The organism is Micrococcus sp. 63XJN7_8_ISO-PGPR-S23-253, assembly GCF_056173425.1.
Window position 1 is genome coordinate 1,973,037 of the sequence record NZ_CM149673.1, and the last position, 57,005, is coordinate 2,030,041.

The following is a 57,005-nucleotide window of genomic DNA, read 5'->3' on the forward strand; positions in this document are numbered from 1 at the left end:
TCTGAGATCACCTCCTGGGTCCCCGCGCGCGGAACCGCCGACGCCACCTGGCTGATCGTCGGCATGGTGGTCGCCGTCGTCGCGACCGCTGTGGGGTTCTCGGCCAGCCACAAGGCCGTCGAGCGAGAGACGCAGGTGACCTCCTGAGGGGCACCCGATCCACGCGCTGACTGAACATGGAGTGCCCATGACCTCCGAGCACACGTCGGAGACGCGAAGGCTGCGCAGCAGGACGAGCTTCGTCCTGCTCGCAGTCTTCGGTGTTGCCGCCATCGTCGCCCTCCTGACGTCCGCTGTGGAGCCGTGGCCCCCTCTCGTCCTGGCACCCGGCCTCATCGCCGGCCTCTGGCTGCTGTCCCAGTGGCACCGGGAGGTGGCTGCTCCGACGCGTTGGGCAGTGCTCGCCCTGGGCACTCTCACCTGGGCGCTCAGCGCCCTCTGGGAGCTGACTCCCCTCGGCGCCCTGGCGTTCGCCCTCGCCGGTGCGCTCGAGGTCATGTGGAGTCGACGCACCCGGGCCGTCATGACCCTGCTGACGCTGACCGTCGGAGCAGCCGTCGGCGTTCTCGTGGTCGTCACAGACCCCCAGGCACTGTGGGTCTATGTCGGCATGGGCGCCCTGCTGACGGGAGCCGCGTGCGTGACCATCCCCGACTCCCGGGCCTCCTTCGACCTCATGCGTCTCCAGGACCAGCGCGCGGAGCAGGAACGGGCAGCCTCTGTCGATGCCGAGCGGCTGCGCTTCTCCCAGGACCTCCACGACATCCAGGGCCACGCACTGCATGTGGTGAAGCTCAAGATCGCCGTCGCCCAGCGACTGCTGTCCACGGACACCGAGGCTGCACGGCGGGAACTCGACGAGGCTCAGCAGACCCTGCGCCAGACCATGGCCGAGACCAAGGCGCTGGCACAGGACGGCCACACTCTGACCCTGCGCGGAGAGCTCGCGAACTCCGTCTCACTGCTCAAGGCCGCAGGCATCACCGTCACCACCGACGACGACGGCGGCCCGCGCACCGAAGAGTTCGAGCATGTGGCCGGCGTCGTGATCCGGGAGGGGACCACCAACATCCTGCGCCACTCCGACGCCCGTCGGGTCGACATCAGCCTTGCCCCCGGGCACGTGGTGATGTCCAATGACGGTGTGCTGGCTGTCCCCGCCGAAGACCACAGGGGAGGGCTGGAGAATCTCCGGTCCCGCCTCGCGGGGGTCGGAGGCCGCCTGGACGTCTCCTGTGGGGACGGACGGTTCACCCTCGGGGCACGATGGGAAGCGGACGAGGAGGAGTCGGTGTGAATGACATCAGGATCGTCCTGGCGGACGACGAGAAGCTCCTGCGCACAGCACTGGCCACTCTGCTGGAGATGGAGGGTGGCATCCGCGTCGAGGAGGTGGCCGCCGACGGCAATGAGGCGGTCGAGGCGGTGCGCCGCATCGATCCCGACATGCTGGTGACGGACATGGAGATGCCCGGTCTGGACGGCGTCGCAGCCGTCGCGACGCTCCGCGAGACCCACCCCGACCTCCCGGTGGTGATGCTCACCCGCCACGCCCGTCCCGGGGTGCTCCGACGGGCGCTGAAGGCCGGCGTCACCGGGTTCGTCACCAAGTCTGCGGAGCCGGAGGAGATCGCCGATGTGATCCGCAGGGTGAACAGCGGGCAGCGATGGATCGATCCGGACACCACGGCCCGGGCGATCTCGGACGACTGTCCCCTCACCGACCGGGAGCTCGACGCCCTGCGTGCCACGGGCGAGGGGTACTCCGTGGCCAGGATCGCGCAGCAGCTGCACCTCGCGGAGGGCACGGTCCGCAACTACCTCTCCAGTGCCATGCAGAAGACCCAGACGTCCACGCGCCATGACGCGGCGCGGTTCGCCCGCCGCCACGAGTGGCTCTGACTCCGCGTCTCCCGTCACCTCACAGGACCTCACCACGACGACGGCCCCTCACCCTGGCGGGTGAGGGGCCGTTCGCTGTGGTCGCCGTGCCGTCAGGCCCGGCGGCCGAGGGTCGGGATCAGGCCTGGGCCTGCAGGATCTCCCGCATCAGCTGGGCGGTCTCGGACGGGGTCTTGCCGACCTTCACGCCCGCGGCCTCGAGGGCCTCCTTCTTGGCCTGCGCGGTGCCCGCGGAGCCGGAGACGATGGCGCCGGCGTGGCCCATGGTCTTGCCCTCCGGCGCGGTGAAGCCGGCCACGTAGCCGACGACCGGCTTGGTGACATTGGCCTTGATGAACTCGGCCGCACGCTCCTCGGCGTCGCCGCCGATCTCGCCGATCATCACGATGGCCTGGGTGTCCGGGTCGGCCTCGAACGCCTCGAGGGCGTCGATGTGGGTGGTGCCGATGACCGGGTCGCCGCCGATGCCGATGGCGGTGGAGAAGCCGAAGTCACGCAGCTCGTACATCATCTGGTAGGTCAGCGTGCCGGACTTGGACACGAGGCCGATGGGGCCGGTGCCAGTGATGGTGGCCGGGGTGATGCCCGCCAGGGCCTCGCCCGGGGTGATGATGCCGGGGCAGTTCGGGCCGATGATGCGGGTCTTCGGCTTGCCGTCCTCGCCGGTCTTCGACTGGGACAGGGCGAAGAACTCGGCGGAGTCCTGCACCGGGATGCCCTCGGTGATGACCACGAGCAGCGGGATCTCGGCCTCGATGGCCTCGATGGCGGCGTCCTTGGCGAAGGCCGGCGGCACGAAGGCCACGGACACGTCCGCACCGGTCTTCTCCATGGCCTCCTTGACGGTGCCGAAGACGGGCAGCTCGACGGCGTTGCCGTCCTTGTCCTCGTGGGACACGGTGGTGCCGGCCTTGCGGGCGTTCACGCCGCCCACGATGTTCGTGCCGGCCTTGAGCATGAGGCGGGTGTGCTTGGTGCCCTCACCGCCGGTGATGCCCTGGACGATGACCTTGGAGTCCTTGTTCAGGTAGATCGACATAGCTGTTTCCTCAGTCTTTCCGAACGGTCAGTTCGCGGAGTGGGCGAGCTCGGCGGCCTTGTCGGCGCCCTCGTCCATGGTGGCGGCCAGGGTGACGAGCGGGTGGTTCGCCTCCTGCAGGATGCGGCGGCCCTCCTCCACGGCGTTGCCGTCCAGGCGCACGACCAGCGGCTTGGTGGCGGTGTCACCCAGGATCTCGAGGGCCTTGACGATGCCGTTCGCGACCTGGTCGCACGCGGTGATGCCGCCGAAGACGTTCACGAACACGGACTTGACCTGCTCGTCGCCCAGGATGACGTCGAGGCCGTTGGCCATGACCTCGGCGTTGGCGCCGCCGCCGATGTCCAGGAAGTTGGCCGGCTTCACGCCGCCGTGCTGCTCGCCGGCGTACGCGACGACGTCGAGGGTGGACATCACGAGGCCGGCGCCGTTGCCGATCACGCCGACCTGGCCGTCCAGCTTCACGTAGTTGAGGTCGTTGGCCTTGGCCTTGGCCTCCAGCGGGTCCTCGGTGCGCTCGTCGACGAGGGCGGCGTGGTCCTCATGGCGGAACTGCGCGTTGTCGTCGAGGGAGACCTTGCCGTCCAGGGCGAGGATCGTGCCGTCGCCGGTCTTCACCAGCGGGTTCACCTCGACGAGGGTGGCGTCCTCCTTCTCGAAGACCTCCCAGAGCTTCTGGATGACCTCGGCGACGTCGGCGCGCAGCTCCTCGGGGAAGCCCGCCTCGGCGACGATCTTCTGGGCGGTCTCGGCGTCGATGCCGGTCAGCGCGGAGACGGGAACCTTGGCGAGGGCCTCGGGGCGCTCCTCGGCGAGCTGCTCGATCTCCATGCCGCCCTCGACCGAGCACATGGCCAGGTAGGTGCGGTTGGCGCGGTCCAGCAGCACGGAGAAGTAGTACTCCTCGGCGATGTCGGCGCCCTGGGCGATCATGACCTGGTGCACGGTGTGGCCCTTGATGTCCATCCCCAGGATGGCCTTGGCGTGCTCGTAGGCCTCGTCGGCCGTCTTGGCGACCTTCACGCCGCCGGCCTTGCCGCGGCCGCCGACCTTCACCTGCGCCTTGACGACGGTGACGCCGCCGATCTTCTCCGCGGCCGCCTTGGCCTCGTCCGGGGTCTGCGCAACGATGCCGGCCAGCACGGGGACGCCGTGCGCCTCGAACAGATCGCGCGCCTGGTACTCATACAGGTCCACGGTGGTGTGTCCTTCTTGGTCGAAGACAGGGTCTGCCGGCCTCGCCCGCGGGCGCGGCCGACGTCGACGCCCCCTCCGTGGCCGGGCCGGGCACAAGGGCACAGCAGGGCGGCGGACGGCGGCGTTCCACGGCTCACTGTAGTCCACGCCCCGGGGGGAGAGGGGGGGCCTGCGGGCCGGTCCCGTCAGCCCTCGACCTTCGTCAGCGGGGCGTAGCGCAGCAGCAGCCGCTTCTGCGCCCCGGTGGCGTCGAAGGTGACGGTCGCGACGGTCTTGTCCCCGGCGCCCGCGACGGCGTCCACGCGCCCCTCGCCGAACGTGGCGTGGGAGACGCGGTCGCCCGGGCTGAGCGCCACGATCTCCTTCTGCGGCTGCACCCGGCTCGGCGCCTTCCCCCGCACCACGGCGGAGGGCACCGTGAGGTCCGCCGGCTCGTCCCCGCGGGTGAGGCGCTGGGGCCGCGCGCCGTCGTCGTCCCGGGACCGCCAGGCGGGCCGCCCGCCCCCGAACCGCCCCGCGTAGCGCGAGGTGCCGGCGCCGGTCAGGCTCAACGAGCCGGCCGAGCGCGTGGTGCCCTCCCGCTCCCAGTCGATGAGCGCCTCCGGGATCTCCCCGAGGAACTGGCTGGGCGGGTTGAACTGGTGCTGGCCCCACAGCGAGCGTGCCTCGGCGCGCGTCAGGAACAGGCGACGGCGGGCGCGCGTCAGGCCCACGTACGCGAGGCGACGCTCCTCCGCGAGCTCCTTCTCGTCCGTCATCGAGCGGGCGTGCGGGAACACCCCGTGCTCCATGCCCGTCAGGAACACCACGGGGAACTCGAGGCCCTTGGCGGTGTGCAGCGTCATGAGCGTGACCTGGCCCTGCTGCTCCGCCAGCGCCTCGCCCTCCACGTCCGGGGCCGTGGGCAGCTGGTCTGCGTCCGCCACGAGAGCGACCTGCTCGAGGAAGTCGGACAGGGTGCCGTCCGGGTGCGTCGTCTCGAAGGAGCGGACGACGGCGACGAGCTCGCCGAGGTTGTCCGCGCGGGACTCGTCCTGCAGGTCCTCGGACTCGCGGAGGGCGGCCAGCATGCCGGACTGCTCGAGGACGGCCTCCAGGACGGTGGCCGGGCCGGCGGACTCGGCGACCTGGCCGAGGTCGTCCATCATCTGCACGAAGCCGCGGACGGCCTTGAGCGAGCGGGCGGCCATGCCGGGGGCGTTCTCGGCGTCGCGCAGGGCCGCGGAGAACGTGGAGCGGTTGCGCTCGGCCCACGCGGCGACGGCGCCCTCGGCCCGGTCCCCGATGCCCCGCTTGGGCTCGTTGAGGATGCGGCGCACGTTGACGTCGTCGTCGGGGTTGACGATCACCCGCAGGTAGGCGAGCGCGTCCTTGATCTCCTTGCGGTCGTAGAAGCGCGTGCCGCCGATGACGCGGTACGGGATGCCGCGCGTCACCAGCCGCTCCTCGAGCGCACGGGACTGCGCGTTGGTCCGGTAGAACACGGCGACGTCGGCCGGGCGGATCCCGTCCTCGTCCTGCAGCCGGTCGATGGTGGTGGCGATCCACTCCGCCTCGGCGGACTCGTTCTCCGCGGCGTAGCCGACGATCGCCGGGCCCTCCCCCTCGGCCGTCCACAGGCGCTTGGGGCGGCGGTCCGGGTTGCGCTCGATCACCGCGTTGGCGGCGTCCAGGATGGTCTGCGTGGAGCGGTAGTTCTGCTCGAGCTTGATGGTGACGGCGTCCGTGAAGTCCTGCTCGAACTCGACGATGTTGCGGATGTCCGCGCCGCGGAACGCGTAGATGGACTGGTCCGAGTCGCCGACGACGGTCAGCTCGCCGCCGGGGCTCTCCACGCCCTCGGGGTCGCCCGCCGGGCCGGCGAGGAGCCGGATCAGGCGGTACTGGGCGTGGTTGGTGTCCTGGTACTCGTCCACGAGGACGTGGCGGAACCGGCGGCGGTAGTTGTCCAGCACGCGCGGGAACGCCTCGAACATGTGGACCGTCATGCCGATCAGGTCGTCGAAGTCCAGGGCGTTGGCCTGGCGCAGGCGGGCCGTGTAGTCCCGGTAGACGGCGGCGACGGCGCGGCCCCACGGGTCCCCCTCGGCCACGGTGGCGGCGTAGTCGTCCGCCTCCACGAGCTCGTTCTTCAGGGAGCTGATGCGGTTCAGCAGGGCCTTGGGCGCGAAGCGCTTCGGGTCCAGCTCGTGCTGCTTGGCGACGGTGGTGACCAGGCGCAGGCTGTCCGCCGAGTCATAGATGGTGAACGTGGACTTCAGCCCGATGTTGGCGGCCTCGTTGCGCAGCAGCCGCACGGCGGAGGAGTGGAACGTGGAGATCCACATCCGCTGGGCGGTGGGACCGATCAGCCCGGCCACACGCTCGCGCATCTCCGCGGCGGCCTTGTTCGTGAAGGTGATGGCGAGGATCTCGTGCGGCCGCGCCCGTCCGGTGGCGAGCAGCCACGCGATGCGGTGGGTCAGCACCCGGGTCTTGCCCGAGCCGGCGCCCGCCACGATCAGCAGGGGCGCCCCCGTGTGGGTCACCGCGGCTGCCTGCTGCGGGTTGAGCCCCGCCACGAGCGACTCGGGAGTGTGCGCCGGCGCGGCCGGCCGGGCGTCCTCGCCCCAGGCCTCGGGGTCCGCGGCCACGCGCGTGACGGCCGGGGGCACGAGCCCGGGCAGGGCGGTCTCCGGGTCCGCCGGGCGGCGGGTCCGGTCGAGGTTCAGGGGCGTGCGTCCGAGCGCGGAGAAGAGGTCAGCCATGGCGGATCCAGTCTAGGCGCGGCCCCGGACGCGACAGCGGGCGCCGCCGTCGTCTCCCCCGACCCGCCCTACCCCACCCCGCCCGCACTTTCGAACGTGATGTGGGGCCTGTCTCGCGTTCGAAAGTCCCCATGGCCCCCATTTCACGTTCGAAAACCGGCGGGAATCGACCGGCCCGCTATGGTCTTCTGGGCGTTCCGCGCGATGTGGCGGCGGAGCCCCCTTCCCCCGCCCCGCCACGCCACCCCGGAGCCGCCATGTCCACCACGCCGACCCCGCCCGTGTCCCACGGGTCCACCCCCAGCCGGATGACCTGGATGGACGCGATGCGAGGATTCGCCGTGCTGCTGGTGATGTTCACCCACACCTACACGATGCCGCAGGGACTCGACGCGGCCTTCAGCTCCGTGGCGTTCGCGAACGTGGCGCAGGTGTTCCAGTCGTGGCGGATGCCGATGCTCATGTTCCTGTCCGGCGTCCTGCTGCCCCGCTCGGTGTCCAAGCCGCTGGGCACGTACTACCGCGGCAAAGCGGAGCGGATCCTGTGGCCGTTCCTCGTCTGGATGGTCGTCCTGGCGCTGGCCACGGGCAGGCCCGGATCCCTGCTGTCCATCGAGTTCTGGCGCGGCGGCGCGTGGCACCTGTGGTTCCTGTGGGTGCTCATGCTCTGCTACCTCATCGGCCCGGTGATCCGTCGCGTCCCGGCGCTGGTGGTCGCCGTCGTCCTGTTCGTCCTGCTCCTCGAGTTCGTCAGCGGCCCCCGCCACTGGGTGCGCCCTCTGTACTGGGGCGTGTACTTCTTCCTCGGTGCCGCCTCCGCGCGACTGCTCCCCCGGATCCGCACGGCGCCTGCCGCCCTGGGCGTGATCGCGGTGATCCTCATGGTGCTCACCGTGACGGCCACGCGCGCCGGCGCGCTGGTGGTGGCGGAGCGCCAGCCCTGGTCCGTGTTCGCCGCGCTGCCGGGGATCCTCGTGGTGCTGTGGCTCGGCCCGCGCCTGCCCCGTCTGCCGTTCCTCGAGTTCTGCGGCCGCCGCTCGATGGTCCTCTACGTCGCCCACATGCCGGTGCTGATCCTGGCGGTGGCGGCCTTCCGCGACCTCGCCGCGGTCCGCCCGGTCGACTTCTACGTGGCCATCGCGTCGTTCACGTTCCTCGTGCCGCTCGCCCTCGCGCTCGGCTACCGACGGGTGCGCTGGCTCTTCGAATTCCCGACGGCGGGACGCGTCCGGGCGCGGCCACGCACCCGGGCCTCGGCCCCGGAGGCGGCGGACACCGTGCCGGCCCGGACCGCCGAGCCCGCCCCGACGACGGCACCCCTGTCGGTCGTCGAGCCGGCGCCCGAGCCGCAGCCCACCGCGGGGCCGGCCCCGGCCACCGAGCCGGCGGCTGACGCACCCGTCCGGGTCCGAGTCCCCCGCCCGCGGCCCCGCCACGCGGACTGAGCCGCCCCCGACTCGACCCCGCCACACCCGCCACACTCGCACTTTTGAACGTGATGTGGGGCCTGTCTCGCGTTCGAAAGTCCCCATGACCCCGATTTCACGTTCGAAAGTGAGCTGGGCTGGACGCGCTGGGCGGCGCGGGGCCGGACCGGCTCGGCCGGTCTGGGAGGATGGACCGCGGAGGTGCCCCGTGTCCCAGAAGTCCCGCAAGTCCCGTCCGCGCCCGTCGCGGCCCGCCGCGCGTCCGGTCGCCGAGTCCCCGCGCTCCCGTCCCACGCTGCGGGACGTCAACGTCCGTGAGGACCTCTCCACGGCCGCTGAGCGCGAGGGCAGCCCGGCGATCCCGGTCAGCGCGCTGATCGTGACCACCCTGCTCGTGGGCGCGTACCTCCATCTGCTGGTGCTGCAGCAGATGACCCAGCTCAGCGGCGGCCTGGCGATGCCGGACTCCCTGCTGTTCTACGGGCAGGACCACATCCGCGCGCTCTCCGCGGTCATGGACGAGGACGCCCGCGGCCAGCTGAACTGGGTGCACAAGACGGCCGGCGTGATCTTCCCGATCGCCGTGGCGCTGACGGTCACCGCGGTCGGCGCGTGGCGCCTGCGTCCCGCCGGCGCCAAGTGGGTCGTCTTCGGGCTGGGCGTGCTGTTCGCGGTCGTGGACATCTGCGAGAACATCGCGATCGAGCAGGCCATCGCCGCCGGCGGCCCGGGCGCCGGCCTGGCCACCGCCCTGACGCTGACCCGCTGGGTCCTGCTCGCGCTGCTCGCGCTGGCGGTGGCCGTGATGCTGTGGGCCGGGCGGCGCCGTCGTCGTGGTCCCGCCGCGCGGGGGGCCTGAGGGGCTAGACTCGCTCACCGGACCGACGCGCGGTCCACGCCCCAGTAGCTCAGTTGGATAGAGCGACCCTCTCCTAAAGGGTAGGCCGTCGGTTCGATTCCGGCCTGGGGCACCCGGGTGGCCGGTCCGGCCACCGCCTCATTCCGCGTCGGCGAACTGCGTGGTGTAGAGCTCCGCGTACCGTCCGTCCGCCGCGAGCAGCGCGGCGTGCGTGCCGCGCTCCACGATCCGCCCGGCCTCGACCACGAGGATCTCGTCCGCGCTGCGGACGGTGGAGAGCCGGTGCGCGATCACGATCGCGGTCCGCCCGGCCAGGGCCTCCCCCAGCGCCTCCTGGATGGCCCGCTCGTTGGTGGAGTCCAGCGCCGCCGTCGCCTCGTCCAGCACCACCACGCGCGGGGCCGCCAGCAGCAGCCGCGCGATCGTCATCCGCTGCCGCTCGCCGCCGGAGAGGCGGTAGCCGCGCTCGCCGACCACGGTGTCCAGCCCGTCCGGCAGCGCCTCGACCACGGGGCGCAGGCGGGCCCGCTCGACGGCGTCCCACAGCTGCTCGTCCGTCGCGTCGGGGCGGGCCAGCGTCAGGTTGGCGCGCACGGTCTCGTGGAAGAGGTGGCCGTCCTGGGTCACCATGCCCACGGCCCGTTGCAGGTCCGCGAACGCGAGGTCCCGCACGTCCACGCCACCGATCTCGACGGCGCCGGAGGTGACGTCGTGCAGGCGCGTGACGAGCGAGGCGATGGTGGACTTGCCCGCACCCGAGGAGCCCACGAGGGCCACGGTGGCCCCGGCGGGCACGGCCACGTCGATCCCGTGCAGCACCTCCTCGCCGCCGCGCGTGTCCAGCACGGCGACCTCCTCGAGGGAGGCCAGGGACACCTGCTCCGCGGTGGGGTAGGCGAAGCGCACGTCCCGCAGCCGCACGGACAGCGGGCCCTCCGGCAGGGCCGCGGGCCGCGCGGGCTCCGTGATGAGGGGTTCCAGGTCCAGCACCTCGAACACGCGCTCGAAGCTCACGAGCGCGCTCATGATCTCCACGCGGGCGTTCGCCAGCGCGGTCAGGGGCGCGTAGAGGCGGGTCAGCAGCAGGGCGAGGGTGACGACGTCGCCGGCGTCGAGGGTGCCCGCGATCGCCTGGAGCCCGCCCACGCCGTACACGGCCGCGAGCGCGAGCGCGGAGACCAGGGTGAGCAGCGTGGTGAAGACGGCCTGGCGCACGGAGATGTCCACGCCGGTGGCGCGCACGCGGTCGGCACGGCGGGCGAACTCCGCCGATTCGGCGGCGGGGCGGCCGAAGAGCTTGATGAGCGTGGCGCCGGGGGCGGAGAACCGCTCGGTCATCTGGTCGCCCATGGCCGCGTTGTGCCCGGCCCGTTCGCGGGACAGGCCCGCCAGCTTCGAGCCGACCGCCCGGGCCGGCACCAGGAACAGCGGCAGCATCACGAGGGACAGGACGGTGACCTGCCAGCTGGTGGCCACCATCACGCCCAGGGTCAGCGCCACGGACACCACGTTCGCGACGACGCCGGAGAGGGTCCGCGAGATCGCCGACTGCGCCCCGATCACGTCGTTGTTCAGGCGCGAGACGAGCGCGCCGGTGCGGGTGCGCTGGAAGAACGCCACGGGCATGCGCTGCACGTGGTCGAACACGGCGGTGCGCAGGTCGTAGATGACCCGCTCCCCCAGCCCGGAGGAGAGCCACTTGGTGAACACGGACAGGGCCGCGTCGAGCACCGCCACGAGGGCGATCAGCAGGGCCAGCCGCACCACGAGTCCGCGGTCCGCACCGCCGGTGATCGCGTTGACGACGTCGCCGGCCAGCACGGGCGAGGCCACGCCGAGCACCGCGCCCACGATGGACGCCGCGACGAACACGATCAGGCGGGTGCGGTACCGGCCCGCGAACGCGATGGTCCGGCGCACCGTGCCGCGGGCGAGGCTCTGCTGGGCGTCGGACTGCCCGTGGGTCATCCGCATCATGGACATCCGTGCCGCTGACTCCATGCTCATGGGCCCCTCCGCTCTCTCGACCGTTCGAGAGTCTAGGAACCGCCGGGGACGGGCGGGCGCGATTCCGCTTCCGGCGTCAGGCCGCCAGGCGCAGGTAGTCCCGCCACGCCTCGGCGGGCCGCTCCAGCTCGCGGATCCGCCACTGGGCCCCGCGCGGGCGCACCGGCTCCACCCGCAGCCGCCAGCCCAGGGCCTCGAGTGAGCGGTCCGCCTTGGCCCCGTTGCAGCGCAGGCAGCAGGCCACGAGGTTCTCCCACGTGTTCTCGCCGCCCCGCGAGCGCGGCCGCACGTGGTCCACGGTGGTGGCGTGGGCGCCGCAGTAGGCGCAGCGGTGTCCGTCCCGGCGCAGCACGCCCTTGCGAGAGACCGGGGTCGCGTCCGTGTGGGGCACCCGGATGTACTGGTGCAGCAGGATCACGAGGGGTCGGCCCCACGCGCGGGTGGGGCTGCGCATCGGGTCCCCGGCGTCCTCGAGCACGCTTGCCTTGCCGGTGGCCACGAGCAGCAGCGCTCGGCGGTCGGAGACGACCGAGAGGGGTTCGTAGCCGGCGTTGAGGACGAGTGTGCGCATCGGGGGCCTCGAGAGCGTGGGGACACAGGGGGCGTCGTGTCCCCACGCTAGACGCGGGTGCATCGGCGCGCCGCGTGTCGTCTGCGGTGGCGGAAGAGGTTCACCGGCCCGTCACCGGGCCATCACGCGCCCGTCACGCACGACGGCGGCGCGCCGCGTCTCAGCCGTCGAGGCGCTCGACCCACACGTGTGCGGCCGTGGCCGCGGCCAGCTCGAGGGCCCCGCCGTCCGCGGCCGCGCCGTCCTCCGCCTCGCCCTCGACCCGGATGTACCCGGCGTCGCGGGCGGCCTCGGCCCGCACCACGCGGCCGGGGGTCACGCCGGCGCCGGCCAGCTGGGCCAGCAGGTCGGGGTCGGTCTGCACACCCTCGGCCAGCCCGCGGACGCGGAACCGGCCGGCGGTGGCGGCCTCCTCGGAGAGCCGGGTGCCCGCCAGGCCCATGTCGCGGCTCCAGTCCTCGGCGGAGGCCTGCTCGGGCCGGGGCGGGATCGGGGTGCCGTAGGGGGTCTCGGTGGGGTTCTCCAGCAGCGTGAGCAGGCGACGCTCCACCTGGTCGCTCATCACGTGCTCCCAGCGGCAGGCCTCCTCGTGGACGAGCTCCCACTCGAGGCCGATCACGTCCGCGAGCAGGCGCTCGGCCAGGCGGTGCTTGCGCAGCACGGACACGGCCCGTTCACGGCCCGCCACGGTCAGCTCCAGCCGGCGGTCCATGCCCACGTGCACCAGCCCGTCCCGCTCCATGCGGGCCACGGTCTGGGAGACGGTGGGGCCGGAGTGCTCCAGTCGCTCGACGATGCGGGCGCGCAGCGGGGGGATGCCCTCCTCCTCGAGCTCGAGGATCGTGCGCAGGTACATCTCGGTGGTGTCGATCAGATCCGTCATGGCGCGTCCTCTTCCCTCGGGCTCTTCGTCCCGGACATCCTAGCGAGGCGTGAGTCACGTGGAGGGCCGGTGGTCCCGGGCGCGGGAGAATGGGCACGACCCGCGACCCCGAAGCGTCAGGAGCACGCATGACCTCCCCCGCCGAGATCACCATCCCCCAGGACCTGCTGCCGGCCGACGGCCGCTTCGGCGCCGGCCCGTCCAAGGTCCGCCCCGAGCAGCTGAGCGCGCTCCAGGACGCGGCCGGGCTGCTCGGCACCTCGCACCGCCAGAAGCCGGTCAAGGACCTCGTGGCGCGCGTCCGGTCCGGCGTCGCCGAGCTGTTCTCGGCGCCGGAGGGCTACGAGGTGATCCTCGGCGTCGGCGGCTCCACCGCGTTCTGGGACGCGGCCGCCTTCAGCCTGGTCCGCGAGCGCGCCCAGCATCTGAGCTTCGGCGAGTTCGGCTCGAAGTTCGCCAAGGCCACCGACCAGGCGCCGTTCCTGGCCCCGTCGGACATCCGCACCTCCGAGCCGGGCACCCGCCCCGAGCCGGAGGCCGTGGCCGGGGTCGACGTGTACGCGTGGCCGCACAACGAGACCTCCACCGGTGTCATGGCGCCCGTCGTCCGCCCCGCGGGCATCGACGAGGACGCCCTGGTCGTGGTCGACGCCACCTCGGCCGCGGGTGGCCTGCCGGTGGACGTGTCCGAGGCGGACGTGTACTACTTCGCGCCGCAGAAGAACTTCGCGTCCGACGGCGGCCTGTGGCTCGCGCTGTTCTCCCCGCGGGCCCTGGCGCGGGTCGCGGAGATCAAGGAGTCCGGTCGCTGGATCCCGGCGTTCCTGGACCTCGCCACGGCCGTGGACAACTCCCTCAAGGACCAGACCTACAACACGCCCGCGCTGGCCACGCTCGTCATGCTGGACGCGCAGCTGCGCTGGATGAACGGCCAGGGCGGGCTGGACGCGATGACCGCCCGCACCGCCGACTCCTCCTCGCGCGTGTACGCGTGGGCCGAGGCGTCGTCCTTCGCCACGCCCTATGTGGCCCGGCCGGAGGACCGCTCCGCCGTGATCTGCACCGTCGACTTCTCCGACGACGTCGACGCGGCGGCGGTCGCCCAGGTCCTGCGCGCCAACGGCGTGGTGGACGTGGAGCCCTACCGCAAGCTCGGCCGGAACCAGCTGCGGATCGCGACCTTCGCCGCGACCGAGCCCGAGGACGTCGCGGCGCTGCTGCGCTGCATCGACCACGTGGTCGAGCGCCTGGGCTGAGCCGGGTCAGCCGCGGGCCGCGGCCTCGGGCGTCCCGTCCCCCTCGGCGTCGGGCGCCGGGGCGCCGGGCACGCGGCCCTCGGCCACGGCCTTCAGCCGCTCGCGCTCCTCCTCGTTCACGCGCTCGGCGTACGGCACCCACGGGGGTGCCACGAGCGAGCCCTCCCCCGCCATGAGGCCGGTCTCGCACACGGTGACCTGCTTGGCACGCGGGGCTCGGGCGATCGTCACGTACCAGAGCCAGCCCGCGTAGCCGGGCAGGCGGCACGCGAAGCGGTGGGTCAGGAGGCGGTCGTCGTCCACGAGCACGTCCACGTGCTCCCCCACCTCGTCCGGGGCGGCCAGCCCGGCCAGCCCGGCGCGGGCGGTGTCCACGTCGGCGGCGAGCAGCTCGTCGCGGCGCGGGGCCCGGCGGCGCGCGGGCGGCACGGCCGTCCGCTCCTCGGCGGGCTCGGCGTCGGGGCTCCGGTGGTCGACGCGCGGGGCGTCGTCGTGGGTGGTCATGGCTCAGGCCTCCAGGTCGTCGGCGACACGGCGCAGCACCTGCGCCATCTTCTGCGCCTGGGCGCGCTGGGGGTAGCGTCCGCGGCGCAGGCCGTTGGAGGCCTGGTCCAGCCACGTGATGAGGTCCTCCATGAGGACGGCCATCTCGGTGGCGCCGGGCCGGTGGTTGCGGACCACCGAGGGCGCGGCGTCGAGCACGCGCAGCGAGAGCGCCTGCTTGCCGCGGCGACCCTCGGCCACGCCGAACTCCACGCGGGTGCCTCCGCGCAGCTCGGTCACCCCGGCCGGCAGGGCCGAGGCGGGCACGTGGACCTCCTCGCCCTCGTCCGTCTGGGCGAACCCGAAGCCCTTGGTCGAGTCGTAGAACTTGATGCGTCCGGTGGGCATGTGCGTCACCTGCTCCTCGTCATGTGGGTCCTCCGCGTCGGGCCGGCGCCGCGGGGGCGGCCGTGCTCTCGTCTCGGGTCGGCGGGGTCCGGCACCGGCGTGGCGGTGCGCCGCGGCATCGGTGGGACCAGCCTGGCCGTGCGCCCGGAGGGGACGGCGGAGGACGTGGTCGTCAATGACCTCCCAGGATAGCCCGACTAGAGTGGCAGGCATGCCTCGGACCTCCACCCTCCCCGCCCCCGCGCCCGCCGACCACCGGGGCGGTCGTGGCGTCGTCCTGGTGCTGGGCGTGGCCGTGACGGCGGTGTCGGCCCTGGCCCTGGTGGCCCTGCTGGTCGCGTACTTCCTGGCCTGGCCGGCGTCCCCGGCGCTGTTCGCGCTCGCGCTGTTCGGCCTGCCCGTCGGCTTCGGCCTGATGCTGCTGCACGTGGTGCTGGGCGCCGTCCGGCGCTCGCGCCCCTGAGTCGCCGGGCCGACCACGCCCCGCGACATCCAGCGCCCTTTCAGGGTGTTCCCAGGTCGGAGCGGTTGACTGGGCGCCATGCAGCCTCAGAACCCCGAAGCACGCCTCCTGGTGGTGGACGACGAGCCCAACATCCGCGAGCTGCTCTCCACATCCCTGCGCTACGCCGGCTTCGAGGTCACGGCCGCGGCCAACGGCCGGGAGGCCCTGGACGCCGCCGAGGAGTTCCAGCCGGACCTGGCCGTGCTGGACGTGATGCTCCCGGACATGGACGGCTTCACCGTGACCCGCCGCCTGCGCGCCGCCGGCCGCCACTTCCCCGTCGTGTTCCTCACCGCGCGGGACGGCACCGAGGACAAGATCACCGGCCTGACGGTCGGCGGCGACGACTACGTGACCAAGCCGTTCTCCCTCGACGAGGTGGTCGCCCGCATCCGCGCCGTGCTGCGCCGCACCGCCTCCCTCGACGACGACGCGGCGGTGCTGCGCGTGGACGACCTCGAGCTCGACGACGACGCGCACGAGGTCCGCCGCGGCGGCGAGGTCGTGGAGCTCTCCCCCACCGAGTTCAAGCTGCTGCGCTACCTCATGATGAACCCGAACCGGGTGCTCTCGAAGGCCCAGATCCTGGACCACGTGTGGGAGTACGACTTCAACGGGGACGCCTCGATCGTCGAGTCCTACATCTCCTACCTGCGCCGCAAGATCGACGTCGGCGGCCGCGAGAAGATGATCCACACCAAGCGCGGCGTCGGCTACATGCTCCGCACCGCGGACAAGCGCTGACGTGCGTGCGCGGCTCGACGCCGCGGCGGCCCGCGCCCGCCATCCGCGCGCCTGGCTGAGGGGTGCGTGGCAGGGGCAGTCCCTGCGCACCAAGCTGGTTGTGATGATCGCGGCGCTCATGCTGGGCCTGGTCGCCGTGACCGCCCTGGCGACCGCGGCGCTGTTCCGCCAGGAGGCGGTGCGCCAGCTGGACGAGGACATGGCCGCCAACCGGGACACCGTCTCGATGTACCTGGCCAACGTCGCCCAGACCGGCGAGTACTACATGCCGCAGCTGCCCATCCTGCGCTTCTACGGCGTCGTGTGGGACAACGAGGGCGCGCGGGTCGTCCAGACCCCGGTGATGCTGGACGCGGACGAGCCGGCCCTGCCGGACCTCACTCCGGCCGAGGCCCGCGAGCGCGGCTCCGCCTCCTTCGAGGTGCCCGGCACACAGGCGGACTCGAGCGGCTGGCGCGTGCAGCTGTACGGGCTCAGCAGCGGCGACGGCACCATGGCCGTGGCCCTGCCCCTGCAGAGCGTGACCTCCTCCGTCGAGCGCGTCACCTCGATCGTCGTGACCATCGGCCTGCTCGCGACGGCGGGCACCGTGATCGTGGCCAACCTGGCGGTCCAGCGCGCGTTCCGCACCCTGAACCGCGTGGAGCGCACCGCCGCCAAGATCGCCGCCGGCGACCTGAGCCAGCGCGTGGAGAGCGCGGCACCCGACACCGAGGTGGGCCGGCTCTCCCGCTCCCTCAATGCGATGCTCGCGCACATCGAGTCCGCGTTCCGGGACAAGGAGATCTCCGAGGACAAGATGCGCCGCTTCGTGCAGGACGCCTCCCACGAGCTGCGCACCCCCCTGGTCACCATCCGCGGGTTCTCCGAGCTGTACCGGCACGGCGGGCTGCGCGAGGAGGAGGACGTCGCGGCCGCCATGGAGCGCATCGAGTCCGAGGCCACCCGCATGACCCGCCTCGTGGAGGACCTGCTCACCCTGGCTCGCCTCGACGAGCAGCGCCCCCTCGAGCACGCCCCGGTGGACCTGCTCATCCTCGCGATGGACTCCCTGATGGACGCCTCCGTGAACGCCCCGGACCGCAAGGTCACCCTCGTGGGCCCCGACGACGACCGGGCGGCCCCGGCGCCCATCCTCGGCGACGAGAACCGGATGCGCCAGGTGGTGGTGAACCTCGTGGCCAACGCCCTGCGCTACACCCCCGCCGGCACCCCCATCGAGATCGCGGTCGGCACCGTCGACCACCTCGGCGGCCAGGCCGGGGCGGACGGCGCGGGCCGCAGCTCCGTGATCGAGATCCGTGACCACGGGCCGGGCGTGTCCGAGGAGGACCGCGCCCGCATCTTCGAGCGGTTCTACCGCGCGGACACCTCCCGGCACCGCGAGACGGGCGGCACGGGGCTCGGCCTGGCCATCGTCGCGGCGATCGTGGCCCAGCACGGCGGCTCCGTCCGGCTGCTGGAGACCGAGGGCGGCGGCGCCACCTTCTCCGTCCACCTGCCGTGGGCACCGTTCGAGGACGAGACGGACGAGGCGGACGAGGACGTCGAGGACGAGCGCCTGCCCGCACGGGACATCGACGACGACGCGGCCGGTCCGCCCACCGGCCCCCTCGCTCTGACCGCGCCGTCGGGCGCCGGCGCCAGCGCCGCGGACGCCGCCAGGAGCAGCCGCCTGCTGCGCGCGGCGGAGCGGTTCCGTCGCGCCTCGGCCGAGCGCCGCCGTCGGGCGTCTGCTCCTGCACAGGCGCCTCAGGCCGACGCCCCGTCCCCAGGCGAGGACGACCCGGCGGCGGAGCGGGACGCCCGTCCCTAGCGTGGTGCCCGGCGGCACCCGCCGCCCATCAGCACTCATCAGAGGGGACAGTCACATGAGCATCGTGCAGATCGACGTCGAGGACCTGCGGGCCAAGAGCGGGGCGGTGGAGAGCTCCATCGGCCGCCTCCAGGCGGAGGTGAGCACCATGGAGGCCAACCTGCGCCAGCTGCAGGACACCTGGCGCGGCCAGGCGGCCGCGAACTTCCAGGGCGTGCTCACCGAGTGGCGCGCCACCCAGCAGCGCGTGGAGGAGTCCCTGGCAGGCATCCGCCGCGCGATGGACGCCGCCGCCACCCAGTACCAGGACGCGGAGACCGCCAACGCCGCGATGTTCCGGTTCTGAGCGCCCGGAACGGGCCGGGGTGCGGCCGGCCTGCCGCGCCCCGGTCCGTGCTTCCTAGAGTGGAGGCATGACCGTCCTGATCGACCCGCCCGCGTGGCCCGCCCACGGCACCGTGTTCTCCCACCTCGTCTCCGACACCTCCCTCGAGGAGCTCCACGCGTTCGCACGGGCGGCGGGGCTCTCGGAGCGGGCCTTCGACCGGGACCACTACGACGTGCCCGCGCACCGACGTGCCGAGCTCGTGGCCCGCGGGGCGGTGCCCGTCACCGGACGGGAGCTGGTGCGTCGGCTCGCCGCCTCGGGGCTGCGCGTGCCCGCCCGGAGCCGCGCCGAGAAGCGGGACGTCGTCCTCGCCCGGCGCTGGGCGCGGCTGTTCGAGGGCACGGCGGCGAGCCCGGATGCGGTGACGACGGCGGGACGCGATCTGCTGGCCCGCTGGGCGGAGCCGCATCGGCACTACCACGACCCGGCCCACCTGCTCGCCGTGCTCGAGTCCGTGGACATGCTCGAGCGGGCGGGGGCGGAGACCGGGCCGGATCCGCGTGCGGTCCGCCTGGCCGCGTGGTTCCACGACGCCGTCTACGCCGGGGACCCCACCGCGCCCGCCGGCCAGGACGAGGCGGACTCGGCCGCCCTGGCCCGGGACGTGCTCACCGATCCGCGGCTGGCCGTGCCGGCCGACGTCGTCGACGAGGTGGCACGCCTCGTGCTGCTCACCGCCGCCCACGACCCCGCCCCGCACGACGCGGCCGGGGCGGTGCTCTCGGACGCGGACCTCGAGGTCCTCGGCCGCTCCCCCGAGGCCTACGCCCGCTACGTGGCCGCGGTGCGGCGGGACTACGCGCACGTGTCCGACGCGGACTGGGCCCGCGGTCGCGGCGCGGTGCTGGACGCCCTGCTGGACGCCGGGCGGCTGTATCGGACCGCGCCCGGCCGAGCACGTTGGGAGGCCGCCGCCCGCCGCAACCTGGCGGCGGAACGAGCCGCGCTGTCGGCCTGAGCGGGGCGCCCCGGTACCGGCCCGGGACGCGGCGAGGCCCGCCTCCCCGGACGGGGAGACGGGCCTCGCGGGCTGGGCGCCCGAACGGGTCGGGCCGGCTCAGCGGCTGATCACATCATGCCGCCCATGCCGCCCATCGGGTCCATGCCCTCGGCGCCGGCGGCGGCCTTCTCGGGCTTGTCCGCGACGACGGCCTCGGTGGTCAGGAACAGGCCCGCGATGGACGCGGCGTTCTGCAGGGCCGAGCGGGTCACCTTCACCGGATCGTTGATGCCGGCGGCCAGCAGGTCCTCGTACTCGCCGGTGGCGGCGTTCAGGCCGTGGCCGTCGTCGAGGGTCTTGACCCTGTCCGCCACGACGCCGGGCTCCAGGCCGGCGTTGAAGGCGATCTGCTTCAGCGGGGCCTCGATGGCGACCTTCACGATGTTCGCGCCGGTGGCCTCGTCGCCCTCGAGCTGCAGGCCGCCGAACGCCTTGGCGCCGGCCTGGATCAGGGCCACGCCGCCGCCGGCGACGATGCCCTCCTCCACCGCGGCCTTGGCGTTGCGCACGGCGTCCTCGATGCGGTGCTTGCGCTCCTTGAGCTCCACCTCGGTGGCCGCGCCGGCCTTGATGACGGCCACGCCGCCGGCCAGCTTGGCGAGGCGCTCCTGCAGCTTCTCGCGATCGTAGTCCGAGTCGGTGTTCTCGATCTCGGAGCGGATCTGGGCCACGCGGCCGGCGATCTGCTCGGCGTCGCCGGCACCCTCCACGATGGTGGTCTCGTCCTTGGTGATGACCACCTTGCGGGCGGTGCCCAGCAGGTCGAGGGTCGCGTTCTCCAGGGACAGGCCCACCTCGGAGGAGATGACCTGGCCGCCGGTGAGGATGGCGATGTCGGCGAGCATGGCCTTGCGGCGGTCACCGAAGCCCGGGGCCTTCACGGCCACGGACTTGAAGGTGCCGCGGATCTTGTTGACCACGAGGGTGGCCAGGGCCTCGCCCTCGACGTCCTCGGCGATGATCAGCAGCGGCTTGCCCGACTGCATGACCTTCTCGAGGATCGCCACCATGTCCTTCACGGAGGAGATCTTCGAGTTGACGATGAGGATGTAGGGATCCTCGAGGACGGCCTCCTGGCGGTCCGCGTCGGTCACGAAGTAGCCGGAGATGTAGCCCTTGTCGAAGCGCATGCCCTCGGTGAGCTCGAGCTCGAGGCCGAAGGTGTTGGACTCTTCGACGGTGATGACGCCCTCCTTGCCGACCTTGTCCAGGGCCTCGGCGATGAGGGAGCCGATCTGCTTGTCCGCGGCGGAGATCGAGGCGGTGGCCGCGATCTGGTCCTTGGTCTCGATCTCGCGGGAGGCGGAGAGCAGCTCGGAGGTGACGGCCTCCACGGCCTTCTCGATGCCGCGCTTCAGGGACAGCGGGTCGGCGCCCGCGGCCACGTTGCGCAGGCCCTCGCGGACCAGCGCCTGGGCCAGCACGGTGGCGGTGGTGGTGCCGTCGCCGGCGACGTCGTCGGTCTTCTTGGCGACCTCCTTGACGAGCTCCGCGCCGATCTTCTCGTACGGGTCCTCGAGCTCGATCTCCTTGGCGATGGAGACGCCGTCGTTGGTGATGGTGGGGGCGCCCCACTTCTTCTCCAGCACCACGTTGCGGCCGCGGGGGCCGAGGGTCACCTTCACGGCGTCGGCCAGGGTGTTCAGACCCTTCTCCAGGCCGCGGCGGGCCTCTTCGTCGAATGCGATGGTCTTGGCCATGTGCAGGTCCTTTCTGGACGTCGGCTTCCTACTGCTGGTGGCTGACCCGCGCCGATGCCCGCGACGGACGGCCCCTGGGGGCCTCACCGGTGGACAGGTCCTCCTCCACGGCGCCGGGCCGACCGGGGTACGGCTGGCAGTCGCGCCTTCGGAGTGCTAACCCCATTATGAGCACTCGCACCGGGAGAGTGCAAAAGGTCTGCGGTGCGGGAGGCCGCCCTTCCGCCGACGGCGGACGGCCCCCGGCAGCGCGCCTCGGGAGGCGCCCCGCCGGGGGCCGTGAGCGGTGCGCGGCCGGCACGGCCGCGCGACGGGCGGATCAGCCGGTGACGACCACCGCGACGCCGTTCACCTGCAGGTTCGGGGTCTGCATGACCGGGAAGCCGAGCTCCTTGCCGACCGCCTCGGCGGCGGCCTTGTTGGCCGAGCCGTTGTACAGGACGGTGGAGGACTGGATGCCGTAGCCGCTCCAGTTCTTCGCCTCCACCGAGGTGTAGCCGGCACTCGTGAGCCGCTGCGCGTAGGAGGCGGCGAGTCCCTGGGTGCGGGTCGCGTTGTACACGGTGACGTGGGTGCCGCGCACGGCCGCGGACTGCGCGGCCGCACGGGAGCTCGACGCAGCCGAGGACTGTGCGGCTGCACGAGAGCTCGACGCGGCCGCCGACTGTGCGGCCGCACGGGAGCTCGACGCGGCCGCGGCCTGCGAGCGCGAGGCCTCCGCCGCGGCGGCGGAACGGGACGCCTCGGCGGCCGAACGGGACGCGGCGGCGCGCGAGGACTCCGCCGCCTGGGCGGCCGCCGACCGAGACGCCTCGGCGGACTGCGCGGCGGCTTCGGAACGCGAGGCCTCCGACGCCTGTGCCTCGGCGGCGGCACGGGACGACTCGGCGGCCTCGGCGGCGGCCGCCTCCTGCGCCGCCCGCGAGGACTCGGCCGCGGCCGCGGAGCGGGACGCCTCCGCCGCGTCCTCGGACGGGGTGGCGGACTCGGACGCGGATGCAGTCGACGCCGGCGCGGAGGACGCCGAGGAGGACACGGACGAGGCCGACGTCGACGGCGCGGCAGCCGGGGCCGTCGTCGAGCTCTCGGCGGCGACGGGCGCGGAGCGGTCGCCGGTGAGCCACGGCAGGACGACGCCCACGAACAGGCCGGCGAGCAGGACGAGGCCGGCCACCCAGAGCAGCGGGCTCAGGCGGCGACCCCCGCCCGTGGCGGTCGCGCCGGCGGCGGCGAAGGACTCGCGGTGCGCGCCGCGCTGGTCCGTGTACTCGGGGACCTCGTCGAAGCGGTCGGGCTGGTAGGCCATGGGTCAGTTCTCCTGGCGGGAAGCGGGCGTGGACGGCGCCGGATCCGCGGGTCCCCTCCGGGCCCGGCTGCGGGTGCCGCGCCTGCGCAGCAGCCGCGTGACCAGCAGGGGTCGGTAGGCCAGGGCGGCCTCACGGTCCAGCAATCCGTTCAACACCTGATAATAGGCGGTCGGAGACAGCCCCAGACGCTCGCGGACGGCGTGGTCCTTGGCCCCGCCGTACCGCCAGGTGGCGGCCTCCAGGTCCAGGACCGCACGCTCCAGGTCCGTCAGCTCGTCCCGCCGCGCCCGCGCGCGGGCACCCTCGTCCGGGGCCGGATCGGGCGAGACGGGCGTGGGGTGGGACATGGCGGCCACTGTACCCACCCGGTCTACCCTCGGGGCATGGAATTCATCGCGCCCCTGGATCCGGGCTGGGAGGCGGCCCTCGCCCCGCAGGCCGCCGCGTTCGAGCAGGTCGGCGAGCGGCTGCGGGCCCGCCGGGCAGCCGGAGAGCAGGTGCTGCCCGCACCGGAGCACATCCTGCGGGCGTTCCGCCAGCCGTTCGCGGACGTCCGCGTCCTCGTGCTGGGCCAGGACCCCTACCCGACGCCGGGCCATCCGATCGGCCTGAGCTTCGCGGTGGACCGCCACGTGAGGCCGCTGCCCCGCTCCCTAGCCAACATCCACCGGGAGCTGCACGACGACCTCGGCATCACCCCGCCCGCCCACGGCGACCTCTCCGCGTGGACGGACCAGGGCGTGCTGCTGCTGAACCGCGCCCTCAGCGTGCGGGCCGGCGCACCCGGCAGCCACCGCGGCCTCGGCTGGGAGCAGATCACGGAGGCCGCGGTGCGGGCCCTCTGCGCGCGCGGCACCCCCCTCGTGGGGCTGCTGTGGGGAGCCGACGCGCGGCGCATGGCGCCGCTGCTGACGGCGGCCGGGGCCGGCGTCGTGGAGTCCCCGCATCCCTCGCCCCTGAGCGCCCACCGCGGGTTCTTCGGCTCCCGGCCGTTCAGCCGGGTGAACCGGCTCCTCGAGGCGGCCGGCGCGGATCCGGTGGACTGGCGCCTGCCCGACTGAGCCGGGCCGCCGGTCAGCCGCGCTGATGCATCACGAGCTCGGTGGGCAGCAGCGTGCCCATCCGGTCGGTGATCGGCTTGGCCAGGGTGTTGCCGAAGGCGACGCCGGCCGCGATCGCCACGACGATGACCGCGGCGTTGAAGAGTCCCTCGACGCCCAGCAGCGTGGCCCCGGTCTCCACGGTGAACCCGTAGACGGACCGGAACATGGTGAGTCCGGGAAGCAGGAACAGCATGGACGGCAGGACGATCACGAGCGCCGGGGCCGCGAGCCGCTGGGCCACCAGGCGGCCGAGGAACCCGACCGCCGCCGCGGCGACCGCGGGCACCAGCCGGTCGCTGACCCCGATCTGCTGCGCTGCCAGGTACGCGCCGAAGCCGGCCCCGGACACGAGACCGCAGGCCAGGATCTGGGGCCACCGCGACTGCTCCACCACCGCGTCCGCCATGCCCGCGGCCACCACGAGGCCCAGCAGCAGCAGCGGCGGATAGCTCAGCGTCCCCGCCTCGGCCAGGTCCAGCTGTTCGAATCCCACGAGATCCCCGATGCCCACGGCGATCATGATCCCGGCCATCACGCCGGCGAACACGAGCAGCGCGGAGAGGAAGCGGCCCGCCGCGGTCACCGGGAAGCCGTGGATGGCGTCCTGCACCGCGGTGACGAACCTCGCCGTGGGCAGGAGCATCATGATGCCGCCGGCGATCACCAGCGCCGGGTTGACCGGCAGGTCGAGGGCGTAGGCCATCAGCGCGATCACCGTGGCCGTGATCGCCCCGAACATGGTGGAGAAGATCTCCGGGAAGCGCGCCTTGTCCGCCTGGACCTTGAGCCAGAAGACCAGCCAGGTGGAGACCATGCCCAGGGCCGCGCCTGTCCAGGTCCCCCCGATGAACGGCACGAAGCAGGCCACGAACACGCCGGAGAAGAGGACCTCGAAGACGGCGGGGAACGGCTTGGGCTGATGCCGGATCTCCACGAGCCGGCGCTGGGCCTCGGCCCGGTCCACCTCGCCCGCGGCGATCTCCTCGACCAGCCGGTGGACGGCCACGAGCCCCTCGAAGTTCACCGAGGACGAGCGGACCACCCGCTGGAGGGTGAACGGTGCCTCGCCGCGTGAGGAGTCGGGCGCGTAGTTCAGGGAGATGGACTGGTTGGTCAGGTCCACCTCGGTCTCGAGGATCCCGTAGGCCTGTGTGGCCACGATGATCGAGGTCTCCACGTCCAGCGAGGCCGCGCCGAAGCTGAACATGGTCTCGCCCAGCTTGAGGGCGAAGTCCAGGGTGGTGCGGGCCTCGAGGGCCTGCGCCTCCGCGCGGCGCTGCTGCAGCGTGGAGCGCATGCGGCGCCCGTACGGCGAGGAGTGCAGGCGGTCGGCCAGCACGAGCGCCTGCGTCGGCAGGTTCTCGACGAAGACCTCGCGGGAGCGCCGGCCGCGCCGACGCCCGCGCTTCTCGGGCGGGCCCACGGGGACCACCGGGTCCGGGACGGTGATGTCTGGCGCGGGGATCACGTCCGGGGCGGGCAGGGCCCCGTCGGCCTCCGCGGGGGCCAGGACGGAGGTGGGCACCTGCTCGGACAGCGGCGGCTCGGTCAGGGGCGCGTCCGCGGTCGGCTCCGGCAGCGTCTCCGCCTCCGGCTCGGCCGATTCCTCTGGCTCCGGCTCCGGCGCCGGGGCCGGATCGGCGGCGGCGGGGCGGACCACGGGCGGCAGCGGTTCGGTGGGCTCGACGGCGACCGCGGCCGGGTGGGCCGATTCCGCCGGGTCGAGGTCGAGCAGGCCGGGGTCCTCCGGGTCGAGGTCGCCGGCAGCGGCGGCGTCCTCGGCACCGGCCGGGCGCAGCACGGGGATGAGCGTGGGGACGGCCGGGGGCTCCGCGATGCGGGGGTCGAACCGCGCCGGCTCCTGGGTGCCCTCCTGCTCCATGCGGCTCACCCTCTCCTTCCGTATGCGGGCGCTGGACGCGCCACGGCGGTGGGCCGAGCCCCGCCGCGCGTCCATCCAACCACGCCGACGCCTCCTCCGCCGGGGCCGACGGCGCCGCGGCCCGGGAACGCGAAAGGGCCCTCCCGGAGGAGGGCCCTGCTGTGGTGGATCTTACTGGACTCGAACCAGCGACCTCTCGCGTGTGAAGCGAACGCTCTAACCAACTGAGCTAAAGATCCGGGCGTCGCCCCATGGGGGTGACAACTCGAAGAACGATACCTCAGGCGGCGCCGCCTGTCCACCCGGACGATGGCCGCCCCGCGCGCGGCGGAGCGGCCATCGAGAGCCGAAGGGCGGTCAGCGCGCGGTCACGGCGACCTCGTCGATGCGGAACGTCGTGGCCGCGGAGGAGTCCTCCGTGCCGCGGAAGCGCAGCGTCACGGTCGTGCCCGCGAAGCGGGACAGGTCCACGGTGCGCGTGGCGTAGCCACCCTTGTCCAGATTGGAGTGCGAGGCGACGGTGTATGTGCCGGTGGCGCCGGTCACGACCTGGACGTCCAGGAGATCGTAGGAGCGGGAGGCGGTGGTCTCCGCGGTGTCCACCTGCAGCGCATAGGTCAGCGTGGCGCCGGAGGCCGGCACGGTGACCTTCTGCTCGACCGTCGCGGTGTTGCGGCGGCCCACGCCGTTCAGCTGGGCGAAGGCCTGACCCGAGGCGGCCTTGGCCGCGTCGGTGCGCACGAAGCCGGTCGGGGTGCCGGTCCAGCCGGTGCTGCCGGACTCGAAGCCGCCGTTGACGATCAGCGAGGCCACCGGAGCCGGCCCGGGCTCCGTCTGGGCGCCGCCGAGGGAGGAGACCGCCGCGGAGGCGTCCGCCAGGCCGGCGCCGCAGCCCGCGGAGCAGGTCACCGGCATGGAGCGGGCCGTGGACCTGAGGGTGGACTCGACCTGGGCCGGGGTGAGGCTGGGCTGCGCGGCCAGCAGCAGGGCGGCCAGGCCCGCGACGTGCGGGGTGGCCATCGAGGTGCCGTTGTAGGCGGCGTGGCCGGCCGTCGTCGGGGTGGTGGCGCCGTTGTTCACGGTCGAGATGATGTTCGCACCCGGGGCGGTCACGTCCACGGCGGAGCCGTAGTTCGAGAACGAGGCGCGGGCGCCCTGCGAGGTGGAGGCGGCCACCACGATGGTGTTCTGGCAGTTGGCCGGGCGCACATTGGCGGCGGGCTGGTTCTCGTTGCCCGCGGCCACGACGACGGGCACGCCGCGGGAGACTGCCGCGTTGATCGCGTTCTGGTAGGTGGTGCCGCACATGCCGGAGCCACCGAGGGACATGTTGATGACGTCCGCCGGGTTCGGGTTGGCCGGCACGCCCGCCACCGTGCCGCCGGCAGCCCACACGACCGCGTCGGCGATGTCGGACAGCGAGCCGCCGCACTTGCCGAGCACGCGGATCGGCTGGATCTTTGCGTTCGGCGCCACACCGACGACGCCCTGGGAGTCGGCCACGGCCGCGACGGTGCCCGCCACGTGGGTGCCGTGCCACGAGGAGTCGGAGGCGCCGGCGGTGCCGCACTCGCCGGCGGCGTACCAGTCGCCCTCGTCACGCGGATTGGAGTCGCGGCCACCGCCGTCACGTGCCGCCGCGCTGTCGGAGATGAAGTCGTAGCCGGGCACGACGTTGCGGTCGAGATCCGGGTGGGAGGTGATGCCGGTGTCGATGACGGCCACGGTCGCACCGGAGCCCGTCGTGCGATCCCACGCCCCGGGGACCCGCATGCCGTGGGTGCCGGTGAAGCCCCACTGCTGCGAGTAGAGGGCGTCCACGGGGCTCAGGCCGGTGGCGGTGAGGATCGCGTCCGGCTCCACGGCCTCGACCGCCCCGGAGGCCTTCAGGTCGGCCATGAACTTCGCGGACTCGGCCTGATCCAGCTTGCGGTCCGCCGTGATCACGCGGGAGCCGAGCGCGGTCTCACGCAGCTCCTTCACGGAGACGCCGGCCTCCTTCGCGGCCTTGCCCCAGGCGTTCGCGCGGCCCTTCGCGTGGGCGTTGGCGGCGGTCTCCTTGTAGGTGACGATGAAGGAGTCGTAGCCGTCGGCGTTCGGGTCCTCGACCTGCGCCGCCGCCAGGGGCGAGGCGACGGTCGGGCTGGCTGCCGGTGCGGCGGGGGCGGCGCCGGAGGGGGCCGCGAGCGCGGGGGACGAGGTCAGCGTCCCGCCGGCGAGGACGGCGCCGGCCACGAGGGCGCCGATGCGGCGGCGGGTGCTGCGGGGTGTGGAGGACTGCACGGGATCTCCTCGGAGTTCGGGGCCACCGGATGCGGATGCCCGAGGGACTCGGGCCGGGGTGACTGAGATCACGGTAAGGTCACGATTCCGTCACGGCGAGGCCGCGGGCCGAAGTCTGGCGGATAGTCGAGGCATCTCTGGCGGTTCCGCCAGCCGGACCTGGCGGATGGCCTCGGACCGGCACAGCGGAACCCCAGCGTCAGCCCACGCCGGACACGACGACGGCGCCGCGCCCTCCCGGCGGAGGTGCGCGGCGCCGTCGGGCCCGCGGTGGGGTGGAGCCCCCTGCCGGATTCGAACCGGCGACCTGCTGTTTACAAGGCAGCTGCTCTGGCCAGCTGAGCTAAGGAGGCCTGCGGCCGGCACCTGGGGGTGCCGCGGCCAGCCCTTCCAGCGTACAAGGCCCGGGCGGACGACGCGGGGCGCCCCCGTGTGGGGACGCCCCGCGGGCCTCGGCGCCGGGTCAGCCGGCGATCTTGGCGCCCGCCCAGTCGGTGAAGGTCTTGTCCTCGCCGTCGAGGGCCCAGTTCTTGCCGTCCACGAACACGGTCGGGGTGCCGGCCACGCCGGCGACGCGCGCCTGGCGGGTGGTGTGCTCGACCGCGGAGCGGAACGTGCCGTCCTCGACGCAGGAGGAGATGTCCACGCCGTGCTCCTGCGCGAGCTGGATGAGCGCCGCGTTGTCCAGGCCCTTGCCCTGGTGCTCGTCGTAGGCGGCGAACAGGGCGGTCACGAAGCCGTTGTAGGCCTCGGGCTTCTGGTCCGCCACGCAGTACGCGGCGTTGGCGGCGCGGGCCGAGTAGTTCTGGTTGTTCGGGGCGCTCAGGAAGTCCACCATCCGGTAGTCGACCGTGACCTCGCCCTGCTCGAGCCACTGCTCGATCTGCTCCGCGTTGGAGGACTCGAAGTCGGCGCAGTGCACGCAGTTGAAGTCCGCATAGAGCACGATCCGCGTCGGCTCACCGTCACCGCGGGCCTCCGTGTTCGGCAGGGTCTCGGGCTGGGAGCTCTCGGCCTGCTTCGGCACCTCGATCTTCGAGGGGTCGACCTCACGCTCTCCCGCGCCCTCCGCCAGGCCCGTGGCCGAGGTCAACTCGATGCCGCCCTGCTCGTTCGCCGCGGCCGGGATGGGGCCGGCGGCCGCGGCGTCGTCGCCGTTGCGGGTGAGCGCGAACGCGACGACGAGGCCGATCACGAGCACCGCCGCGAGGACCGAGCCCCAGATGACGCCGGTGCGGCGGCGGCGGTCCTTCCTGCGCTGCTCTTCCTGGATCTGGCGGGCACGCGCACGGGCGTCCGTCGCCGAGGTGTGCGAGCCTGACGTGTTCCGGGCCAAGGGTCCTCCTCGTGGGGCAGTCGGTCCGGGTCGAGCACCGGAGCCGGCGGGCAGCGGGCGCGCCGCGCCAGGCGAGCATAGCGGCCCTGTCTGGAAGGATCGTGACCATGGACACCGTCGAGACCCCCTCCCCCGTCGATCGACTGACCATCACGGGCGCCCCGTCGGGGGACGCGACCGAGGACCCGGCGACGTCTCTGCTCGCCCTGCCCTGGGCGCTCCCCCTCGAGACGTGGCCGCGGGAGGTGCTGGCGGCCCTGCCGCGGGGCATCTCCCGTCACGTGGTGCGCTTCGCCCGGATGGGCGGGGGCATCGTGGCGGTGAAGGAGACCACGGAGGAGCTCGCGTTCCACGAGTACCGGCTGCTGCGCCGGCTCGAGCGGAGCCCGGCGCCGTCGGTGGTGCCGGTGGCCGTGGTCACCGGACGCACGGAGGACGACGGCACGCCCCTGCCCGCCGCCCTCGTGACCCGGCACCTGCGCTTCTCCCTGCCGTACCGCGCCGTGTTCTCGGAGCGCCTCGAGCGCCGCACCCTCGTGCGCCTCATGGACGCGCTGGCGACGCTGCTCGTGGAACTGCACCTCGAGGGGTTCTTCTGGGGTGACGTCTCCCTGTCCAACGTCCTGTTCCGGCGGGACGCGGGCGGGTTCGCCGCCCATCTGGTGGACGCCGAGACCGGCGAGCTCCGGGAGCGGCTGTCCAACGGCCAGCGCGAGCACGACCTGGACGTGGCCGCCGTGAACGTGGGCGGTGAGCTGCTGGACCTGCAGGCCAGCGGGCTGCTGGACCCGGAGGTGGACCCCGTCACCACGCCGGACCTGCTCGTGGCCTCCTACCGCCGGCTGTGGGACGAGCTGACCGGGCCTCTGCTGTTCCCCCGCGCCGAGCCGTGGCGCCTGGACCGCCGCGTCCGCCGCCTGCAGGAGCTCGGCTTCGAGCTGGCCGAGTACTCACTGCGCGCCGCCGACGCCCCCGGGATGATGATCGCCCGGCCCGTCGAGATCCACGCGGGCTACCACCGCCGTCGACTGACCCGCCTCACGGGACTCGAGGTCCAGGAGAACCAGGCCCGCCGGCTGCTCGTGGACATCGAGGCCGCCCGCCGGGAGTGGGACCCGTACATGGACATCGAGGGCGCGGCGCACCGCTGGGTGGTGGAGGTGTTCGACCCCGTGGTCCGCTCGGTGCCCCTCGAGCTGCGTGCCAAGCTCGAGCCCGCCGAGGTGATGCACCAGCTCCTCGAGCACCGCTGGTACCTCTCCGAGGCCCGCGGCCAGGCCGTGCCCCTGCAGGAGGTGGTGGACTCCTACGTGGACACGGTGCTGCGGGCCCGCCGCGACGAGGACGCGGTGGCGCTGCACCCCACGACCACCATGCTGCGCGCCGTCCCGCCCGCGGACGAGGACTGACGCCGGCCGCGGCTCAGCGGCGCAGGAGCAGGAAGCCGGGGGCCGGGACCGCCGCCGGCACCGTGCCGGGGCCGAGGGGGCCGTCGTCGCCGTGGCCGGCGAGGAGCTCGGCCCGCGTCAGGTCCGCGGGCACGGGCAGCGGCTCCGCGCCGAGGGCGACGAGCAGGACGACGTCGGCGTCCGCGCCGGCGCGGGTGAGGCGCACGTGGCGCCGGGCGGCGTCCACCTCGGCCCGGACGCGGTCGCGGCGAGGGTCGGTGAGCTGGGGCAGCGTGCGGCGCAGGCCGATCAGGGTGCGGTAGGCGGCGAGCACGCGCACCCCGCGGCCCTGGCCGTCCGCGCCGCCCGCGGCCTCCGCCCAGTCCAGCACCGCCGCGTCCCGTGTGGCGGGGTCCTGCGGGTCGGGGACGTCGGCCGGGTCCCAGCCGTGAGCGGCGAACTCGCGGCGTCGTCCCTGCCGGACGGCGTCCCCGAGCTCGGGTTCGCGGAACGAGGTGAAGAACGGCCACGGCGTCGACGCGGCGAACTCCTCGCCCATGAAGAGCATCGGCACGTGCGGGCCGGTCAGCAGCAGGGCGGCCTCGGCCGCGAGCGCACCCTCGGACAGGGCGGCCGCGGTGCGGTCGCCGCCGGCGCGGTTGCCCACCTGGTCGTGGTTCTGGATGCTGGCCACCCACGCATGGTTCGGGACGGCGTCCGGCACGGGGCGCCCGTGGTCGCGGCTGCGGAACGTGGAGCGGGTGCCGTCGTGGAAGTAGGTGCGCTCCATGACCTTGGCCACCGCCTCCAGCGGGGCGAAGTCCGCGTAGTAGCCGTGGGTCTCCCCCGTCGCGGCCACGTGCAGGGCGTGGTGGACGTCGTCGTTCCAGGCCGCCGCGAGGCCGAGCCCGCCGGCCTGGCGGGGCAGCACCAGGCGCGGGTCGTTGAGGTCCGACTCGGCCAGGAGCGGCACGGGTCGGCCGGCACGGGCCGCGATCCCGTCCGCGAGCGCGGCCATCTCCTCGAGCAGGTGCACGGCGCGGGCGTCCCGCAGGGCGTGCACCGCGTCGAGGCGCAGCCCGTCCACGCGCATCTCCTCGAGCCAGAAGCGGACGTTGTCCAGGACGAACCGGCGCACCTCGTCCGAGTCGGCGCCGTCCAGGTTCAGGCCGTCGCCCCAGCCGGTGCCGCCCGGGCCCAGATAGGGCCCGAACACCGGCAGGTAGTTGCCGGAGGGGCCCAGGTGGTTGTGGACGACGTCCTGGACCACGCCGAGGCCGGCGGCGTGGGCGGCGGCCACGAAGCGGCGGTAGGCGGCGGGGCCGCCGTAGGACTCGTCGACGGCGAACCATGCCACCCCGTCGTAGCCCCAGTTCCGCGGGCCGGAGAAGGAGTTCACGGGCAACAGCTCGACGTGGGTGACCCCGAGGTCCGTCAGGTGCGGCAGGCGGGCGATGGCGGCGTCGAGGGTCCCCTCGGCCGTGAAGGTGCCCACGTGCAGCTCGTAGAGGACGGCGCCGCGCAGGCCGCCGCCCTGGGGCGCGGTCGGATCGGACTCCACCCCGGGCGGCCCGGCCCAGCCCTCGTCGGGCCATGCGACGGCGCGGCCGGCGACGTCGCGGCGGGAGGGCCCGTGGACCGTGTCGGGCTGGCGTCGGGAGCGGGGGTCCGGCACGGGGTCCGCCCCGTCCACGCGGTAGCCGTAGCCGGGGTCGGCCGGCGGCTGGGCGGCGTCGAGGCAGAGGGCGGCCAGCGGGTCCTCCGTGGGCGTCCACCAGCCTCCGGCGGCGGGGTCCATGGCCACGACGGCGGCGACGGGCCAGCGGTCCTCGGCGTCGTGCAGGGCGCCGGGCTCGGTGTCGACGAGGACGAGGTCGACGCTCTCGGCGTGCGGCGCCCATACGGCGTAGGGGACGGCGCGCGCGGCGTCGACGGCGGCCCGCTCGGCCGCGGCGGGGTCCACGGGGTCGGAGCCGATCGGGTGCAGGCCCGGGGCGGGGGCGTCGGCCGGACGGGGCTCGGTCACGGGGCGGTCCTCTCTCGGCGGTCGGATGGGGCGTGCGCCGGGACGAGCAGCGCGACGGGCAGGGTGCTGAGCAGTTCGTCGAGGCGCACGGCGCCGCGGGCGTCCGGGTGGACGGGGTGGCCGGTGACGGCGTCCTCCCACCGCCCGGCCGGCACGGTCACGACGGTCTCGCCCCAGCCGCCCGCGGCCGCCAGGCGGACGGGCCAGCGGGTGGCCACGGCGAGCGCCCCGCCCCGGTCGAACGCGATCGCGTGGTCGGCGGCGGGGCCGGAGACGTCGAGCGGGCGGTGGCCGGTGAACAGCTCGGGCCGGTCGCGGCGGGCGCGCAGCACCGCCGCGACGACGGCCAGCTTGGCGGCGGCGGGGTCGTCGAGGCCGGGTGTGTGGCCGGCGTCGAGGCGGTCCAGCAGGTCGGCCCGGGCCGCGAAGTCCACGGGGCGGCGGTTGTCCGGGTCCACGAGGGTGGGGAAGGGCACCTCCGTGCCCTGGTAGACGTCGGGGACGCCGGGGGCGGCGAGCTGGACGAGCTTGTGGCCGAGCTGGACCACCAGGCCGGGCTCGGCGATGCGGTCCGCGACGGCCTGCAGCACGCCCCGGGCAGGCCCCTCGGGGGAGGTGACGGCGGCGGCGAGCGCGGCGAGCCGGGCCTCGAACTCGGGGTCCTGGTCCGTCCAGCTGGTGGCCAGGGCCGCCTCGCGGGAGGCCTTCTGCAGGAACCCGAGGATCCGCTCCTCCTCCGGTGCGGTGCCGTCCGTGGGCCAGACGCCCACGATGGACTCCCAGAGCAGCCGCTCGGCGTCGGGGTGGCCGAGCGGGTGGAGGCGCGTCAGCTCGGCGAGCTCGGCGGCCCAGCGGTCGGGCTCCTCGGCGAGCACGGCGATGCGGGCGCGCACGTCCTCGCCGCGCTTGGTGTCGTGGGTGCTCAGGGTGGTCATGGCCGTCGGCCAGGCGGCCTGGCGCGCCTGCTGGGCGGAGTGGAAGTCGGCCAGGGACAGGGCGACGTGGGAGGGGTCTCCGCCGACCTCGTTCAGATTGGCCCACCGGGTGTACCGGTAGAAGGACCGGTCCTCGACGCCCTTGGCCATCACCATGCCGGAGGTCTGCTGGAACCGGCGGGCCACGGGCGAGTCCGGGTCGGTCAGCTCGGGCCGCAGGTCGCCGAGCACGTCGGAGAGGCCCGGCTCCGCCGCGGCCGCGTCCGCCAGCGCGCCCTCGAGCACGGCCAGGCCCACGGGCAGGTAGGTGCGGTACACGGGCAGGCGGGCGAGCACGGCGGCGAACGCGGCGGCCACGTCCTCGTCCGGGTGGGCACCGAGGGCGTGCACGGCGCGGACCTCCCGGACCAGCCGGGCGGTCTCGGCCGCGAGGGAGCCGGTGGCCACGTCGTGCTTGGCCCGCACCACGGCCTCGTCCCACTCCCGACGGCGGCGCGCGTCCTCGGCCGCATCGCCCGCGGCCTCGGGGTGCATGAAGACGCGTTCGACCTCGCCGAGCGCGTCGTAGCCGGTGGTCCCGTCCACGGGCCAGTCCGCGGGCAGCGCCTCACCGGGCTCGAGGATCTTCTCCACCACGAGGTAGCCCTCCGGGAGCACGTGGGAGCGCAGGCGCCGCGCGTAGCCGGCCGGGTCCGCCAGGCCGTCCGGGTGGTCCACGCGCAGCCCGTCCACGAGCCCTTCGCGGACCCAGCGGGCGGGTTCGGTGTGGACGGCGTCGAAGACCTCGGGCTCGTCCACCCGGACGCCCGCGAGCGTGGTGACGGTGAAGAAGCGGCGGTAGTTCAGCTCGGCGTCGCCGCGGCGCCAGCCGACCAGCCGGTAGTGCTGGCGGTCGTGCACGGCGCGGGCCAGGCGGGCCTGCTCCGCGGTCGGCTCCTTCGCCGGGTCCGCCGCCGCGAAGACCTCTGCGGCGCGCAGCCCGGTCTCCGCCTCGGCCGCCTCGAGCGATCCGGGGGCGAGGGGGTAGACGGTGTCCCAGTAGCGCAGACGGCCGCCCTCGGCGTCGACGACGAGACGGTCCAGTTCCGCGTCCGCGTCCCCGTCGGGACCGTCTCCCAGCACGGGGATGAGCAGGGACCCGTCGCCGGCCGGCCAGTCCACATCGAACCACGCCGCATGCGCCGCCTCGGGACCGTGGGTGAGCACGTCCCACCACGCCGGATTGGCCTGGGGCGTGGCCACGCCCACGTGGTTCGGCACGATGTCCACGAGCACGCCCATGCCCGCCTCGTGCGCGGCGCGCGCGACCGCGTCCAGTCCCTCGGCCCCGCCGCGGGCGGCGTCCAGCCGCGTGGGGTCCACGACGTCGTACCCGTGGTCGGAGCCGGGCTCGGCCTCGAGCAGCGGCGAGAGGTAGAGCCAGTCCACACCCAGGCGCCGCAGATAGGGCACGAGCCCGGCCGCAGACTCCAGCGGCAGATCCGGGCTGACCTGGAGCCGGTAGGTGGACGCGGGGGCGGGACGGACGGTCGAGGTGCTCACGCGGCGACGCTAACAGAGGCCCCCGACGCGGCATCAGGCCCGGCGGGCCGGGGCGGGAAGGTCAACGCGTCTCGACCGGACGGGCGAAGATGTCCTCCCCCACGACGGGCTCGCCCGAGGACTCCAACAGGATCATCTCGTCGCGCAGCACGCTGCCGTCGGCCTGGGTCAGATCGGCCACGAAGCCGGGGCCGGACTGACGGATGCGGTCCACCGCGGTGTAGCCGTACTTCGCCTCGAGGTTGCCGCGGAACGCGTCCAGACCCTGGACGTGCAGGACGGCGCCCGTCGCGCCGAGTGCGACGGCGGCCGCGAGCGCGACAACCCCGACCCCGCGCTGGGTGCGGGTGTCCTCGAGGAGCCCGATCTCCGGGTTGCGGCCGTGGGTCGCGGCGAAGCGCCGGTGCCGCCGAGCGCGCCACAGGCCGACGACCACGAGTGTGCCGCCGACCACGAGGGTCAGTGAGGCCAGCCAGTAGAGGATCCAGGGAGTCACGAGGTCCACGTTCGCAAAGTCCATGCCCCAGTGTGACACAGGTCTCACTCCGGCGGGAGGGCGCGCGGCCGGTCGCGCCTCGTCAGGGCAGGCCGGCGCCCCGCGCCGCGGTCCACAGGCGGTGCCACTGCGCGGAGTCCATCGCCTCGGCCGCGGCAGCCGCCTCGGCGCACGCGGCGACGCGCTCCGGGTCCTGGGTGCCGATCACGGGCCGCACGCCCCACGGCAGGCGCAGCAGCCAGGCGAGCACCACGGCCTCCCGGCTGACGCCCAGCTCCGCCGCGACCTCGCCGACGACGCCGGCCGCGCCGTCGTCGCCGGAGCTGAACCGGCCCTGCCCCAGCGGACCCCAGGCCTGCAGCTCGATCCCCTCGGCGGCGCACACCGGGCCGAGGCGCCCGGCGTCGGCGTCCGCGGGGGCGTCCGGGTGGTTGGCGAGCACGACCGCCTCCACGAGGGTGCGGTGGTGCAGGCCGAGCTCGACCTGGACGCACGCCAGCCCGGTCCCGTCCGCCGCCTGGCTCTCGAGCTCGCGCTGGAACTCGAGGACGCGGCCCACGCCGAGGTTGGAGACGCCCAGCTTGCCGACCAGGCCCGCCTCCCGCGCGTCGAGGAAGGCGCGCACGGTGTCGGCCACGGGCGTGAGGACGTCGGGCCGGTGGATGATCAGGGTGTCCACGCGCTGCTCGCCGAGGCGGGCGAGCGAGCCCTCCAGCGAGGCGCGCACGTGCTCGGGCGAGGAGTCGTAGCGGGTCAGGCGCCGCCCGGCCGGGTCCGTCTCGTGCAGGACGATCCCGCACTTGGTCTGCACCTTCAGGGCGGAGCGCTCCTCGTAGGGCAGCTCGTGCAGCAGCCGGCCGACGGTCTCCTCGGAGCGGCCGGCCCCGTAGATGTCCGCGGTGTCCAGCAGGTCGACGCCGGCCTCGATCCCGGCGCGCAGGGCGCGGCGGGCGCGCTCCACGGCCGCCTCGACCTGCGCGTCACCCGCAGGCCCCTCCGGCCCCGCCCCCGGATCGGCGTCCGGGGGCGGCGGAGGAACGGATCCCCAGGCCATGGTCCCGAGCACGATCGGGGTGGCCGGAGTCGGGTCGAGGTCGAGCGGCGGATGCGTGGGGGCTGTGCTCATGGCCTCACCGTCTCACGTCCGCCCGCCCCGGGTCCGGACCCGCCGCCCTGTGATGGGATGGGTCCATGAAGCTCGCCACGTTCCGCCAGCCCGACTCCGACGCCGCCTACCCCGGCGCCACGTTCGCCGCGGTCATCACCTCCGTGCACCCCGAGGACCCCGAGGTCGCCGTGCGCGCCGTCGCCCTGCCGGACTGTCGCGACGTCGGCGAGTACCTCACCGCCACGCCGGAGGAGCAGCGGGAGATGGTGGAGGGGGCCCTCCGCGCGGCGCAGGCCGACCGGTCCCTCCTGCTGGACACCTCCGGCCTCGTCTACGACACGCTCGTGCCCTTCCCCACCAAGGTGTTCTGCGTGGGCCTGAACTACACGAACCACATCGACGAGACGGGCCTGGAGCGCCCTGAGCATCCGACGCTGTTCGCGAAGTTCCCGCAGTCCCTCACGGGTGCGCTGGACCCGATCGAGGTCCCCGAGGAGGACCACCGGGTCGACTACGAGGGCGAGCTGTGCATCGTGGTCGGAGAGCCGGGCCGACGCATCGCCGTCGAGGACGCCCCGGAGCACATCGCGGGCTACGCGGTGGCCAACGACATCTCCATGCGCGGCTTCCAGGGCCGCACCTCCGAGTGGCTGCAGGGCAAGGTGTGGGAGGCCTCGACGCCCGTGGGTCCGTGGCTGGTCACCCCGGACGAGTTCCCGGCGGACGCGCGCGTCCTCACGCACGTCAACGGCGAGCTGCGTCAGGAGGACACGGTCGCCGACGTCGTCTTCTCCCCCGCCGAGCTGGTCTCCTACGCCTCGCAGCTGATCACCCTGAACCCGGGTGACCTGATCCTGACCGGCACGCCCGCGGGGGTCGCCCTGGCCCGCCGGGACGCCGAGGGCCGCCGCCCGTGGCTGCGTCCCGACGACGTCGTCGAGGTGGAGATCACCGGGCTGGGACGCCAGCGCAATGAGCTCGTCTGAGGCGGCGGCACCGGCGCATGCCCTGCCTCGCGTCGTCGGCATCCTCGGTGCGGGGCGGGCGGGCACCGCGCTGGCACGGGCGATCGCGCGCATCCCCCGCCTCTCCCCGGGCACGGCCGCCCCGCGGGTGATGGTCGCGGGCACGCGGCGCCCCGCGGCGGTCCAGCGCCACCTGGCGATCTACGCTCCCGAGGCCGTCGCCGTGTCGGCCGAGGACCTGGCGGCGGAGGCGGAGCTCGTCGTCGTGGCCGTGCCGCGCGAAGCGCTCGACGACGTCGACCCGCTCACCCTCGCCGGGCCGGCCACGCGCGCCGTGGTGGACCTGACGAACACCTGGGGGGACGAGCCGGTCCCGGCGTGGCTCGACGACGACGGCGCGCCGGGCACCACCCGGATCGCCGAGCGCTGGGCCGCCGCGGGGCTGCGCGTGCCCGTCGTGCGCGCGTTCTCGGAGATCTCGCATCACGACCTCGGAGATGCCGGGCGTGCCACAGCCCCGCGCCGCGCCCTCGCGGTGGGCACCGAGCCGGCCGATGCGACGGCCGACCCGGCCGCGGTCGCCGCCGCGCGCGACGCGGTGATCGCCCTCGTCACCGCCATGGGCTTCGACGCGGTCCCCTACACGGGCCTCGACCGGGCCGGCGTCCTCGAGCCGGGCGCGGCGGGGTTCGGCACCGCGCACGACGCCGGCCGGCTCGCCGCGCTGCTCGCCGACGCGCCCACCGGCTGAGGCGACACCGGCCCTGCGGTGCCTACGCTGGGCGGGATCGCCGACCCGTCCAGGAGGCCCCCGTGACCCGTCCGACGCACCGCATCGCCCGCCGCACTCTCGCCGCGGTCGCCCTGTCCGCCGCCGCCCTCACCGGGCCGGCGGCGGCCGCCACCGTCGTCGCCCTGCCGGTCACGGCAGGGGTGACGGGCGCCGTCGTGGCCGCCGCGCCGCAGGCCCGCGCCGTGGCCTGGGAGCAGGTGGAGCTCGTGGACGACGCGGGCGTGATCGACCCCGCCCAGCTGCGCCGTGACCTGGCGGGGATCGAGTTCCGGGAGCCGACCCGCGTCGCCGTGGTCACCGAGCGCGGCCCGGACCTGTCCGCGCTGGACGACGACCGCGCGTCTCAGGCGTTCAACGGGCGGGTGCTCGAACGGGCTCGCGCCGAGCACCCGGACTGGCTCAGCGCGGACGGCCAGAAGTGGGCCGACGGCCTCGTGATCGTGGCGCTCGACCCGGACAACCGGTTGATCGGGGTGTACGTGGGCGAGGACCGGATGCTCAGCACGGACCAGCTGCGGGAGGTGCGCGAGGCCGGCCACGAGGCGGCCCGTGCGGCCCGGTGGACGGACACGGTCGTGGAGGTGACGGACGCCGCCGCCGAGCTGATCGGGCGCCCCTGGTGGCAGGCTCCCGAGCTGTGGTTCGGCGCGGGGATCGTCGGTGTGGCGGGCGGCGGCGCCGCGGCCGCGGTGCTCGCGAGCCGACGGCGTCGCCGCCGCCGGACGGCCGACCTGCTGGCCGAGGCCCGCACCCACCTGACCTCCGTGACCCTGGAGATGGACGCCACCGAGGTGAACGCGTCCACGGTGCCTGAGGACTCGCCCCACGCGGCCGCGCTGATGGAGCGCTTCCGCGGCTTCCGGCGCCAGGCGCTCGACGCGTCGGCGGAACTGGACCGCCTCGAGGCCCTGCCGGAGCGCAGCCTGCATCGCACGGAGCACGCCCGGGCCGCGGAGGACGTCCGGGACCGCGCCCGTGAGCTCGACCGCCTCGACGACGCCGTGGCCGCGGCGAACACCTTCCTCAACCGCCACCCGGGGTGGCCGTCGGCGTGGGACCAGCAGACCGCCCCGCTGCGGGCCGACCTGGACGCCGTCGGCACGCTGGCCTCCTCCGTCGGCTCCGCCGGACCCGTCCGGTCCGCCGTCGCCGCGCTGGAGTCCTTCCGCGCCGAGGCCCAGGGCCGACTCGAGGCGCTGGGCGCGGACCTGCAGGACGAGCGCCTGACCCCGGCTGCGGCGCTGGACGAGCTGGATGCGCTGCGACGTCGCCTGACCGGGCTGGTCTCCGCCCTCGCCGACGCCGAGGTGGCGGCCTTCGGCAAGGACGAGGCCGAGCGTGAGCTGCTGCGCGACGAGCTGCGCACGCACCGTGGCCCGGCCCGGTCCGCGCGCGGCTCGATCCTGGACTCCGCGCTGCCCGCGGATGCCTACTGGACGGTGGTGGCCTTCACCACGGGCCACCAGGCCGGCGAGCGGTCCGTCCAGGACCATCGCCAGGCGCAGTCCAGCTCCTCCGGGACCGGCTACGGATCCTCGGGCGGCTCATTCTCCGGGGCGGGCTCGTCCGGCCGATTCTGAGGCGATCGGGGCCGGATCTGAGCCGCAAGCTCGTCCGAGGCCCGGTACCCGGCCCCTGGCCCACCGCCCCGTTCTGCGAGACAGTGAAGGACCATGACCACCGCTGACACCCCCGCACCCCGCCAGGACCCCCTCGCGTTCTTCCTCGACAAGGCCGTGCCCGAGGCGTGGCACGCGGTCGGGCCGCTGGCCTCGGCCGCGCGCGGCGCCGCCGAGCAGGCCGGGCTGGACCGGCAGCTCGTGGAGCTCGTGAACCTCCGGGTCTCCCAGCTCAACGGCTGCGGGTTCTGCCTGGACCGGCACACCCGCCAGGGCGCCGACGCCGGTCTGAGCGTGCAGCGCCTGGGGCTGCTGCCGGCATGGCGTGAGGCCGGGGCGGTGTACTCGGAGCAGGAACGCGCCGCACTCGAGCTCGCCGAGGCGGTCACGGACCTCCCCGAGCAGGAGCAGCTGAACTACGTGCAGGCCTCCACGGCCGCCGTGCTCACGGACGCCCAGTACGCGGCCGTGCAGTGGGTCGCGATCGTGATGAACCTGACGAACCGCATCTCGATCCTGTCCCATCATCCCGTGCGGCGCCGGGACGACTGACCCCCTTCCCCGTCGCCGGCCCGGCGGCGGGGTCCCCCCAGGAACGAGAGGACCGACCATGACCGAGCAGACCCCCAGCCTGGAGCACCCCCAGGTCCGCAAGAACGCGGAGAGGTACGAGATCGTCGTCGATGACGCGGGCACGGTGGCCGGCTTCACGGTGGCGATCGACGACGACACCGCCGACGGCCCGGCCCAGCGGATCTTCCCGCACACCAAGGTCGACCACCAGTACGAGGGCCGGGGCCTGGCCTCGATCCTCGTGCGCGAGGCGCTGAAGGACACCGTGGCCGCGGGCCGCCGGATCGTCCCCGTGTGCCCGTACGTGAAGGACTGGGTGAACGAACACGACGACGTGGCCGGCGACGTGGACCCGGCGGGCCCCGAGCATCTGCAGTTCCTGGAGTCCCGCCAGGACTGACGCACCGCACCCGGTGAGCACCCGGAGACGAGAAGAGCCCCCGCCGATCCGGCGGGGGCTCTTTCTGGTCGGGGTGACAGGATTTGAACCTGCGGCCTCGTCGTCCCGAACGACGCGCGCTACCAAGCTGCGCCACACCCCGTTGGAGGTCTCAGACCTGAATCCAACAGAGACCGACTATACCAGCCACACCGGGTGCTGCCAAACCGAGATGCGGGGCAGAATCTCACGCGTGAGACCTCTGCGCACCCCGCGAATCCGAGAGAGGCCGGCATGAGCTGGTGGCCGTTCCCGCGTCCCTCCGCGAGCCCCTCCCCCGACGACGACGGCGCCACGGCCGCCGAGCTCGAGGAGGCCGTGGCGGCCCTGCGACAGCTGTTGCGCGCCGAGCGGCACCGACTGCGCCCGGACAGCTGGGCCCTCGCGTGGGAGATGGTCGAGCACGCCGCCGAGTACGCGCCGGCCTGGACTCGCCTGCAGCGCATACGACCCCTGGAGACCCAGGAGCTCGTGCTCGCCCTCACCGGGCGCTTGGAGCCGCTGCTACGCGACTTCCTCGCACTCCCCGACTCGGACAAGCCGGCCCATGCCGATGCCGTGCACGCGCGCCTTCTGGAGCAGGGCACGGAGCACGGCCGGCTGCGCCGCCGACTCACCCGCGCGCTCACGGCACGACTGCGGGCCGGCGAGGAGCTCTGAGCGCCGCGGGCGCATGCACCCGGAAACGCAGAAAGCCCCGTGCTCATCGCACGGGGCCGCCCGGTGAATCCTCCCGGGAATGCGGGAAGGGCCTCGCACGAACAGTGCGAGGCCCTCCCTCAAAGAATGTCCGGCGGCGACCTACTCTCCCACAACCTCCCGGCTGCAGTACCATCGGCGCTGTGGGCCTTAGCTTCCGGGTTCGGAATGGAACCGGGCGTTTCCCCCACGCTATGACCGCCGTAACCCTAACCCCACACCACCACCCTCAACACGGGCAACAGCAGGGAAACCTACGGGTCACACAACAGTGACACTATTCAACTGAAACACCCCAACCACCCACCAACAGTGGACAGCCGGTTGCAATCAGACAACCGCACAGTGGACGCGAACACCAACCCATCACCTTGAAGCAAGCAATGGGATAAGAGTGTGTGTAAGTCATCGGCCTATTAGTACTGGTCAGCTTCACGAGTCTTCAGTCCTCGCTTCCACATCCAGCCTATCAACCCAGTGTTCTAGCTGGGGGCCTCACACCCTCAAAGGGGCAAGGAAATCTCATCTCGAAGCCGGCTTCCCGCTTAGATGCTTTCAGCGGTTATCCATCCCGAACGTAGCTAATCAGCCATGCACCTGGCGGTACAACTGACATACCAGAGGTTCGTCCGTCCCGGTCCTCTCGTACTAAGGACAGACCTTCTCAAATTTCCAACGCGCGCAGAGGATAGGGACCGAACTGTCTCACGACGTTCTGAACCCAGCTCGCGTACCGCTTTAATGGGCGAACAGCCCAACCCTTGGGACCTACTCCAGCCCCAGGATGCGACGAGCCGACATCGAGGTGCCAAACCATGCCGTCGATATGGACTCTTGGGCAAGATCAGCCTGTTATCCCCGAGGTACCTTTTATCCGTTGAGCGACGGCCGTTCCACAACGAGCCGCCGGATCACTAGTCCCGACTTTCGTCCCTGCTCGAGCTGCCACTCTCACAGTCAAGCTCCCTTGTGCACTTGCACTCGACACCTGATTGCCAACCAGGCTGAGGGAACCTTTGGGCGCCTCCGTTACATTTTGGGAGGCAACCGCCCCAGTTAAACTACCCATCAGGCACTGTCCCTGACCCGGATCACGGGCCGAAGTTAGATATCCAGAGTGACCAGAGTGGTATTTCAACGATGACTCCACGAACACTGGCGTGCCCGCTTCACAGTCTCCCACCTATCCTACACAAGCCACACCGAACACCAATACCAAACTATAGTAAAGGTCACGGGGTCTTTCCGTCCTTCTGCGCGTAACGAGCATCTTTACTCGTAATGCAATTTCGCCGAGTTCATGGTTGAGACAGCGGGGAAGTCGTTACTCCATTCGTGCAGGTCGGAACTTACCCGACAAGGAATTTCGCTACCTTAGGATGGTTATAGTTACCACCGCCGTTTACTGGGGCTTAAGTTCTCCGCTTCGCCGAAGCTAACAGGTCCCCTTAACCTTCCAGCACCGGGCAGGAGTCAGTCCATATACATCGTCTTACGACTTCGCATGGACCTGTGTTTTTGATAAACAGTCGCTTCCCCCTGGTCTCTGCGGCCCCGATCCCCTCACACCAGCACGTGGTGCTCAAGGTTGGGGCCCCCCTTCTCCCGAAGTTACGGGGGCATTTTGCCGAGTTCCTTAACCATGATTCTCTCGATCGCCTTAGTATTCTCTACCTGACCACCTGTGTCGGTTTAGGGTACGGGCAGTTTGAACCTCGCGCCGATGCTTTTCTTGGCAGCATAGGATCACCGGATCACCCACCACGTGGGCGCCCATCAGGTCTCAGGCATACAGCCGGCGGATTTACCTACCGGCAGCCCTACACCCTTAGACCAGGTCATTTCCATTGCCCGGCCCGGCTACCTTCCTGCGTCACACCTGTTAATGCGCTTGCCTCCCCGGTTCAGGTCCCGCGCTCCCCATCACCGTCCCCGTCAAAGACGAGGATCGGGATGGTTCGGGCGGTTAGTATCACCGGCTCAGCATGGGCGGTTCTTCACTGGTACGGGAATATCAACCCGTTGTCCATCGACTACGCCTGTCGGCCTCGCCTTAGGTCCCGACTTACCCAGGGCAGATTAGCTTGACCCTGGAACCCTTAGTCATCCGGCGGACGGGTTTCTCACCCGTCTTTCGCTACTCATGCCTGCATTCTCACTCGTCCACAATCCACCAGAAGTTACCCGCTGGCTTCACCTCGTGAACGACGCTCCCCTACCCATCCAGCAAAACTGAATGCCACGGTTTCGGCGGTGTACTTGAGCCCCGCTACATTGTCGGCGCGGAATCACTTGACCAGTGAGCTATTACGCACTCTTTCAAGGGTGGCTGCTTCTAAGCCAACCTCCTGGTTGTCTCAGCAACTCCACATCCTTTCCCACTTAGCACACGCTTAGGGGCCTTAACCGGTGGTCTGGGCTGTTTCCCTCTCGACTATGAAGCTTATCCCCCACAGTCTCACTGCCACGCTCTCACTTCCCGGCATTCGGAGTTTGGCTGAAGTCAGTAACCTTGTAGGGCCCATCGTCCATCCAGTAGCTCTACCTCCGGGAAGAAACACGTGACGCTGCACCTAAATGCATTTCGGGGAGAACCAGCTATCACGGAGTTTGATTGGCCTTTCACCCCTACCCACAGCTCATCCCCTCCATTTTCAACTGAAGTGGGTTCGGTCCTCCACGCGCTCTTACACGCGCTTCAACCTGGCCATGGGTAGATCACTCCGCTTCGGGTCTAGGACACGCGACTCAAACGCCCTATTCAGACTCGCTTTCGCTACGGCTTCCCCACACGGGTTAACCTCGCCACGTATCACTAACTCGCAGGCTCATTCTTCAAAAGGCACGCTGTCACCCCACAAGGAGGCTCCAACGGTTTGTAGGCACATGGTTTCAGGTACTATTTCACTCCCCTCCCGGGGTACTTTTCACCATTCCCTCACGGTACTGATCCGCTATCGGTCAACAGGTAGTATTCAGGCTTACCAGGTGGTCCTGGCAGATTCACACGGGATTCCTCGGGCCCCGTGCTACTCGGGCGACCCTCCAACAGCGGCGGAACACATTTCGACTACGGGACTCTCACCCTCTACGGTCCAGCATCCACACTGGTTCGTCTATATGCCCGCACCTCACTGCGCCATGCCGGCAGACATGACAAGGAGGGGCCCACAACACCGCACATGCAACCCCTGCCGGGTATCACACACATACGGTTTAGCCCCATCCGCGTTCGCTCGCCACTACTAACGGAATCACTTTTGTTTTCTCTTCCTGTGGGTACTGAGATGTTTCACTTCCCCACGTTCCCTCCACCCGGTCTATGTGTTCAACCGGGGGTCACACGACACGTCGTGCGGGGTTTCCCCATTCGGAAATCCTGGTCTCAACGTCCGGTTATCGACTCCACCAGGCTTATCGCAGATTCCCACGTCCTTCTTCGGCTCCTGTTGCCAAGGCATCCACCATGCGCCCTTGGAAACTTTCACACACAATGAAAGTCCTCAAATGAGCAATATCTAACTAAGATGTCATTCTCGGCATCACCACACCTCACACACCACCCCAGGGGGGAACAGTGCGATCAACGATGCAGCAACAAAAAATAAGATGCTCGCGTCCACTATGCAGTTCTCAAACAACAACCCACACCCCATCCACCAACCCACCAGGCCAGCTTCACAAGGCACGGAGACCAGAAACAACAACCCCAACCCCAAGGTCAGGGTGCCTGCTGTTCCAGGACCCAACAGTGTGCCAACACCAGCTCGCAGCCACCAACACCACCCATTCCAACCACACCCGCAAAGGCATGACGTACTCGAGCACTGCCGGCACCACCACTGGCACCATTCATTGATGTTCCACCCATGAGCAACCCGCCATCACACACGCGGTGATGCAACGGGCACTGATGCTCCTTAGAAAGGAGGTGATCCAGCCGCACCTTCCGGTACGGCTACCTTGTTACGACTTAGTCCCAATCGCTGGTCCCACCTTCGACGGCTCCCCCCACAAGGGTTAGGCCACCGGCTTCGGGTGTTACCGACTTTCGTGACTTGACGGGCGGTGTGTACAAGGCCCGGGAACGTATTCACCGCAGCGTTGCTGATCTGCGATTACTAGCGACTCCGACTTCATGGGGTCGAGTTGCAGACCCCAATCCGAACTGAGACCGGCTTTTTGGGATTAGCTCCACCTCACAGTATCGCAACCCATTGTACCGGCCATTGTAGCATGCGTGAAGCCCAAGACATAAGGGGCATGATGATTTGACGTCGTCCTCACCTTCCTCCGAGTTGACCCCGGCAGTCTCCCATGAGTCCCCACCACTACGTGCTGGCAACATGGAACGAGGGTTGCGCTCGTTGCGGGACTTAACCCAACATCTCACGACACGAGCTGACGACAACCATGCACCACCTGTGAACCCGCCCCAAAGGGGAAACCGTATCTCTACGGCGATCGAGAACATGTCAAGCCTTGGTAAGGTTCTTCGCGTTGCATCGAATTAATCCGCATGCTCCGCCGCTTGTGCGGGCCCCCGTCAATTCCTTTGAGTTTTAGCCTTGCGGCCGTACTCCCCAGGCGGGGCACTTAATGCGTTAGCTGCGGCGCGGAAACCGTGGAATGGTCCCCACACCTAGTGCCCAACGTTTACGGCATGGACTACCAGGGTATCTAATCCTGTTCGCTCCCCATGCTTTCGCTCCTCAGCGTCAGTTACAGCCCAGAGACCTGCCTTCGCCATCGGTGTTCCTCCTGATATCTGCGCATTCCACCGCTACACCAGGAATTCCAGTCTCCCCTACTGCACTCTAGTCTGCCCGTACCCACCGCAGATCCGGGGTTAAGCCCCGGACTTTCACGACAGACGCGACAAACCGCCTACGAGCTCTTTACGCCCAATAATTCCGGATAACGCTCGCACCCTACGTATTACCGCGGCTGCTGGCACGTAGTTAGCCGGTGCTTCTTCTGCAGGTACCGTCACTTTCGCTTCTTCCCTACTGAAAGAGGTTTACAACCCGAAGGCCGTCATCCCTCACGCGGCGTCGCTGCATCAGGCTTGCGCCCATTGTGCAATATTCCCCACTGCTGCCTCCCGTAGGAGTCTGGGCCGTGTCTCAGTCCCAGTGTGGCCGGTCACCCTCTCAGGCCGGCTACCCGTCGTCGCCTTGGTGAGCCATTACCTCACCAACAAGCTGATAGGCCGCGAGTCCATCCAAAACCGATAAATCTTTCCAACACCCACCATGCGGTAGGCGCTCCTATCCGGTATTAGACCCAGTTTCCCAGGCTTATCCCAGAGTTAAGGGCAGGTTACTCACGTGTTACTCACCCGTTCGCCACTAATCCACCCAGCAAGCTGGGCTTCATCGTTCGACTTGCATGTGTTAAGCACGCCGCCAGCGTTCATCCTGAGCCAGGATCAAACTCTCCGTAAAAAAATTACAGAACAACACCGTGGCAGCCGGAAATAACCACCACGACATCCATTCAATACCTAGCAGACCATCACCACACCACGGGGGTGGCAGGCGATGATCAACCAATATGTGTTAAAACAATTGGCATCAACAAACTTGGCACACTATTGAGTTCTCAAACAACAGGCGCTTCCAGCTTCAGCGACCCGCTCCGCGGGCCGTTTCGCTCTGGAGCAACTTCTCCATCCTAGACCATCCGTTTCGAACGTGTCAACTCCGTGTCCGAAGCATTCACCGTCTGTTCACATGGCCGGGCTAGAAAACCTTACCACGCGATCCGACCATGTCAACTCCGCTCTCTGCGGGGCCAGACACTCACCGGACCATCCACGTGGAAGGCCTCGAAAAGCTTACCACATGATTCCCGGCTGTCAAACCAGATCATCTTCTTCAGGAATCCCGACCAGCATCACTGCCAGCCGCGCACCCGGTGAGCACCACCCGCCCTGGACCTGCCATTCTCGGCATGAATCCGCGGATTCTGTGTTCTTCACCCCGCCTCCCGGTCACCCGGTCGGCGTCTTGAGCACGAGATGGAACTCTACACACGAACCCCACCGAACACAAAATCAGGGGTGACACCCGGCGTGCAGTCCCGGGCGGACGGTCGACTTCCGCGTGTTCTCGCGGATTCCTCGATGCCGTCCGACTCGGTTCGGCACTCCCGCGCCGAGACCGTCGATCGTGACGTGCACCACGCGTCAGGGCGTGACCGTCGAGTCCGGATGCGGCTGGAGCCACAGGGTGGTCAGCGCCGGCACGTTCACCGTGACGTGGGCAGGCTGGCCCTGCCACTGGCCCTCATGGGCAGCGATCACCTCGGATTGGCCGGTCTGCTCGCGCCAGCCGTCACCGTGGAAGTCGATCGCGTCGGTGTCCAGCACCACCGTCCACTCCCCCGCGGACGGCACCCCCACCCGGAGCCCCTGACGCGGCGACCCCGAGAGGTTGGTGATGCACAGCAGCGGGGCGCCGCCCGGTTCGGCGGCCGGGACCGCGTCGCCGTCGTCGATCCGCTGCTCCGGCACCACCTGCGCAGCGGGCATGCGGAGGAACACGAGCGTGTTGCCGTCGGCGTCGCCGCCGTCCACCCACGCGAATCCCTCCGGGCTGTGGTCCAGCGACCACAGCGCCGGCTTGCTGCGGTAGAGCGCGTTGAGCTCCCGGATCGTCAGCTGGACCCCGCGGTGCGCCTCGTCCCACGAGACGGGCCAGTCCAGGCCCTCGCCCTCGGACCACTCGCTCGGCTGCGCGTACTCCCCGCCCATGAACAGCAGCTGCTTGCCGGGGTGCGCCCACATGTAGCCGTAGTAGGCGCGCAGGGTGGCCAGCTGCTGCCGGCGGTCGCCCGGGATGCGGCCCAGCAGGGAGCCCTTGCCGTGGACGACCTCGTCGTGGGACAGCGGCAGCACGTAGTTCTCCGAGTAGGCGTACACCATGGAGAACGTCCACTGCCCGTGGTGCCACCGGCGGTTGACCGGGTCCTGGGACAGGTAGGCGAGGGTGTCGTGCATCCAGCCCATGTTCCACTTCTTGCCGAAGCCGAGACCGCCCGCGTCCACGGGAGCGCTCACCCCTGAGAAGGCCGTGGACTCCTCCGCGATCATGTGGACGCCGGGGTGCAGGCGGTACACGGTCGCGTTGACCTCGCGCAGGAAGTCGATGGCCTCGAGGTTGTGGTTGCCGCCGTGCACGTTGGGCTCCCACTGCCCGTCCTCGCGCGAGTAGTCCAGGTAGAGCATCGAGGCGACGGCGTCCACGCGCAGCCCGTCGATGTGGAACTCGCCGAGCCAGTAGAGCGCGTTGCCCACGAGGAAGTTGCGGACCTCGGTGCGGCCGAAGTCGAACACGAGGGTGCCCCAGTCCGGATGCTCGCCCCGCCGCGGGTCCGGGTGCTCGTACAGGGCGGTCCCGTCGAAGCGCGCGAGCGCCCACTCGTCCTTCGGGAAGTGCGCCGGCACCCAGTCCACGATGACGCCGATCCCCGCCCGGTGGAGCGCGTCCACCAGGTGCTTGAACTCGTCCGGGGAGCCGAACCGGGAGGTGGGGGCGTAGTAGCCGGTCACCTGGTAGCCCCAGGACCCGCCGAACGGATGCTCCGCGACCGGCAGGAACTCCACATGCGTGAACCCCAGCCACTGCACGTACTCCACGAGCTGCTCGGCCAGCTCGCGGTAGTCGAGCCCGGGCCGCCACGAGCCCAGGTGCACCTCGTAGATGCTCAGCGGGCGCTCGTGCGGGTCCGTGACGCGGCGGCGCTCCATCCAGGTGCGGTCCCCGAAGGCGTAGTCGGACTCCAGCACACGCGAGGCCGTGGCCGGGGGGACCTCCGTCCAGCGGGCCATCGGGTCCGCCTTCTGCCGCCAGAGCCCGTCCCGGCCGAGGATCTCGAACTTGTAGCGGTCGCCGTGACCGACGCCGGGCGCCAGCAGCTCCCACACGCCGGAGGAGCCGAGGGACCGCATGGCGTGGGTCCGGCCGTCCCAGCCGTTGTGGTCGCCCACCACGCGCACGGCCCGCGCGTTCGGCGCCCAGACCGCGAAGGCCGTGCCGACGGCCTCGTCGGCGGAGGTGCGGACCACGCGGGCGCCGAGCACCTCCCACAGCCGTTCGTGCCGGCCCTCCCCGATCAGGTGCAGGTCCAGCTCGCCGAGCGTGGGCAGGTGCCGGTACGCGTCGTCCTGCTCCTGGACGGGGCCGGTCGTGCCGTCCTCGGTCTCGTACGCCACCTCGACGCGGTAGTCGCCCGCGGCGGCCCCGGCCACGCGGGGCGTCGGGGCCACGCCCGCGAACACGCCGTCGTGCTCGTGCGTCAGCTCCACCCGCTGCCCGTCGCCGGCGCGGACCACCGTGACCGTGCGCGCCAGCGGGCGCAGCACGCGGTAGGTGACCGCGGCGCCGTCGGGATGCGGATGGGCGCCCAGCACGGTGTGCGGATCGTGGTGCCGGCCCTGCGCGACGGCGGCCAGCACCTCCGGGTCCACGGCGAGCGGGGCGGCGGCGGGACGGGGGGCGGCGGACGGGGTCATGGCGGTTCCTGTTCTGGGGGCGGCAGGCGTCGGGAGCGGTTCAGCCGTTCCGGACGACCCGCAGGACGTGGGCGGGCTCGACGTTCGGGTCCAGGCGGACGTACGGGGTGCGGCCCCAGTGCCAGCGCTGGCCGGTGAGCAGGTCCTCCACCTCGACGGCCCCGGACGCGTCGCGGTCCTCGGGGCGCAGACGCAGCGCCTCGAGGTCCAGGTCCAGGGTCGCCTCGACGACGTCGTACGGGTTCGTGGTGACGACGACGATCAGGGTGTCCTCCGCGGGACCGGCGTCGGTGACCGCCTCGGCGTCCCGGTGCGCGCCCTCGGGCCGGGCCGAGCGCGTCTTCGAGAACACGAGCAGGTCCGGGTGCGTCGAGCCGTGCAGGGTCAGGTTCTGCAGGTCACCCAGCGCCGGGTGCGCAGCGCGGATCTCATTGAGCCGGGTGAGGTACGGGGCGAGCGAGGCACCCGCGGCCTCCGCGCCCTCCCAGTCCCGGGGGCGGTACTCGTACTTCTCGTTGTCGATGTACTCCTCCGCGCCGGGCCGGGCCACGTGCTCGAACAGCTCGAACCCGGCGTAGACGCCCCACAGCGGGCTGGCCGTGGCGGCGACGACGGCGCGGATCCGGAACGCGCCCGGGCCGCCGTGCTGCAGGTACTCCGTGAGGATGTCCGGCGTGTTGACGAAGAGGTTGGGGCGGTAGAACGCCGGCGTCTCGTGCGAGATCTCCTGGAGGTACTCCGCGAGCTCCTCGGCGGTGTTCCGCCAGGTGAAGTACCCGTAGGACTGCTGGAACCCGACCTTGCCCAGGGCGTGCATCATCGCGGGACGGGTGAAGGCCTCGGCGAGGAACACGACGCGCGGCTCCTCGGCGCGGACCTTGGCGATCAGCCACTCCCAGAACCACAGGGGCTTGGTGTGGGGGTTGTCCACGCGGAAGATGTGCACGCCGCGGGCCACCCAGCCCCGCACCACGTCCAGCACCGCCTGGGCGAGGCCGTCCGGGTCGTTGTCGAAGTTCAGCGGGTAGATGTCCTGGTACTTCTTCGGCGGGTTCTCCGCGTACGCGATGGTGCCGTCCACGCGGGTGGTGAACCACTCCGGGTGCGCGGCGACCCACGGGTGGTCCGGGGAGCACTGCAGGGCCAGGTCCAGGGCCACTTCGAGGCCCTCGTCCGCGGCCGTGGCCACGAACGCCTCGAAGTCCTCGACGGTGCCCAGGTCCGGGTGCACGGCGTCGTGTCCGCCCTCGGGCGCCCCGATCGCCCACGGCGAGCCCGGGTCCTGCGGACCGGCCGTCAGCGTGTTGTTCGGACCCTTGCGGTGCGAGGTGCCGATCGGGTGGATCGGCGGCAGGTAGGCGACCTGGAAGCCCATCCGGGCGACCGCCGGGAGCCGGCGGGCCGCCGTCGCGAAGGTGCCGGAGGACCACGTGCCGGAGGCCTCGTCGAAGCGGGCGCCCTCGGAGCGGGGGAAGAACTCGTACCAGGCGCCGCGGCCGGCGAGCTCACGCTGCACGTCCAGCGGGTAGAGCTCGGAGCTTGTGAGGTGCTCCCGCACGGGGCGGGCGTGGAGGACGGCGGACACCTCCGCCGACTCGGCGGAGGCCAGGCGCTGGACCGGGATGAGGGACTCGTCCTCGAGGCCGCGGACGACCTCCTCGAACACGGCGCGGTCCTCGGCCGAGCGCTCCGCGTCCTCGGCGGCCCGGCGGAACAGGGCGGCGCCCTCGGCGAGCATCAGCTCCACGTCGATGCCGGCGGCGATCTTGACGGTGGCCGCGTGCTTCCACGTGCCCACCGGGTCGTCCCAGCCCTCGACCACGAACTGGTGCAGGCCCGGCTCGGCGGGCCGCAGCGTGGCCACGACCTCGTCCAGCCCGGGCCGGCCCGGACGCATCTGCACGCGCTGCACCTCGGCGCCGGCCGGGTCGAGCAGACGGACGGTGGCGCGCACGGAGTCGTGGCCCTCGCGGAACACGGTGGCGCGGACGGGGATGTCCTCGCCGACCACGGCCTTCGCCGGGAACCGGCCGTCCAGCACGACGGGCTGCACGTCCGTCACCGGGATACGCCCCGTGACGGTCTGGAGGCGGACATCGGCTGCGGTGGCGCTCTGGGTGTCGGGCTTCACGGTGCTCACGCCACGACGCTACCCCGCGGCCGCGCCGGTGAGAACGGCCGGCCCGCCCGCCCGCCGTGGGGCGGAGGGGCGGGCCGGGGACGGGGGCGCCGGACGGAGCGCTCAGGACAGCATGGTCTTGTCGTCCACGACGGCACCCTTGATCTTGGCGAACTCGGCCAACAGGTCCGCCGGGGTGCGCCCGGCCTTCTCCTGCTCGTCCAGCTCGAGGATGATCCGGCCGTCGTGCATCATGATCAGCCGGTTGCCGACCTCGAGGGCCTGGGACATGTTGTGCGTGACCATCAGCGTGGTGAGCCGGTGCTCGGCCACCACCTGCCGGGTCAGACGGGTCACCAGCTCCGCCCGGGACGGGTCCAGGGCGGCGGTGTGCTCGTCCAGCAGCAGGATCTTCGGGCCCGAGAACGTGGCCATGAGCAGGCTCAGCGCCTGACGCTGGCCGCCGGAGAGCAGCCCCACCTTGGCGGTGAGGCGGTTCTCCAGGCCGAGCTCGAGCTTCGTGAGCTCGTCGCGGAACGTGGCGCGCCGGGCGCGGGAGACGCCCCGCGAGAGCCCGCGGGCGTGCCCACGTCGCCAGGCCAGGGCCATGTTCTCCTCGATCGTGAGGTTCGGTGCCGTGCCCGCCGTCGGGTCCTGGAACACCCGGCCGATCGAGGCCGCGCGGCGGTGGTCCGGCATGCGGGTGACGTCCTTGCCGCTCACGGCCACGGTGCCGGTGTCCGGGAGCAGCTTGCCGGCGATCGTGTTCAGGATCGTGGACTTGCCGGCGCCGTTGGAGCCGATCACGGTGACGAAGTCGCCCTCGGCCAGGTGCAGGTCGATGCCCTGCAGGGCGCGCCGCTCGTTGACGGTGTTCGGGAAGAAGGTCTTGGAGACCTGCGAGATCTCAAGCACGGGGGGCCTCCTCGGGGACGGATGCGGCGGGGGTGGCGCCGCCCGGCTCGCCGGTCAGGGGCATGCCGGCGGTGGCCGGTGCGGCGGCGGCCGGCCCCGGGGTCGCGGCCGTGCCCCGAGTGCGCAGGCTCAGGCGCTTGGCGAAGCCGAAACGCGGCAGCAGCAGGGCCACGACGACGAGAGCCGCGGAGATCAGCTTCATGTCGTTCGGGCTCAGGCCCGCGTTGAGGGCGAACTGGATGATCAGGCGGTAGAGCACGGCGCCGACGATCACGGCGAGCGTCGCCCAGAAGACCGTGCGCTGGCCGAACACGGCCTGGCCCACGATCACGGACGCCAGGCCCACGAGGATGAGGCCGATGCCCATGGAGATGTCCGCGAAGCCCTGGTACATGGCCAGCAGGGAGCCGCCGAGGGCCACGAGGCCGTTGGAGATCATGAGGCCGAGGATCTTCATCCGGTCCGTGGAGACGCCGTACGAGCGGATCATCTCCTCGTTGTCACCGGTCGCCTGCAGGGCGAGGCCCAGGTCCGTGTGCAGGAACCAGTCGAGGATCAGCTTCACCACGAACACGCCGAGGAAGAGGACGAGGATCGAACCCCAGTTCCGGGCCAGGCCCAGATCGCCGAGCCACGTGAACAGGGTGTCCTGGCCGAGCAGGGGGATGTTGGCCTTGCCCATGATCCGCAGGTTGATCGAGTAGAGCGCGATCATCGTGAGGATGCCGGCGAGCAGGCCGTCGATCCGGCCCTTGGTGTGCAGCAGGCCGGTGACGAGGCCCGCGAGCGCGCCCGCCACGAAGGCGGCGAGCATGGCCAGGGGCACCGGCGTGCCGCCCGTGATGAGCACGGCGGCCGTGGCGGCGCCGGTGGTGAACGAGCCGTCCACCGTGAGGTCGGGGAAGTCGAGGATGCGGAAGGTCAGGTACACGCCGAGCGCGACGACGGCGTAGATCAGACCCAGTTCCACTGCGGTCAGCATGGGGTGGGTGCCTTTCGGGCGGTGCGAGGGGGACGGACGACGGCGGGACGGGGTGGGCCGGCCGTCGACGTGCTCCGCGGCGGCCCGGACCCCGTGGTCCGGGCCGCCGCGGAGGCGGGCAGGCGCGGGATCAGCCCTCGACGAGCTGGTCGGCCCTGTCCTTGAGCTCGGCGGGGATCTCGACGCCGTAGGCCTCGGCGGCCGTCGGGTTCAGCACGAGCTGCAGGTTGGCCGGGTCGGCGTAGCCCACGGGCAGCTCGGCCGGCTTCGCGCCGTCCTTGAGGATCTTCACGGCCATCTCGCCGGCCTGCTTGCCGTGCGCCTTGTAGTCGATGCCGTACGTGCCCAGGGCGCCGCGCTCGACGGAGTCGATGTCCGCCGAGATGACGGGGACGCGCTGCTCCTTGCCGTAGCCCACCACGGTCTCCAGCGCCGAGACGACGGCGTTGTCCGTGGGCACGTAGATGCCGTCCACGCCGGACAGGGACTGCACGCCCTGCTGGACCTCGGACGAGTTGGTGATGGTGGCCTCCTTGACCTCGAGGCCCAGCTCCTTGCCGGCCTCCTTGGCCTGGTCCACCTGGACCTTGGAGTTGGCCTCGCCGGAGTTGTAGACGATGCCGACGGTCGTGGCGTCCGGCTTCACGTCCTTGAGCAGCTGCAGCTGCTCCTTGACCGGGTTGCGGTCCGAGACGCCGGTGACGTTGCCGCCCGGGGCCTCGTCCGAGGCCACGAGCTCAGCGCCCTTCGGATCGGTGACCGCCATGAACACGACCGGCTTGTCCTTCACGGCCGAGGCGGTGCCCTGCGCGGCGGGGGTCGCGATCGCGGCCACGAGGTCCACGTCCCCGTCGTTGGCGAAGGTGGAGGCGATGGAGGTGACGGTGGCCTGCTCGCCCTGGGCGTTCTGCTCCTCGAACGTCACGTCCAGGCCGGCGTCCGTGAACGCCTCCTTGAAGCCCTCGGCCGCGCCGTCGAGCGCCGGGTGGGAGACGAGCTGGTTGATGCCCACGGTGTAGGAGCCGGAACCGCCGGAGCCGGAGTCGCCGCACGCCGTGAGCCCGAGGGCGGCGACGGCGAGGGCGGCGGTGAGGGGGAGGGAGCGGTGCTTCATGAGACGGACCTCGTTCTGATGGTGCGGTGCGGGATGCGCTCGCCGACGGGGGCCCGTCGGACACAGTGCAGACACTGTGCGCGGTGACACGCATCACGGGCAAGACGTGCGCGCATCCACGCGACATCCTGCCATGTGATCGGCGTCACCGTGGACACTCTGCGCCCGTCGGCGCCGTGCGCCACACCCGCGTCCCCGCCCGGCCGTCATCCCGGGCGGGACGCCGTGGAGGTCAGCGCCCGCCGGCGCGCTGCACCGAGATCTCGTACAGGGAGATGCCCACCGCCATCGAGGCGTTGAGGGACTCCATCGTCGAGTCGATCGGGATGGACACGATCTGCTGGCAGTGCTCCCGCACCATGCGGGACAGACCCTTGCCCTCGGCCCCCACCACGAGCACGAGCGGCTCCGTGGCCAGGGCGAGCCCGGGCAGGGAGACGTCCCCGCCGCCGTCGAGGCCCAGCACGAAGTAGCCAGCCTTGTGCAGGTCGACGAGGGTGGTGTTCAGGTTGCCGGCCTGGGCCACGGGCACCCGCGCGGCCGCGCCGGCCGAGGTGCGCCAGGCGGTGGCGGTCACGCCGACGGAGCGGCGCTCGGGCACGATCACGCCGTCCGCGTCGAACGCGGAGCCGGCCCGGATGATGGCGCCGAGGTTGCGGGGGTCGGTGATGCCGTCGAGCGCGATCAGCAGCGGCGGGGTCCGCAGGTGCCCCTTCTCGTGCTTCGCGAGCGCGTCGAGGGCCAGGGCCGTGGCGTCGGCGTACTCATAGGGCGGGATCTGCAGCACGATGCCCTGGTGCACGGCCTCGCCGGAGAGGCGGTCCAGCTCCGGCTTGGTGTTCTCCAGGACCGGCACGCCCTGCTCGAGGCAGAGGCGCAGGGCCTCCTTGACGCGGTCGTCCATCTCGATGCGCACGGCCACGTGCAGCGCCTTGGCGGGGATGCCCGCGCGCAGCGCCTCGAGCACGGGGTTGCGGCCGGAGACGGTCTCGTCCGTGAGCTTCACGCGGCCGCGGACCTGGTCCGTCACGGGGCCGCGCTTGGCGGCCGAGCGCTCGGCCAGCTGCTTGGCACGGTGCGCCTTGTGGTAGACCCGGTCCTCGGCCTTGGGGGTGGGTCCGCGGCCCTCGAGCGCCTTGCGACCGTGGCCGCCGGTGCCCTTCATGGGGCCCTTCTTGCCCTTGGGCTTGCGGGATCCGCCGGAGCGGGGTGCGGTGGACATGGCGGGACTCCTGCGTGCCGGGGACGGGGGCGGCGGCACGCGGGGCGCCGCCGGATCGTCCTCCAGTCTAGGTGTCAGTCCGCCAGGCGCCATGTGGCGCCGTCGGCACCGTCCTCCAGCACGACGCCGGCCGCGGCCAGCGCGTCCCGGATGCGGTCCGCGGTGGCCCAGTCCTTGTCCGCGCGGGCCTGCGCCCGCGCCTCGATCTGCGAGCGGACGAGCGAGTCGAGGGCGTCCGACACCGGGCCGGCCGCGGCGTCGTCACCCTCGGGCACGTCGTCCAGGCCCAGCACCGCGGTCATGGCCTCCACCTCGGCCAGGCGGGCGGCCGCGGCGTCGAGGTCCTGCCCGGCCAGCGCCGAGTTGCCGGCACGCACGGCCTCGTGCAGGGCCGCGAGCGCCTGGGGCACGTTCAGGTCGTCCTCCATGGCGGTGCGGAAGGCGGCGGGCACGCGGTCCGCGAGCGCCCCGTCGGGGGCGGGCGGGACGGCACCCGCGGCGCGGGCGCGGGCCGTGAAGCCCTCGATGCGCTCGACGGCGGCCTCGGCCTCGTCGAGGGCGCCGGGCCGGTAGTCGAGCTGGGAGCGGTAGTGGGCCTGCCCCAGGAAGTAGCGCACCGCCGTCGGGCGGGCCATGCCGAGCATCTCCTCGGGGGAGATCGTGTTGCCCACGGACTTGGACATCTTCTCCCCGCCGTAGGTGACGAGCC

Annotated in this window: 44 protein-coding genes, 4 tRNA genes and 3 rRNA genes (2 of these 51 cut by a window edge); 20 read left to right on the forward strand and 31 right to left on the reverse strand. The window is 71.9% G+C overall.

Annotated features, from left to right (window positions below; all coding sequences use genetic code 11):
• The 3 genes in view from AC0VX4_RS09070 to AC0VX4_RS09080 are tightly spaced (at most 40 nt apart) and all read left to right on the forward strand, a layout consistent with a single transcriptional unit that may run on beyond the window.
• Positions 1–147, forward strand: partial view of a hypothetical protein gene (locus tag AC0VX4_RS09070; RefSeq protein ID WP_002853770.1) — the 3' portion only. It extends 102 nt beyond the left edge of the window; the window shows 147 of its 249 coding nt (coding positions 103–249); its start codon lies off the left edge, out of view; the stop codon is at positions 145–147.
• A gap of 40 nt (positions 148–187) precedes the next feature.
• Entirely contained in the window at positions 188–1,297 is a 1,110-nt protein-coding gene (locus tag AC0VX4_RS09075) for a sensor histidine kinase (RefSeq protein WP_002853771.1), read from the forward strand.
• Positions 1,267–1,902, forward strand: a complete 636-nt coding sequence (locus tag AC0VX4_RS09080; protein ID WP_050773786.1) for a response regulator transcription factor — start codon at positions 1,267–1,269, stop codon at positions 1,900–1,902. Before AC0VX4_RS09075 ends, AC0VX4_RS09080 begins: the two co-directional genes overlap by 31 nt.
• A gap of 118 nt (positions 1,903–2,020) precedes the next feature.
• Here the strand turns inward: AC0VX4_RS09080 and sucD are convergent, their stop codons facing one another.
• From sucD to pcrA, 3 genes are all read right to left on the reverse strand, one after another.
• Positions 2,021–2,941 (reverse strand): succinate--CoA ligase subunit alpha, encoded by a 921-nt coding sequence (gene sucD, locus AC0VX4_RS09085; RefSeq protein WP_136940708.1) that lies wholly within the window; start codon positions 2,939–2,941, stop codon positions 2,021–2,023.
• 27 nt (positions 2,942–2,968) lie between these two features.
• On the reverse strand, positions 2,969–4,138 hold the full coding sequence (gene sucC / locus AC0VX4_RS09090) for an ADP-forming succinate--CoA ligase subunit beta (RefSeq protein WP_222958917.1): 1,170 nt from the start codon (positions 4,136–4,138) through the stop codon (positions 2,969–2,971).
• A gap of 185 nt (positions 4,139–4,323) precedes the next feature.
• Complete coding sequence (gene pcrA / locus AC0VX4_RS09095; RefSeq protein ID WP_475464291.1) at positions 4,324–6,885, reverse strand: DNA helicase PcrA; 2,562 nt, start codon at positions 6,883–6,885, stop codon at positions 4,324–4,326.
• A 257-nt stretch (positions 6,886–7,142) separates the two neighbouring features.
• On the opposite strand from pcrA, the gene AC0VX4_RS09100 reads away from it, so the two are divergent.
• From AC0VX4_RS09100 to AC0VX4_RS09110, 3 genes are all read left to right on the forward strand, one after another.
• Positions 7,143–8,330, forward strand: a complete 1,188-nt coding sequence (locus tag AC0VX4_RS09100; RefSeq protein ID WP_216879685.1) for an acyltransferase family protein — start codon at positions 7,143–7,145, stop codon at positions 8,328–8,330.
• 190 nt (positions 8,331–8,520) lie between these two features.
• Positions 8,521–9,171 carry a hypothetical protein gene (locus AC0VX4_RS09105; RefSeq protein ID WP_475464292.1) on the forward strand — a complete coding sequence of 217 codons (651 nt, stop codon included), beginning with the start codon at positions 8,521–8,523 and terminating at the stop codon, positions 9,169–9,171.
• Between the two features lie 38 nt (positions 9,172–9,209).
• Positions 9,210–9,283, forward strand: a tRNA-Arg gene (locus tag AC0VX4_RS09110).
• Positions 9,284–9,309: 26 nt separating this feature from the next.
• On the opposite strand, the gene AC0VX4_RS09115 is transcribed toward AC0VX4_RS09110, so the two are convergent.
• From AC0VX4_RS09115 to AC0VX4_RS09125, 3 genes are all read right to left on the reverse strand, one after another.
• On the reverse strand, positions 9,310–11,178 hold the full coding sequence (locus AC0VX4_RS09115) for an ABC transporter ATP-binding protein (RefSeq protein WP_475464293.1): 1,869 nt from the start codon (positions 11,176–11,178) through the stop codon (positions 9,310–9,312).
• 76 nt (positions 11,179–11,254) lie between these two features.
• Positions 11,255–11,749, reverse strand: a complete 495-nt coding sequence (locus AC0VX4_RS09120) for an HNH endonuclease (protein WP_002855584.1) — start codon at positions 11,747–11,749, stop codon at positions 11,255–11,257.
• A gap of 160 nt (positions 11,750–11,909) precedes the next feature.
• A complete protein-coding gene (locus AC0VX4_RS09125) occupies positions 11,910–12,632 on the reverse strand; it encodes a metal-dependent transcriptional regulator (RefSeq protein ID WP_002855582.1) in 723 nt (240 codons plus the stop codon).
• A gap of 128 nt (positions 12,633–12,760) precedes the next feature.
• On the opposite strand from AC0VX4_RS09125, the gene serC reads away from it, so the two are divergent.
• Positions 12,761–13,888, forward strand: a complete 1,128-nt coding sequence (serC, locus tag AC0VX4_RS09130) for a phosphoserine transaminase (RefSeq protein ID WP_049159886.1) — start codon at positions 12,761–12,763, stop codon at positions 13,886–13,888.
• A gap of 6 nt (positions 13,889–13,894) precedes the next feature.
• Here serC and AC0VX4_RS09135 read toward each other — a convergent pair whose 3' ends face one another.
• Complete coding sequence (locus tag AC0VX4_RS09135) at positions 13,895–14,392, reverse strand: DUF3027 domain-containing protein (protein ID WP_049159883.1); 498 nt, start codon at positions 14,390–14,392, stop codon at positions 13,895–13,897.
• Positions 14,393–14,395: 3 nt separating this feature from the next.
• Entirely contained in the window at positions 14,396–14,779 is a 384-nt protein-coding gene (locus AC0VX4_RS09140) for a cold-shock protein (RefSeq protein ID WP_010079414.1), read from the reverse strand.
• A gap of 211 nt (positions 14,780–14,990) precedes the next feature.
• Here AC0VX4_RS09140 and AC0VX4_RS09145 point away from each other — a divergent pair, with 211 nt between their 5' ends.
• The 5 genes from AC0VX4_RS09145 to AC0VX4_RS09165 all read left to right on the forward strand — a co-directional run bounded on the left by AC0VX4_RS09145 (position 14,991) and on the right by AC0VX4_RS09165 (position 19,190).
• A complete protein-coding gene (locus tag AC0VX4_RS09145; protein WP_002855567.1) occupies positions 14,991–15,242 on the forward strand; it encodes a hypothetical protein in 252 nt (83 codons plus the stop codon).
• Between the two features lie 78 nt (positions 15,243–15,320).
• Positions 15,321–16,028 (forward strand): response regulator transcription factor, encoded by a 708-nt coding sequence (locus AC0VX4_RS09150; protein ID WP_002855565.1) that lies wholly within the window; start codon positions 15,321–15,323, stop codon positions 16,026–16,028.
• Between the two features lies 1 nt (position 16,029).
• Positions 16,030–17,844 carry a sensor histidine kinase gene (locus AC0VX4_RS09155; protein ID WP_002855563.1) on the forward strand — a complete coding sequence of 605 codons (1,815 nt, stop codon included), beginning with the start codon at positions 16,030–16,032 and terminating at the stop codon, positions 17,842–17,844.
• Between the two features lie 55 nt (positions 17,845–17,899).
• Positions 17,900–18,190, forward strand: coding sequence for a WXG100 family type VII secretion target (locus AC0VX4_RS09160; RefSeq protein ID WP_002855561.1), 291 nt, complete (start codon positions 17,900–17,902; stop codon positions 18,188–18,190).
• 67 nt (positions 18,191–18,257) lie between these two features.
• Positions 18,258–19,190 (forward strand): DUF4031 domain-containing protein, encoded by a 933-nt coding sequence (locus AC0VX4_RS09165; protein WP_136940711.1) that lies wholly within the window; start codon positions 18,258–18,260, stop codon positions 19,188–19,190.
• A gap of 110 nt (positions 19,191–19,300) precedes the next feature.
• On the opposite strand, the gene groL is transcribed toward AC0VX4_RS09165, so the two are convergent.
• The 3 genes from groL to AC0VX4_RS09180 all read right to left on the reverse strand — a co-directional run bounded on the left by groL (position 19,301) and on the right by AC0VX4_RS09180 (position 22,586).
• The gene (gene groL, locus AC0VX4_RS09170) at positions 19,301–20,932 is read right to left on the reverse strand and encodes a chaperonin GroEL (protein WP_002857446.1); all 1,632 of its coding nucleotides are present in this window, start codon (positions 20,930–20,932) and stop codon (positions 19,301–19,303) included.
• A gap of 319 nt (positions 20,933–21,251) precedes the next feature.
• Positions 21,252–22,238 (reverse strand): LytR C-terminal domain-containing protein, encoded by a 987-nt coding sequence (locus tag AC0VX4_RS09175; RefSeq protein WP_002857445.1) that lies wholly within the window; start codon positions 22,236–22,238, stop codon positions 21,252–21,254.
• A gap of 3 nt (positions 22,239–22,241) precedes the next feature.
• A complete protein-coding gene (locus AC0VX4_RS09180) occupies positions 22,242–22,586 on the reverse strand; it encodes a DUF3263 domain-containing protein (RefSeq protein ID WP_227449136.1) in 345 nt (114 codons plus the stop codon).
• Between the two features lie 36 nt (positions 22,587–22,622).
• Here AC0VX4_RS09180 and AC0VX4_RS09185 point away from each other — a divergent pair, with 36 nt between their 5' ends.
• Positions 22,623–23,300 carry a uracil-DNA glycosylase gene (locus tag AC0VX4_RS09185; RefSeq protein ID WP_036335083.1) on the forward strand — a complete coding sequence of 226 codons (678 nt, stop codon included), beginning with the start codon at positions 22,623–22,625 and terminating at the stop codon, positions 23,298–23,300.
• Positions 23,301–23,313: 13 nt separating this feature from the next.
• Here AC0VX4_RS09185 and AC0VX4_RS09190 read toward each other — a convergent pair whose 3' ends face one another.
• The 5 genes from AC0VX4_RS09190 to AC0VX4_RS09210 form a co-directional block, all read right to left on the reverse strand.
• On the reverse strand, positions 23,314–25,224 hold the full coding sequence (locus AC0VX4_RS09190) for a threonine/serine exporter family protein (protein ID WP_036335082.1): 1,911 nt from the start codon (positions 25,222–25,224) through the stop codon (positions 23,314–23,316).
• A gap of 162 nt (positions 25,225–25,386) precedes the next feature.
• Positions 25,387–25,463: transfer RNA gene (locus AC0VX4_RS09195), tRNA-Val, on the reverse strand.
• A gap of 118 nt (positions 25,464–25,581) precedes the next feature.
• On the reverse strand, positions 25,582–27,507 hold the full coding sequence (locus tag AC0VX4_RS09200) for a S8 family peptidase (protein ID WP_002857439.1): 1,926 nt from the start codon (positions 27,505–27,507) through the stop codon (positions 25,582–25,584).
• Between the two features lie 276 nt (positions 27,508–27,783).
• Positions 27,784–27,860: transfer RNA gene (locus tag AC0VX4_RS09205), tRNA-Thr, on the reverse strand.
• A 110-nt stretch (positions 27,861–27,970) separates the two neighbouring features.
• Entirely contained in the window at positions 27,971–28,843 is an 873-nt protein-coding gene (locus AC0VX4_RS09210) for a DsbA family protein (protein ID WP_002855115.1), read from the reverse strand.
• A gap of 107 nt (positions 28,844–28,950) precedes the next feature.
• Here AC0VX4_RS09210 and AC0VX4_RS09215 point away from each other — a divergent pair, with 107 nt between their 5' ends.
• On the forward strand, positions 28,951–30,252 hold the full coding sequence (locus AC0VX4_RS09215) for a DUF4032 domain-containing protein (protein WP_002855113.1): 1,302 nt from the start codon (positions 28,951–28,953) through the stop codon (positions 30,250–30,252).
• Positions 30,253–30,265: 13 nt separating this feature from the next.
• On the opposite strand, the gene treZ is transcribed toward AC0VX4_RS09215, so the two are convergent.
• From treZ to AC0VX4_RS09235, 4 genes are all read right to left on the reverse strand, one after another.
• Positions 30,266–32,257: a malto-oligosyltrehalose trehalohydrolase gene (gene treZ / locus AC0VX4_RS09220; protein ID WP_002855111.1), complete on the reverse strand. Its 1,992-nt coding sequence runs from the start codon at positions 32,255–32,257 to the stop codon at positions 30,266–30,268.
• The gene (gene treY, locus AC0VX4_RS09225) at positions 32,254–34,734 is read right to left on the reverse strand and encodes a malto-oligosyltrehalose synthase (RefSeq protein ID WP_475464294.1); all 2,481 of its coding nucleotides are present in this window, start codon (positions 34,732–34,734) and stop codon (positions 32,254–32,256) included. The genes treZ and treY overlap by 4 nt, the downstream gene beginning before the upstream one ends.
• Before the next feature lie 61 nt (positions 34,735–34,795).
• Positions 34,796–35,254 carry a hypothetical protein gene (locus AC0VX4_RS09230; RefSeq protein ID WP_036334384.1) on the reverse strand — a complete coding sequence of 153 codons (459 nt, stop codon included), beginning with the start codon at positions 35,252–35,254 and terminating at the stop codon, positions 34,796–34,798.
• Between the two features lie 58 nt (positions 35,255–35,312).
• Complete coding sequence (locus AC0VX4_RS09235) at positions 35,313–36,356, reverse strand: aldo/keto reductase (RefSeq protein WP_002855105.1); 1,044 nt, start codon at positions 36,354–36,356, stop codon at positions 35,313–35,315.
• Between the two features lie 65 nt (positions 36,357–36,421).
• On the opposite strand from AC0VX4_RS09235, the gene AC0VX4_RS09240 reads away from it, so the two are divergent.
• The 5 genes from AC0VX4_RS09240 (at position 36,422) to AC0VX4_RS09260 (ending at position 40,688) form a co-directional block, all read left to right on the forward strand.
• Positions 36,422–37,324, forward strand: coding sequence for a fumarylacetoacetate hydrolase family protein (locus tag AC0VX4_RS09240; protein WP_464466267.1), 903 nt, complete (start codon positions 36,422–36,424; stop codon positions 37,322–37,324).
• A complete protein-coding gene (locus AC0VX4_RS09245; RefSeq protein ID WP_475464295.1) occupies positions 37,311–38,054 on the forward strand; it encodes an NAD(P)-binding domain-containing protein in 744 nt (247 codons plus the stop codon). Before AC0VX4_RS09240 ends, AC0VX4_RS09245 begins: the two co-directional genes overlap by 14 nt.
• 62 nt (positions 38,055–38,116) lie before the next feature.
• Positions 38,117–39,676, forward strand: coding sequence for a DUF5129 domain-containing protein (locus AC0VX4_RS09250; protein WP_475464296.1), 1,560 nt, complete (start codon positions 38,117–38,119; stop codon positions 39,674–39,676).
• Positions 39,677–39,769: 93 nt separating this feature from the next.
• On the forward strand, positions 39,770–40,267 hold the full coding sequence (locus AC0VX4_RS09255; RefSeq protein ID WP_060774771.1) for a carboxymuconolactone decarboxylase family protein: 498 nt from the start codon (positions 39,770–39,772) through the stop codon (positions 40,265–40,267).
• A 58-nt stretch (positions 40,268–40,325) separates the two neighbouring features.
• Positions 40,326–40,688, forward strand: a complete 363-nt coding sequence (locus tag AC0VX4_RS09260) for a GNAT family N-acetyltransferase (protein WP_475464297.1) — start codon at positions 40,326–40,328, stop codon at positions 40,686–40,688.
• Positions 40,689–40,753: 65 nt separating this feature from the next.
• On the opposite strand, the gene AC0VX4_RS09265 is transcribed toward AC0VX4_RS09260, so the two are convergent.
• Positions 40,754–40,830: transfer RNA gene (locus AC0VX4_RS09265), tRNA-Pro, on the reverse strand.
• A gap of 131 nt (positions 40,831–40,961) precedes the next feature.
• Between AC0VX4_RS09265 and AC0VX4_RS09270 the strand changes: the two genes are divergently transcribed.
• Entirely contained in the window at positions 40,962–41,387 is a 426-nt protein-coding gene (locus AC0VX4_RS09270) for a hypothetical protein (protein ID WP_002858298.1), read from the forward strand.
• 128 nt (positions 41,388–41,515) lie between these two features.
• On the opposite strand, the gene rrf is transcribed toward AC0VX4_RS09270, so the two are convergent.
• The 10 genes from rrf to cysS form a co-directional block, all read right to left on the reverse strand.
• Positions 41,516–41,632, reverse strand: a 5S ribosomal RNA gene (gene rrf, locus AC0VX4_RS09275).
• 190 nt (positions 41,633–41,822) lie between these two features.
• Positions 41,823–44,914 (reverse strand): 23S ribosomal RNA (locus tag AC0VX4_RS09280).
• Positions 44,915–45,350: 436 nt separating this feature from the next.
• A 16S ribosomal RNA gene (locus AC0VX4_RS09285) occupies positions 45,351–46,873 on the reverse strand.
• The 16S, 23S and 5S rRNA genes sit together here, the layout of an rRNA operon.
• A 743-nt stretch (positions 46,874–47,616) precedes the next feature.
• Positions 47,617–49,944: a 1,4-alpha-glucan branching protein GlgB gene (gene glgB, locus AC0VX4_RS09290; protein WP_098471190.1), complete on the reverse strand. Its 2,328-nt coding sequence runs from the start codon at positions 49,942–49,944 to the stop codon at positions 47,617–47,619.
• A gap of 40 nt (positions 49,945–49,984) precedes the next feature.
• Positions 49,985–52,084, reverse strand: coding sequence for an alpha-1,4-glucan--maltose-1-phosphate maltosyltransferase (locus AC0VX4_RS09295; RefSeq protein ID WP_475464298.1), 2,100 nt, complete (start codon positions 52,082–52,084; stop codon positions 49,985–49,987).
• Between the two features lie 102 nt (positions 52,085–52,186).
• Positions 52,187–52,978: an ABC transporter ATP-binding protein gene (locus tag AC0VX4_RS09300; protein ID WP_002855120.1), complete on the reverse strand. Its 792-nt coding sequence runs from the start codon at positions 52,976–52,978 to the stop codon at positions 52,187–52,189.
• Entirely contained in the window at positions 52,971–53,960 is a 990-nt protein-coding gene (locus tag AC0VX4_RS09305) for an ABC transporter permease (RefSeq protein ID WP_002855118.1), read from the reverse strand. Before AC0VX4_RS09305 ends, AC0VX4_RS09300 begins: the two co-directional genes overlap by 8 nt.
• A gap of 130 nt (positions 53,961–54,090) precedes the next feature.
• Positions 54,091–55,074 (reverse strand): ABC transporter substrate-binding protein, encoded by a 984-nt coding sequence (locus tag AC0VX4_RS09310; RefSeq protein WP_002856492.1) that lies wholly within the window; start codon positions 55,072–55,074, stop codon positions 54,091–54,093.
• 232 nt (positions 55,075–55,306) lie between these two features.
• Positions 55,307–56,296, reverse strand: coding sequence for a 23S rRNA (guanosine(2251)-2'-O)-methyltransferase RlmB (gene rlmB, locus AC0VX4_RS09315; RefSeq protein WP_002856490.1), 990 nt, complete (start codon positions 56,294–56,296; stop codon positions 55,307–55,309).
• Between the two features lie 74 nt (positions 56,297–56,370).
• On the reverse strand, positions 56,371–57,005 hold the 3' portion of the coding sequence (gene cysS / locus AC0VX4_RS09320; protein WP_002856488.1) for a cysteine--tRNA ligase. The gene runs 823 nt beyond the window's last position; the window shows 635 of its 1,458 coding nt (coding positions 824–1,458); its start codon lies off the right edge, out of view; the stop codon is at positions 56,371–56,373.

What these genes read in the sequence shown, in the direction of transcription:
- AC0VX4_RS09150 (WP_002855565.1), top strand. Translation starts at nt 15,321, where the DNA reads ATGCAGCCTCAGAACCCCGAAGCACGCCTCCTGGTGGTGGACGACGAG.
- AC0VX4_RS09190 (WP_036335082.1), bottom strand. Translation starts at nt 25,224, where the DNA reads ATGGAGCAGGAGGGCACCCAGGAGCCGGCGCGGTTCGACCCCCGCATC.
- AC0VX4_RS09175 (WP_002857445.1), bottom strand. Translation starts at nt 22,238, where the DNA reads ATGGCCTACCAGCCCGACCGCTTCGACGAGGTCCCCGAGTACACGGAC.
- AC0VX4_RS09240 (WP_464466267.1), top strand. Translation starts at nt 36,422, where the DNA reads ATGAAGCTCGCCACGTTCCGCCAGCCCGACTCCGACGCCGCCTACCCC.
- sucD (WP_136940708.1), bottom strand. Translation starts at nt 2,941, where the DNA reads ATGTCGATCTACCTGAACAAGGACTCCAAGGTCATCGTCCAGGGCATC.
- AC0VX4_RS09215 (WP_002855113.1), top strand. Translation starts at nt 28,951, where the DNA reads ATGGACACCGTCGAGACCCCCTCCCCCGTCGATCGACTGACCATCACG.
- AC0VX4_RS09160 (WP_002855561.1), top strand. Translation starts at nt 17,900, where the DNA reads ATGAGCATCGTGCAGATCGACGTCGAGGACCTGCGGGCCAAGAGCGGG.
- serC (WP_049159886.1), top strand. Translation starts at nt 12,761, where the DNA reads ATGACCTCCCCCGCCGAGATCACCATCCCCCAGGACCTGCTGCCGGCC.
- AC0VX4_RS09180 (WP_227449136.1), bottom strand. Translation starts at nt 22,586, where the DNA reads ATGTCCCACCCCACGCCCGTCTCGCCCGATCCGGCCCCGGACGAGGGT.
- AC0VX4_RS09245 (WP_475464295.1), top strand. Translation starts at nt 37,311, where the DNA reads ATGAGCTCGTCTGAGGCGGCGGCACCGGCGCATGCCCTGCCTCGCGTC.
- AC0VX4_RS09115 (WP_475464293.1), bottom strand. Translation starts at nt 11,178, where the DNA reads ATGAGCATGGAGTCAGCGGCACGGATGTCCATGATGCGGATGACCCAC.
- glgB (WP_098471190.1), bottom strand. Translation starts at nt 49,944, where the DNA reads ATGACCCCGTCCGCCGCCCCCCGTCCCGCCGCCGCCCCGCTCGCCGTG.
- groL (WP_002857446.1), bottom strand. Translation starts at nt 20,932, where the DNA reads ATGGCCAAGACCATCGCATTCGACGAAGAGGCCCGCCGCGGCCTGGAG.
- AC0VX4_RS09270 (WP_002858298.1), top strand. Translation starts at nt 40,962, where the DNA reads ATGAGCTGGTGGCCGTTCCCGCGTCCCTCCGCGAGCCCCTCCCCCGAC.
- AC0VX4_RS09185 (WP_036335083.1), top strand. Translation starts at nt 22,623, where the DNA reads ATGGAATTCATCGCGCCCCTGGATCCGGGCTGGGAGGCGGCCCTCGCC.
- AC0VX4_RS09135 (WP_049159883.1), bottom strand. Translation starts at nt 14,392, where the DNA reads ATGACCACCCACGACGACGCCCCGCGCGTCGACCACCGGAGCCCCGAC.
- AC0VX4_RS09080 (WP_050773786.1), top strand. Translation starts at nt 1,267, where the DNA reads ATGGGAAGCGGACGAGGAGGAGTCGGTGTGAATGACATCAGGATCGTC.
- AC0VX4_RS09165 (WP_136940711.1), top strand. Translation starts at nt 18,258, where the DNA reads ATGACCGTCCTGATCGACCCGCCCGCGTGGCCCGCCCACGGCACCGTG.
- AC0VX4_RS09235 (WP_002855105.1), bottom strand. Translation starts at nt 36,356, where the DNA reads ATGAGCACAGCCCCCACGCATCCGCCGCTCGACCTCGACCCGACTCCG.
- AC0VX4_RS09120 (WP_002855584.1), bottom strand. Translation starts at nt 11,749, where the DNA reads ATGCGCACACTCGTCCTCAACGCCGGCTACGAACCCCTCTCGGTCGTC.
- rlmB (WP_002856490.1), bottom strand. Translation starts at nt 56,296, where the DNA reads ATGTCCACCGCACCCCGCTCCGGCGGATCCCGCAAGCCCAAGGGCAAG.
- AC0VX4_RS09100 (WP_216879685.1), top strand. Translation starts at nt 7,143, where the DNA reads ATGTCCACCACGCCGACCCCGCCCGTGTCCCACGGGTCCACCCCCAGC.
- AC0VX4_RS09255 (WP_060774771.1), top strand. Translation starts at nt 39,770, where the DNA reads ATGACCACCGCTGACACCCCCGCACCCCGCCAGGACCCCCTCGCGTTC.
- AC0VX4_RS09075 (WP_002853771.1), top strand. Translation starts at nt 188, where the DNA reads ATGACCTCCGAGCACACGTCGGAGACGCGAAGGCTGCGCAGCAGGACG.
- AC0VX4_RS09140 (WP_010079414.1), bottom strand. Translation starts at nt 14,779, where the DNA reads ATGCCCACCGGACGCATCAAGTTCTACGACTCGACCAAGGGCTTCGGG.
- AC0VX4_RS09310 (WP_002856492.1), bottom strand. Translation starts at nt 55,074, where the DNA reads ATGAAGCACCGCTCCCTCCCCCTCACCGCCGCCCTCGCCGTCGCCGCC.
- AC0VX4_RS09145 (WP_002855567.1), top strand. Translation starts at nt 14,991, where the DNA reads ATGCCTCGGACCTCCACCCTCCCCGCCCCCGCGCCCGCCGACCACCGG.
- AC0VX4_RS09260 (WP_475464297.1), top strand. Translation starts at nt 40,326, where the DNA reads ATGACCGAGCAGACCCCCAGCCTGGAGCACCCCCAGGTCCGCAAGAAC.
- AC0VX4_RS09305 (WP_002855118.1), bottom strand. Translation starts at nt 53,960, where the DNA reads ATGCTGACCGCAGTGGAACTGGGTCTGATCTACGCCGTCGTCGCGCTC.
- AC0VX4_RS09230 (WP_036334384.1), bottom strand. Translation starts at nt 35,254, where the DNA reads ATGGACTTTGCGAACGTGGACCTCGTGACTCCCTGGATCCTCTACTGG.
- pcrA (WP_475464291.1), bottom strand. Translation starts at nt 6,885, where the DNA reads ATGGCTGACCTCTTCTCCGCGCTCGGACGCACGCCCCTGAACCTCGAC.
- AC0VX4_RS09125 (WP_002855582.1), bottom strand. Translation starts at nt 12,632, where the DNA reads ATGACGGATCTGATCGACACCACCGAGATGTACCTGCGCACGATCCTC.